This window comes from Variovorax sp. KK3, assembly GCF_001984055.1.
Lineage (GTDB): Bacteria > Pseudomonadota > Gammaproteobacteria > Burkholderiales > Burkholderiaceae_C > Variovorax.
In genome coordinates, this window is sequence record NZ_LYVO01000034.1 from 1 (window position 1) to 56,646 (window position 56,646).

Sequence of the window (56,646 nt, forward strand, 5' to 3'; positions counted from 1 at the left end):
CACCTTGCTCATTCAGTCGTGATTGCAGATCGTGTTCTGCAGACCATCCCTAGAACTGTGCGTCATAGATAGGTCGAGTGATCAGGACGTACACCGGCCCATGCATTCCTCAAAAGCCGGCGAATGAGATCTTGATCCAATGGCCTGGGATTCGGATAGGGTTTTGCCATGACTGCCGCCGTGACTTTGTCGATATCGGACTCGGTCATGCCGATATCGCGCAACGCCACCGGGACGCCGGCATCCTTGGCGATGTCATAGATGCGTCCGGCAACGCCACCGCCGCCCATCGCCCGCTTAAGGATTTCAACGGCGTCGCGGACATTGGGGGCGTTGAAGGCGATGGCGTGCGGGAGAACAACCGTGTGTGTCTCCGCATGCGGGAGATTGAGGGCACCCCCGAGTGTGTGGCACAGCTTGTGATGCAAGCCCATCGAGGTCGAGGCAAGACAGCTTGCACTCAACCATGAACCGTAGAGTGTCGCGGCCCGAACCGCAGGATCCCTCGCATCATCTCGCAGTTTCGGGAGCCCGCTGTAGAGCGCCGCAATCCCCGCTTCGGCCAACTGCCTGATGATCGGATTGGTGTCGCTCGCGTACAGCGCCTCCACGGAGTGCGCCATCGCGTTGATGCCGCTGCAGATGGACATGGCCAACGGCAGCGAGTATGTGAGCTCCACATCGTAGATGACCGTCTCGGGCAAGACCTTGAGTGTGCGTTGCGTGGTCTTCACGCCGCTTTCGGTCTGGCCCAGTATCGGCGTCATTTCAGATCCCGCGTATGTCGTCGGAATGACGAGCTGCGGGAGATCCGTGTGCAACGCAATCGCCTTGGAGAGCCCGATGGCCGATCCACCGCCAAGCGCGATGATGCCGTCGGCATGCCAGGCGCGCACCCTTTCCAAGGCTGCCTGGGTCACCTCCACCGGAGTGTGCATGACGGCACCGCCGAACACCCCTGCGCAGCTTGCGCCGAGCGTTGATTGAATTCGGTCAGCGTCTGCCATTTGAGGGGCGCTCACGACGACCATGGCCCGCCGGCAGCCAAGCTTTTCGGCCTCGGCGCCAATTTCGGAGATGGTTCCTGCGCCGAATCGAACCCGGCTGGGCAGACCTTGGTAAATGAAATCTAGCATCAAGCGACTCCTAGCGTTAGGGCAACAGAATTTTCGGTCGACGGGCTGTCGCCGGTGGGCGTATTGAACTTGCAGCCGAACACGGCCCGAATCCAACGATGGATCGTGACAGATGCGCGCAGTCCGATGCGAGTGAACGGATCGTCGTCCACGCAGCGATGCGCCTCTGCGGGGCTCTTGATCTCAAGCAATTTCTGAAAGAAGGTGGAAGCGTACATTTAGAGCGGATTTCCTATGGCTCGGCCGCGTCCCCTCCGGATGAAGTGGACGCATGGATCGGTGGGGTTTGATCTAAGGCATCGAACGAATGAGCACTTCCGGGAACGCGCGAAGCGCACCCATCTTCCTGGCTTGCCAGATTCAACCTGGCGCTCCGTCGATCTCGCACGCAAGTGGAGCAAATGCTGGCCACTGCCATCCTTCTTCGAGGAGGCGCCAGGCCACTTGAAGTGGCATGCCTGTGCGAAGTCGAGCCGAATCACACTCGACCAGCCAGGTCAGTAGGAAGTGTCTGCCATAGGGTCCAATACCTTCCGCCAGCACGGGCGATACGGTTTTGGCATGGTCGACCGAGTTGCTCGATCGACTGAATGCGTTGGCTCCAACCGTTGGTCAACGGTGAAGAATGAGTTTCGGCAGCTTCGCCACTTCGTTGCAGCAGCCGAGGAGTTCGCGCGGTGGTGAAGTCGCCGTTGAAACCCTGCGGATCGATGTAGCTCATCGCATACAGAGGCTGCATCGACACATAGTTCCGCCCCAGGTTCGCGGCATCGTTCTTGTCGTAGCTGCCCGTCGGCAGCACGAAGTCCAGCGCGGCGACGCTGTGCCATTTCGGCGAGTGATGCCAGGCGATGCCGGCACCCACCGTGATGTCGCCCAGGCCGCTCCTGTGCTGGCTGGCGCCGGGAACGTCGACCTTGAGATCAAGCAGCGGCAGGATGGTGTGGGCCACGAGATTGCCGCCGAGCAGTTGCTGGGGCGTGGACCATATGATGCGCGTTGCCGCGGCGCGCACGTGCAGGCCGAAGGTCGGCAGCGGCACCCGCGCGCCCTGGTTGTCGCGCAGACTATCGCCCGAATAGGCCGTGGCGTACTCCAGCACATACAGGCCCGGCGGCGGCACGGCACCGGCCAGGAAGCCCTCCATCCCGAGCGGGTAGGTCGAGCCGCCGCCCTCGGTGGCAATGCCAGCGTCTGCAATGCGGCGAGGCTCAGCGCGGCCAGGCCGCCCTTGAGGCTAAGGTTCATGTCTCTCTCCTTTTGTCGTGGCTCAAACTCAAGTCATTGGTCCATGCGGCAGGACACCTGCCCAGCGCGCACAGCCTGGCCTCCATCAGGCCAGTGGCAGCATCGGCCCGAGCACGCCGGTCAGCACGATTTCGCCGGCCCGCAAGACGTGGCCGCGCAGCCGGCCGTCGCGCTGTCGACGATCTCCAGCGCCGGCCCCGCGTAGGCAATGCTGGCCAGAAACTCGGCGAAGCCCGACGCCGGACCACCCAGATCGCGGTCGGCCACCGGTGCGGCCTCGGCCTCGCCCTTGGGCTGGATCAGGCGCGCCATCGGCACATCCTGGCCGCTCAATGACCAACGTTGTTGCGCTTCGGTTTTGAAACCGCCCTCTCCAGGACGGTTTCCAAAGTCCTGTTCCCGAGCTTCATCCGCGTACGGCGGCGCGCTTCTGGGCCCGTCAGTTCACCCGTCAATCCCTGCTCGGATCTGACGGTCGCGGTTGGCTGTACCGACGACGCTCATGCAAGCGTAGCGGCGCTTCCGACTTTCCGGCTTTCGAAACCGAGGTGACGCCACCGCACCTCAGACCTGATGCCGTGGACTCAAACGACAGCGTCGTCCAACGTCGTGGCTCGGCGAAGTTCACGCCGGGCCGTGATGTCGTACCGCCGCCCTCGGTGCAGGACGCAGCGGTTGTCCCACATCACGAGATCTCCGACTTTCCAGCTATGCCGATACACAAACTTCCGTTGCGTCGCGTGCTCGAGAAGCTCAGCCAGCAGCATGCGACCTTCGGCGACGGGACGGCCCTCGATGTGACCCGCATGAGCCCCGATAAAAAGAAACTTGCGTCCAGATCCCGCGTGGGTGCGGACCAGTGGCCAACTCACCGGAGGCATCGCATTGCGTTGACTTTCAGAATAGTCCGTATCGCCAAGAATGAAGCGGGAATTCAGCGCGTAGTGCTCTGCGCGCAATCCCTGCAGTTCCTTCTTGAAATCCTCGGGGAGATCGTCGTACGCTGCGCGCATGTCGCAGAATTCCGTATCGCCGCCAGACGGCGGCAGCACGATTGCAGAAAGCATTGAATAGCGGGCAGCAGGCTGTTGAAAGGAACTGTCGCTATGCCAGAGTTGATTCGCGAAATTCCCAACGACCTCGCGGGCATCGCGCTCAGCAACCTTGCCATCGACACTGACGTTCGAGATGTCGGCCAACTCTGCGTATTTGAATCTCGACGGCCTCTGGTTGACCTTGATGAAACCACCCTCGAGCTGGCCAAAATTGCGCGCAAAGGCGATTTGCTGGTCTTGATCCAGAGGTTGCCCACGAAACACCAGGACGGCCTTTTGGTCCATCTGGTGCTCGACGTCACGGACCTCGGTCGGGCTTAGTGCACCTTGTAGTGCAAGCTTGTCTACCTGTCCGACGAAAAGTGGATGAAGGTATTCGGAAGTGATGCTCATACTTTGCTCCTTTGAATTGATGTTGCATTGCCGTTCACGACGGCGGGAAAAATAGATCTGAGGCGACGGTATGGTGGGTATCCTTCAATCAGCGGCGGCAATCAATCGACACGAGCGTCCATCTGGTGGTGACACTTCATGCGCGGCTTCACGCATCGATGGGCCGCGCCTCGGGATCGTTGGCACGATCGGCGCCCATGCGGTGTTCATGGTCTGCGGCCTTTTGCAGGCGTCCCAGGACAAGAATGCCCATGCCAGCCATCAGGAGTGGTGCGGCCGCGGCCATGAACAGATAACTGATCGCAGTGTTGGCCGCGATGAGAACGGCCGCGATGGCTGGCCCAATGATCGAGCCGAACTTGCCGATCGAGATCGCCCAGCCCACACCGTTTGCCCGATTGGCGTTGGAGTAGAACAATCCCATCGCACCCATGAGGCCCACGTGGCCACCAAGCACGAAGAATCCGATCAAGCAGAGCATCGACAGGAAGCCTGTGTCGGAGAACTCGAACGAGCCAACGGAAACTACGAAGACTGCAGCAATCAGAGGGATGGAGGCCATCGCACCGATGCCGAACCTGTCTATGACCCGGCTGGAAAAAATGCCACCAAACGCTCCGCCTGCCGAAAAGAGCGCAAGGCCGACCGCCGCCAACGAGGCCGATCTCCCGGTTCCCACCGTGAGCACGGGTATCCAGCTGGCCAGGAAAAATACCGTCACCGAGCTGCAGACAAATGCACCCCATAGAGCGGGCGTGATCTTGGAAAGCTGGCCGCCGAACAGCGCCTTTACCGAATCCTTCCAACCTGCAATCCTTGCGCCTTCTTCTGCGGTTCCGAGCACGAACCTTGTTTGAGAGCTTGCGCGTATCGACGGATCAATGGCGTTGACGACCCGCGCGACTGCCTCTGCCTTTTGGCCCGAGAGCACCAGATACTTGATGGACTCCGGCAGCGACATCGCAAGGAACGGCAGCAGCAGCAGCGGCGCGAGCCCTCCGATGTAGAACAGAACCTGCCACCCAAAGGTAGGCACAAGCCAGGCGGCGAAGATGCCGCCACTGCTCGTTCCGACGACATAGCCGATCATCACCAAGCCGACGACGCTGGCACGAAAGCGTTTGGGAGCGTACTCGACGTTCAGCGCAATGGCGATCGGTGTGATGCCACCGATGCCCAAGCCTGCCACAAAGCGGAGCACGGCAAGCTGGGTAATGTTCGTTGCCAGCACCGCGGCCAGCGTGAACACGCCAAACAGGAGCGTCCCCCAAAGAAGCGCCGGACGGCGCCCTATTCGGTCCGCTACATATCCAAACAGGAATCCCCCCACCATGACGCCGAATAGCCCACCGCTGAAGATGAAGCCAAACGACGCCTTCTGGATACCCCAGTCTGCAATGATCGTCGGCGATGCAAACGCAATCGCCTGAAGGTCATAGCCATCGCAGAGCATGATCAAGAATGACAGGATGAGCAGCGCCAACACCTTGCGGTTCGGCTTTTGCTTCTCGATGATTTCTGTGATGTCTACAGTGTTCATGATGTCTCCTAAGGCCTTCGCAATTCGAGCGGACACGGTATCCACGCCAGCGGGTACGCTGCCCGCCGGATATGCCTTCCAAGGGGTGATTGACGAGCTCAGTGCACGCTGAGCGCGCGCTTCAGAGCCGCACGGAGTTCGTCCCCCGAGCCTTCCTGCCATCGCATTGCGCGCCAGCAAATGAAGTTGTCAGGGCGTACCAACAGGGCACCGCTCTCCTCGATCTCCCGGACGCGGGCGAAGTCGCCGTACAGGTCTTCGAGCTCTTGCCCCGGGCCGATGATGTGCACGTCCAGATCGATTCCGAGCGACTCGGCGGCATGGGCGGCTGCCTCGACCCAGGGTGAACCCGCGATGCCGGAGAGCAGACTGAACCGGCCCTTGCCGCAAAGATCGAGCGTGGAGACACGGCGGCCATGCCGCGTGACCCAGACATGCGGTACAGGTGCACCGGGTCGGCCACTATGGGCGTGGTACAGCTCCGAATCCCGGCGAAATCCTGGATCGGGCGTCCCGTCTGGAACGATGGCCGCCGATTGATAGCGCTGGTTCATCTCGACGCCGTGGGCGTTGTACACATATTGCGTGCCGTCGATGGCGGCGCGCAGGGCGGCCCGCTGCTCCTGTGCTTCGGGGCTTTGCTCTTTCAGGCGCGCAATGTTGCGCTGCATCTGCTCCGGATCTTTGGTGTCGAACAAACCCAGCGCGGCAAGGATCGGAGGAAAATCCCCAAGACTCTTGTTGGCGCGCTGCACCACTTGGCGGGCGACTGGCGCACGCTCCTCGTTGTAGGTCGCGAGCAGCTCAGGGCCGGCCTTTCCTTGCAGCACGTGCGAGAGCTTCCAGCAAAGGTTGAAGGCATCCTGTATCGATGTGTTCGACCCCAATCCGTTGGTGGGCGGATGGCGATGTACGGCATCCCCCATGCAGAACACCCGATTGTCAAACAGGCGTGTGGCGTACATGTCATTCACGGTCCACGTCGAGGTGGACTCGATCTTGACGGGAATTGTCGAGTCACCCAGCAGCGAATGGACGATCTGTCGGGCATGCGCCTCATTGAGGTCGGGAGGACCACCGGCGATATCGTAGCCCCAGATGCAGAGCCATTTGTTCCAGGGCCGGACCATTCGGATCACCCCGATGCCGAGGCCGCCGACGCTGGAACCAGGCTGGATCACCCAGTACAGAACGCTAGGCCGATGGCCTACGTACTTTGTCAGATCGGCTTCGAACACCACGTTGATCGACCCGGACACGCCCATCTTTCCCTCCACGGGTAGGCCGACCTGGTCTACGACCTGAGAGTTCGCGCCGTCCGCTCCAATGAGGTACTTGGCTCGAATGTCGTACTGGCGATCCAGCAAGTGATCGCGGACGGTCGCCGTGACGCCTGTTTCGTCTTGCTTCAACGAAACGAACTCCGTATGAAAACGCACGTCGGCGCCGCGCCGCGCCGCGTGGTTGATCATGATGGGTTCGAGCAGATTCTGGGGGAGATCGCACATGTGCGTGGGCGACGCGAGCTCGTAGTCGGCCCGGCGTTGCGGATGGGTACCCCAGGTCAGAACCCGGCCCAGTTCGTCTCCGACGAGACTCGTGCAATAGACGTTCTCACCCATCAGCTCGGCCGGTGATGCCATTGCCTCGCACTCGAGTTCGAGCCCTAGATCACGCATCACCTCCATCGTGCGCTGGTTGGTGATGTGCGAGCGCGGAGTGCGCGACGTCGTGGCATATTTGCTGACGCACAGCGTTTTCACGCCGTAGGTCGCGAGAAGTAAGGTCGATGCAGCCCCGGCGGGACCACTACCTACGACGAGAACGTCAGTTTCGATGACGGTTGCTTTTTCACTCATGATGTCTCCTTGATAGCAGCGTGAGGGTGCTCACTCTTGGATGCACTTCGCTCACTGAATGGTTGAACTCCAACAGGCAGAACTTCGTTCCAGTCAGTTGGCGACAGGTCTGCGACGTGTTGTGAGCGTTAGATATTGAGATTCAGGTCGAGCCATCGGCAAGGGCGCACGTTCCGGAAGGAGGACGCGACGATCCCATCACGCCCGCCGCGCATCACCGCCCGAACAATGTGTTCGTGCCGATCAGCAGTGCCTGCCTTGCCATCGCCGCACGATCTGCGTCAACCGACTCTAGATCCGCCAGAAAGCCGTGGCCCGCACCTTTCATCACATGCAAGTCGATCGCGTCGTTCGCACGTGCTTGAGATTCCAGTTGCAACAGGTTCTGCGCACCAAGCAGCGTGTCGTTGTCTCCAACGATGACGGTGTGTCGCGACCGAACCTCCGGCAGATAGTCGAACGGGACGTCTACCGGATCGTGGTTTTCGAGCCCTTGCGGAAATGGGTAATAGGCCAGCAGGCGCGACACGACCTGTTGCCGCGCCAGCTCGAAGACGAACAATCCCCCGATGCAATATCCGACCACGCCGTCGATGCGCTGGCTCTCGATGAACGCAATCAGGTTCTTGACAAAGGCGCGATCTGCCAGTCGGTGGCGCCGCTGGAAAGCTGCCTCGCGAGTGGCTTGTGGCAACTCGCCGAATGCGGCGAATGGGTCCACAAGCAGCACCTCGCTGGCGCCTTGCTCGGCCAGGTATGCCGCGTAGCCACGGTAGAAGCCATTGCAGCCGTAGATGTCCGGCAGCACCAGCAGGCGTGGACCGTTCGATGCACCGGCATAGCGCAAGGCGCTGACGGCACCATCGATGCGCCCGGTTGCATGCGCTCGCGGAAACAAGGAGGGAACAGTGTCGTGACACATGGGATCGTCCTCTGCAAGCTCAGGCGCGAGGCTTTTCGATCACGAAGTCCAGAACCATCACCTGCATGTTCTGCTCTATGGCCGCCGGCATGACAAGTTCGGGCTGGACGCCGTTGCAGCAGTCACTGTCTACCCACTCGCCGCCTTCAAAGTAGTATTGCGTGGTCAGCGGTTCAAAGCCGTCCTTCCGGATTTTGAAATGCACGTGGGCGGGGCGCCAGGTATGGCTTCCCATCATGGTGAGCAGGGCACCGGTCGGCCCTTTGTTCGGGATCTGATAGGGCGCCGGCAATGTGGTTTGCACGCGCCAACGACCTTGCGAGTCCGTACGGATCTTGCCTCGGTAGTATTCGACCGGCATATCTCCGTGATAGCCGCCGAAACCGCTGTACCGGCCATCAGGCGTGGAGTGCCAGATATCGATGACCGCATCGCTCACCACACCGCCGGCTTCGTCCTTGACAGTCCCATGCAGGAGCAGCGGCTTGTGGTCATCGCTGTCGTATGTCTTCAGTTTGCCGTCGACAAAGGGCGCATCCTCTTTGAAGTACGGCCCCTGTATGGCCGGTGCCGACCCGTGCGTGTTCGCCGCCTTGATTTCGACAATCGTGCTGTTCAGGAATACGTCGCTGATCAAGCCTGTTTCCTTGGCTTCCGCGACCTTCATCATGTACATCACCCCCGCCCGGTACTCGGCTTCGGTCACTTGGTGGTCAATCAATACCTTGCGCACGGCATCGATCATGGCGGTGGCAATTTCATGGACTCTCGGGTTTTTCATGGTTCTCTCGTTTCGCAAAAAAGTGGAATCGGATTGGAATACGCGTTCAAGTGGTGCGGTGATCGATCCGGTGCGGAGAAGCGCGAGCGAAGCGCCGCATCTGGCTTTCGTCCAGCTTGATGTTGAGGCCTGGGCTTTGGGGGAGCCACAAAGCATGCTCCTTGAGGCGGGCAAACTGCCGAACTCGGCGCAGGGGTAGATCGACAATGGCTGTTTCCACGGCTTCCATCTTGGCCGCCGCGCGATCAGCGCCGTCATCGTGGTGCTCGGCGATGGCTTGTTCGTTTGGCATGGCAGCAGTCTAGGAAAACCAAGCCATATGGTCTAATACCTTGTATCGACGCTAGTGATACGACTTCGGTATTGACCTCCTGGCAACATGCATTCGTCTATCTGAGCGAATGAAGGTGGAGAAAGATGGAATTTCGGCAGCTTCGTTACTTTGTTGCGGCGGCTGAAGAGGGGAACGTGGGCGCGGCAGCGCGGCGACTCCACATTTCGCAGCCCCCGGTCACACGACAGATTCAGGCGCTGGAGCAGCATTTGGGGGTGCTGCTGTTCGAGCGAGGCCCGCGCGGTGTGCGACTCACACCGGCTGGCGCGGCCTTTCTCGAGGATGCACGACGGATGTTGGAATTGGGCCGGACTTCCGTGGACCGGTCACGTGCCGCCAGCCGGGGCGAGATCGGTCAACTTGACGTTGGCTACCTTGGCACAGCGATCTACCAGACGGTGCCGGCCTTGCTTCACGCGTTCACGCAGGCGGTTCCCGGAGCGACTCTGTCGCTGGCCCAAATGTCCAAGGTGCGGCAGATGGAAGCCTTGCGCGCCGGAACAATTCACGTCGGCGTAGGCCGCTTTTACCCGCAGGAAACTGGAATCACGGTCGAACACCTGCACTATGAGCGGCTGTACATCGCCGCAAGTTCAAGCGTTGCACGCGAACTGAGCCGAGAGCCGACATTGCTACGACTCAAAAGTGAATCCCTGGTCCTTTTCCCGCAAGAGGGTCGGCCGAGCTTTGCGGACGAAGTCATCGCCTTGATGCGACGGGCCGGGGTCGAACCGCGTGTCACGGCGATTGTCGAAGATGTCAACGCTGCCCTTGGGCTCGTGGCCGCCGGGGCGGGTGTCACCCTGGTCCCGGCTTCGGTGGCCATGCTGAGGCGGCCATTCGTTCGAATGATTGAGATGACCGCCGCCAGCGCCCAAGTCCCGGTCAGCCTGACCTACCTGACCGATTCGCGTGTACCGGTGCTCCGGGCGTTCCTAGACGCCGCAAGACGCCTAAAGCCTGGCGCACAGGCCCAGCGTGCGCGACCGCTTGGCTAGCGCCGACCTGTCCAACGGCCAGCGCAAGCGCCTGGCCATGGTGCATTCAAGACTTACGCCCCTTCCGGGGACCTCAACGATGGTCGGCCGATAGGAGGCAGCACGGTCTCCAGGGCGGCACCGATGGCCAGCAGGTCACGGTCCGATCCAGCCGGCCCATCGAGCTCGAGCCCCACGGGCAGGCCGTCAGGACCAATGCCCGCCGGCAGGCTCAGGCCCGGTATGCCGGCATTGCTGCCCGGGTCGGTGTTGCGGATATAGATCATGAATGCAGGACAGCGCTGGCCAAGGAACTCCACCGTGTCGTCGGTTCCGAGGGGCCGGGCGGTCAAGGCGGAGGTCGGGAAGGCAAGGGCGCGCACCTGGTGCTGTGCAAAGGTTCTGCGGTACAGCTCCTGCAGCCTTTGGCGGTCGGCGAGCGCGGCACGGTACACCGGCTCGGGGATGGCGCCGCTGCCCAGCAAAGGCCGCAGGATGCCGGCGACGTCCGGACTGCCGATGCCCGCCAGCAGCGCCTCGATGTCCAGCGGGTGGCCCGAGGCCTTCAGGTAGTCCGGCATCTCGGCCATGAACTCGAACAGCCCGACGGGAAAGCCCACGGAATTGTTCAACGCATCCAGTCCCGGAAGATCCAGCTCGACGAAGTCCACGCCAGCCCGCTGCAGTTCCTTGCGGGTGTCATCCATGACGGCCGCCACGGAGGCATCCAGGGGCGTCCAGAAGCGGTCATTCGGAATGCCGAGCCGAAGGCCGCGCAGGTCGACCTTGGCCAGTCCGGCGGCATCGCCGGTGAGGGCGGTGTCCAGCAGTGCAAGGTCGGCGATGCTGCGTGCCATCGGGCCGGCCGTGTCGCGTGTCGACGAGATGGGCGCGATACCGGTGCCCGGCACCCGGCCGACAGTGGGACGCAGGCCTGCGATGCCGCACAATGCCGCCGGCAGCCGGACCGATGCGCCCGTGTCGGTGCCGATGGCACCGGGGACCAGGCCGGCTGCCACCACAACGGCGGAGCCGCCACTGCTGCCGCCCGGAATGCGGTCGAGTGCCCAGGGGTTGCGGATGGCACCAGTGACCCCGTTGTTGCTGGAGATGCCGAAGGCCAGCTCGTGCATGCCCGCCTTGCCGGAGATGATCGCGCCGCTCTGCTTCAGGCGCTTCACGATTTCAGCGTCCGCAGCGGGGATCCGTCCGCGCAAGGTGCGCGTACCGACGCCCGTGGGAAAGCCAGTGGTGTTGATGTTGTCCTTCAGTGCCAGCGGTACGCCGAGCAACGGTGCCGACACGCCTCTGGCGATGTCCACATCGGCCTGCCTGGCTTGCGCCAGGAAGGGGACTGGATCGAAATCCACGTACCCATTCAGGTGCGCCAATGCCTGCGTGCGGGCGATCAATGCGGTTGCGTGCTCGACGCAACTGGTTGCGCCGCTGAGCAGCGCGTTGCGCAAGCTGGCCACGCCGTGTTCGCACAAGTCCATCTGATTCTCCATGTTGTTGATTCGAGCCCTGTCCCCGGCGTGGCAAGCCGATGCATGCCGCGGTGCCTGTTGTGGACGGCAGCCTATCGGGAGATACCCATGAAAGCCCTCGTCAAGAGCGGGTTGCAGAGGTGCTTCAGGGCCGATGACATCTCCTTTCGATGCCAACCGTTTATTGATTCACGTTGAGCCGGTGCTCCACCACCAACTTCTGCCAGCGGTCCGCTTCTGCCTTGAAAAGCTCAGCGAGGACAGTGGGGCTCCCTCCGCCAGTCTTGATCCCCAGGCCTCTCAGCGCCTCAATGACCTCGGGCTCGGCAATGGCCTTGTTGATTTCGGAGTTCAGGCGCTGGACGATGGCGGGTGGGGTCCCCTTTGGTGCAAACACACCGTACCAACTGAGTACCTCGAAGCCGGCCAAGTTTGCAGCCTCCGCAAGAGTGGGCACATTGGGCAGCAGGGGGTGGCGCATCGGGCTCGTCACAGCAAGGGCGCGAACCCGCCCGGAAAGGATGCTTCCGCGTTGCGATGTGATCGAATCAATCATCATGTCGACCCGCCCGGCAAGGAGATCGGAGACCGCTGGACTACTGCCCTTGTAAGGCACATGCAGAAGTTCCACTTCCGCACGCGCCGCAAAAAGCGATGACGCAAGGTGAATTGAAGTCCCCATTCCGGCTGAGGCGAACGACAGCTTGCCAGGACTCTTTCGCGCTTCTGCGAGCAGCTGGGCGACATCCTGGAATCGAGATCCCGAGGGAACCACCAGAACACTTGGCACCGTTGCGGCAAGGACCACCGGGACGAAATCCTGCTCGGACTTATATGGAACGTGAGGGTAGAAGAACTTGTCGACCACCAGGCCGGTGGAGTTGATGAGGATGGTGTAGCCGTCGGGCGCCGCCTTAGCGACAACGTCGCTTCCGATGATGCCGCCGGAGCCCGCTCGGTTGTCCACAATCACGGGCTGTCCAATGCTCTGCGACATCCTTACCGAAATGATCCGCGCGACTGCATCGACCGCCCCGCCTGGCGGGAATGGCACGACCCATGTGATCGCTCGTGAGGGGAAGGGCGCGGGCTGCTGGGCGAGTGCGGGTCCGACGGTCAAGGCGAGTGCCATGCCTGTGATCGCCCTGCGACGACTGCTGCTCTCGATTTCCTGAGAAGGGACAGCGCGACGCACCTCAGCCTCCCCGGCTGTAGTGGCGAATCTTGTCGTGGTCCAAGTCCACGCCGAGGCCAATTCCCGAAGGGACCTGAATCTCGAAATCCTTGATCTGCAGTTCCTGCTGGGTCAGTCGATCCGCAAGGACCCAGGGGCCGAGCAGCTCACACCCGTAAGGCATCGACGGAATGGTCGAGTACACATGCAAGGCCGCCGCTGTACCCACCGTCGAATCCAGCATCGTCCCCCCATAGGCCGAAATACCCGCCGCCTCCGCGAGGGTTGCGACCTTGAGCGTATTGGCGATACCACCCATGTTGCAGAGCTTGAGCGAGAAGACGTCGGCTGCCCGATCACGGGCGAGCTCGAACGCAGACGACAGGGAGCTGAGGCTCTCGTCGGCAAGAATCGCCACGCCATTCTGCTCCGTCAGACGGCGAAGAGCCCTGAAGTCCGAGCGTGAAACGGGCTGCTCCACGAGTTCGACGCCTGCCTCTTCAAGGCGAGGAATCCAGATCGAAGCCGTTTGCTCATCCCACGCTTGATTGATGTCTACACGCACGGTCGCCAGGTTGCCCACGGCCTTGATGATGCTGCGGATATGCTGCAGATCTTCCGCCGGCGCGCGCACGCCGAGTTTTACCTTGAACCGATTGTGCCGGCGCGCCTCGATCATCTCGAGCGCTGAGTCGATGTCCCGCTGGGTATCGCCACTAGCCAACGTCCACGCAATAGGGATGCTGTCCCGCGTTCTGCCGCCGATCAGGTCGCCCACAGACAAGTTCAGGGCCCGCGCCTTTAGATCGTGGAGCGCGATATCGATCGCCGCTTTCGCAGAGAAGTTTCCAGTCACCGCCTTGTCCATCAGGATGCGGGCCACGTTCAGGTTGGACGCATCCTTACCGATCAGATGAGGTGTCAAGTAAGTATCGATGATCGTTTTGATGGTCTCCGCAGACTCGGAACTCCAGGTGGGTCCACCAACACTGCCGCCTTCCCCGATGCCGACAAGGCCTTCGGCCTTGATCTCGACGATCACATAGCTTTGCTTGTTCACCGTTGTGAACGACATTTGGAGCGGACGCCGTGTCGGAACATCGACGATCGTGGCGGTGATCGATTCGATCCTCATGCGTGTTCCTTGACTGGCCCCGTCGACATCGTGGCAACAACGCCAGCCCGCCATGCATCCTCCGTGACGCGCTGCTCTTCGAGCACCGCCTGAACCGCATCCGCCAGGGCAGATGCGACTTTTTTTAAACGTTTGTTCATCGGGTCTCCTTGAAGCGATTTCCGTTCAGATTTAAATCGGCTAACGTCGATGCTAGGTACCGACGGCCATGCTGTCCAATACCTTGGTTGCTCCTCAGCGATACGGTTTGCGTAATACTGCGGCGCGTGCACCAAGAGCGGCTAACACAACGAGGGATTGACCTTCGTGCGCAAGGACGGCGGCGACGATGATGATGCGGGCAACAACTCGACCGGTAGCACCAGCTTCAAAGGCCAGGCCCGCGGCAATGACACCCACGCCTCGCGCACCGATGGCGATGCGCGGCTGTATCGCAAGGGCAAGACCGCCAGCGAGCTGCGCTACATGGGCCATACCCTCTCGGACAATCGCCACGGCCTGATTGCCAACGCGATGGTCACGCAAGCCGACGGCTTTGCCGAACGCGAAGCAGCCAAGGTCATGATCAGGGATGCCCGCCAGGCCACCGCGAGTTCGGATGCCGAGGTCACGCTCGGTGCGGACAAGGGCTACGACGCGCAGGAGTTCGTCCAGGCATGCCAGGACATGGGCGTGATACCGCACGTGGCCCAGAACACTTCGGGTCGGCGCTCCGCGGTGCCCGACGCCATTGCTGCGAGCGAGGGCTATTCGTTGTCGCAGCGCAAACGCAAACTGATCGAGCAGGGCTTCGGCTGGGCCAAGACGGTGGGAGGAATTCGTCAGGTGATGGTGCGTGGGCTAAAGCGCGTTGACCATCTGTTCGTGCTGACGATGACGGCCTACAACTTGACGCGCATGCGTTCGCTGGGACAAGTCCGTCCGCAGGGGTTCTGAGCCAATCAGAGGCTCGCAAAACACCCTCAAATCAGCGTAAACGGCCCCCGAATCGCTGCTTACCGCACTATGTGAAAAGCGAGTCTTCGCCGAAGAAGATGACTCGCTTTGGAGGGGAGTATTTCCGCATCCTGCTAAGCCGAACTACGACGTTCTCCACGGCTGGCGCTGGTTTCCCGGCCTGGGCCGAGAGCCCAGCATCCTCTGGCCGCAGGACTTCAATGTCGCGCTGGCTCACTTGTCGCTAAGGTAAGTATCTCTGACTTCCGCTTCAGGGGACTACGGGGGCGCTAATGCTGATTTGCCGATGACCCGACCCACCATGTACTCGGCCAGCGTGTCGTAAAGCGGGCGGCTAATCATGCGCGAGACAAGGCTGGCCAGCATCGCGGCGGCCATCAGACTCAACACCATTGAGTGGCCATCCACCATCTCCATCACGATGATGAAGGCAGTGAGTGGTGCCTGTGTCACCGCAGCCAGGAAGGCCGCCATCCCCATCGCGATGAGCGCCGGCTCGAGGTCGCTGTTGGCAAACAGGGCCACGGCGTCGCCGATGCCCGCTCCGATTGACAGTGAAGGCGCGAAGATGCCGCCTGGCACGCCACACCAGGCCGTGAGCCACGTCGCGACGAACTTGAGTAAGGTGTGCAGCGGTGACAATTGCTCATGACCCAACAGCATCTGTTTGACCGACTCGGAGCCCGCCCCGAAAGTGACCCCACCGGTCACGAGGCCGATAACAGCGACTGCGAGGCCAACGATAGCCGCGAAACGGACAGGAAAGCGCGCCCGCAATCTGTTGAATCGCCCTGGCGTACCGGTGAGCGAGGCGACCAGAAGCCGCGCGAAAAGCCCGCCGGCCGCACCGCTCAGCAGCGTAACAAGGAGGCCGGGCCCAAGCGCATCCCAGCCTAGCCGCGGCACGCGAATCACACCGAAGTAGCTAATGTTGCCGAACACGGATACAGCGACGAGGCCGGCGAGCACGATTGCCGTGATTATCAAGCCGCTGGAGCGTGCCTCAAGGCGGCCCGACAACTCTTCGATGGCGAACACGACACCCGCGAGCGGCGCATTGAACGCCGCAGCGATGCCGGCCGCCCCGCCGGCAACCAACAGCGCACGCCCGTCGATAGCGCTGTGGGGAGAAAGCCATCGTCGTGCATGCTGCATCACGCCGGCAGCCACTTGCACTGAAGGGCCCTCGCGCCCAATAGAAAGCCCGGCCGCGAAGCCTGCCGCCCCGAGCCCAATCTTTGCCGCAGTAAGCCGAAGTGAGGCAAAAATGTAGCGCTGCTCCTTGAGCAGGTCCGGGTGCAACGCAGCCTTCACCTGCGGAATGCCCGAGCCACTCGCGCCTGGAAAAAAGCGCTGCGTCGCCCATACGATGCCTGCAGTGATGAGCGGCGTGGTCACAAGCACCGCCCAGGGCCACGTGGTGTAGAAGCGATGGAACTGGCCGAAGACCCAGTCACTCGCGAGGGTGAAGCCCACCACAAACAGCCCGGCAGCGATGGCGTAGCAAAGCACGATGGAACGGTCGAGCCAGACGCGACCGCCCGACAGTTCAGCGCGCAAATGCTCGAGAAAATCAGGCTCGCGATTCATATCCACGACCAGTTTAGGCCGAGCGGCGTCTTGCCGTCGGGCAACGATTGACCAGGTCCGGTCTGCCACAGCCCGCTCACGGAGGCCAGCGCTTGCAAAATGGTCTCGTGGACCGCTCGCCAGTGTCAGCTTCCAGGCAGTTTGAGCCTTGACCATGAACGACCGGTTGTGGCCGGGACTGCTTGTTCGCCGAGCTCGCCGATAGCAGTGCTTGGCCTACCGGGCGATCGTGCCGAAGGTCAGCTACCAGGCACAGCCACGAACTGGTACTTGCGGCCATCACCAGCCATTCAATGTGGATGCCAGAAAGCAGCCACTCGGCGCTTTCAATCCTGAAGCGACATCCGGGCCACTTGAAGCTCTCGGCAAGGGAACGACCGTGAACCAGTTTCTGCTGCGGTTGGATGGTGTCGCAGGGCAAGACCAGTTTCAGCAGGGGTCGTTCGCTCCTGAAGCATCGAGGGAGGCCATCCTGGTGGTCGAGGTCGAAGATGATGCTGACGTGCGCACTTACACGCTCCGAAGTGCGAGCCGAGCCGAGTTCTTGACTTCTTCCATCACGGCGTAGGTTCTTGTCTCGCGTACGCCGGGCAACTTCCAAAGCACCGTCCCCGCGAAGTTGCGGTAGTCGTTCATGTCGGCACTCCGCGTCTTGAGCAAGTAGTCGAAGCCTCCCGCGACCATGTGGCATTCCATGATTTCCGGTCGAACCTGAACCGCCGCCTTAAATTCGTCAAAGACGTTGGGCGTTGTCCGGTCCAGCAGAATTTCCACGAAGACCAGCATGCCCGCTCCGAGCTTGAGCGGGTTCAGGCGTGCCTCATAGCCCAGGATATAGCCTTCTCGCGTGAGACGCTGCACTCGGGCAAGCACTGCAGTGGGAGAAAGCCCGATGACATCAGCGAGTTTCAGGTTGGCCATGCGCCCGTCCTCTTGGAGCGCCGACAGGATGCGCAGATCCAAGCGGTCCAGACCGAGAAGCGCTGTCGCTTCGGGTAGTGATTTGTTCTGCGATGACATAAAAGATTCGACAAAAATTCGTCAAATGGGACGGCATTATGCAGATCTCCCAGAAACACTCGACAGTCATGGACATTCACTCAAAGTTCGATCCGGCATCGCGATTCCGCGGGTTCGCCAGCGGACAGCCAGCCGCATCCGAGCTTCGCGAACGCATCACCGCGGCCTGTCGAACGGCGGAACCTGTAGCCGTCTCAGCCTTGCTTGCCATGGCAAAGATGGAGCCTGAAGTCGCGCGCAAGGCCAACCAACTGTCCATGCAAATAGCGCAGCGTCTGCGTGAGCGCAAGAACTCCGCGGGTCGTGCGGGAATCGTGCAGGGCCTGCTGCAGGAGTACGCACTCTCTTCACAGGAGGGCGTTGCGCTGATGTGCCTCGCGGAAGCACTCTTGCGGATTCCCGACATGGCGACGCGCGACGCGCTGATCAGGGACAAGATCGCGCGTGGACATTGGCAGGAGCACGCAGGCCGGAGCCCCTCGTTGTTCATCAATGCCGCAACGTGGGGGCTGTTTCTGACCGGGAAACTTGTCTCCACCTACAGCGAGTCGTCGCTGTCGACCTTGCTCACGCGGCTCATCGCCAAGGGCGGCGAACCGCTCATTCGCAAGGGTGTCGACATGGCGATGCGGATGATGGGCGAGCAGTTCGTCACCGGAGAAACCATCAAGGAGGCGCTGGACCACGCGCGAGGCCTGGAGGCGCAAGGTTTCCGCTATTCATACGACATGCTCGGCGAGGCGGCGATGACGGCCGAAGACGCAGACCGCTACCGCCAGTCCTACGAGCGAGCCATTCATGCCATCGGCGAGGCATCGAACGGCCGAGGCGTCTACGAGGGACCCGGCATCTCGATCAAGCTCTCAGCGCTGCATCCGCGTTACAGCCGCGCGCAGTACGGCCGAGTCATGGACGAACTCTATCCCGTGGTGCGCAGTCTTGCGCTGCTGGCTCGACGTTACGACATCGGTCTCAACATCGACGCCGAGGAAGCCGATCGCCTTGAACTGTCGCTCGACTTGCTGGAGAAGCTTTGCTTCGAACCCGCCCTCGCAGGGTGGAATGGCATCGGCTTGGTGATCCAGGCTTACCAAAAGCGTTGCCTCTTCGTGATCGACCATGTGATTGAACTCGCGCAACGCAGCCGTCATCGGCTGATGATCCGGCTCGTCAAGGGAGCCTACTGGGACAGCGAGATCAAGCGTGCCCAGGTGGAGGGGCAGGACGGCTTTCCAGTTTATACGCGCAAGGTCTACACCGACGTTTCGTACCTGGCCTGCGCGCGCAAGCTGCTGGTTGCTCCCGCAGAGATCTATCCGCAGTTCGCCACGCACAACGCGCACACCATGGCAGCGATCTACAACCTGGCGGAGCCCGCGACCTACCAGCCTGGTCAGTATGAATTTCAATGCCTGCACGGCATGGGTGAGCCGCTGTACGAGCAGGTGGTCGGAAGCCTGGCGGATGGCAAGCTGGGGCGTCCGTGCCGCATCTACGCACCCGTGGGTACACACGAGACGCTGTTGGCCTACCTGGTGCGCCGGCTGCTCGAGAACGGGGCCAACACGTCGTTCGTCAACCGCATCGCCGACCCGTCGATTCCACTTGAAGCGCTGGTGGAGGATCCCGTCGCGGCCGTGGAGCGCATGGCCCAGGAAGAGGGCGAAGCGGGGCGGCCGCATCCTTGCATCCCGAGCCCGAGCGCACTCTACGGCCAGGCGCGACGCAATTCTCATGGGCTGGATTTGTCCAACGAGCAGACCCTGCGGGGGCTGGAGCCAATCCTGGTGGACAGCGCACGAACAGGATGGACGGCTGAACCGCTGCTCGGAGAATCTGCCGAAGCCGAACCCACAGCCTGGAAGCCGGTACTCAATCCAGCCGACCATCGTGACGTGGTCGGAAAGGTGCGCGCAGCCAGCGAGCAACAAATCGAAGCCGCGCTTCGTTCGGCGACGGGGTTCGCGCCGCAGTGGGCCGCGACGTCCGCCGGCGATAGGGCTTTCGTACTCGAGCGCGCCGCCGACCTGTTGCAGGACCAGCTTCCGTATCTGCTGGGGTTGCTCTGCCGCGAAGCGGGAAAATCCTATGCCAACGGTGTCGCCGAAGTGCGTGAGGCGATCGACTTTCTGCGCTTCTACGCAGCACACGCACGCACGGACTTCGACGATCCGGCGCATAAGCCGTTGGGACCCGTGGTTTGCATCAGCCCCTGGAACTTCCCACTGGCCATCTTCGTGGGCCAAGTCTCCGCGGCGCTGGCTGCCGGCAACCCCGTCCTGGCGAAGCCCGCGGAGCAGACATCGTTGATTGCGGCTGAGGCCACACGGCTGATGCACACGGCCGGCGTCCCGCGTGCGGCGCTTCAATTGATCCCGGGCCGCGGCTCGGTCGTTGGGGCACGGATGGTCGCGGATGCCCGGGTTCAAGGCGTCATGTTCACAGGCTCGACGGCAGTGGCTCGTCAGCTGCAGCGAACGATGGCCGAACGACTGGGTCCGACGGGGGCGCCGGTTCCGCTCATTGCCGAGACAGGCGGGCAGAACGCAATGATCGTGGACTCCTCTGCATTGGTCGAGCAGGTCGTGGCGGATGTCATGGCGTCCGCGTTCGACAGTGCAGGCCAGCGCTGCTCCGCCCTTCGGGTTCTATGTGTGCAGGACGACGTTGCGGATCGCTTGCTTCATATGCTTCGTGGCGCGATGGCTGAGTCCAATGTCGGCGACCCGTCCTCCCTGTGCACCGACGTGGGACCCGTGATCGACCTTGCAGCACGCACGACGATCGAGTCCCATATCGAACTCATGCAGAGTCGCGGCCGTCGAGTCAACCGCGCGGGGCGTGCAGCGCACGAAGTCCTTGAAGGTGGAACATTCGTCCTGCCGACGATGATTGAACTGGAGAGCATCTCCGAGCTTGAGCGGGAAGTGTTCGGGCCTGTACTGCACGTCGTGCGATATGCCAGGCAGGACCTGGACACGATGCTGGCGCAGATCAGCGCAACCGGCTATGGGCTGACGATGGGCATTCACTCGCGCATTGACGAGACCATCGGCCGTGTGGTCTCCAGTGCCAAGGTCGGCAACGTTTATGTGAACCGGAACATGGTCGGGGCAGTCGTGGGTGTGCAGCCCTTCGGCGGCGAGGGCCTGTCGGGCACGGGGCCAAAGGCTGGAGGGCCCCTCTATATGTACAGGCTTCTCGCTGAAAGTCCGCACGATGTGCTCGTGCGCGCAGCCGAGCGGGGATTGCCAGGCTCTGTTGCTGACGGCAGCGTGACGCAAGCATCGGAGCCGTTCGAGGCACTGCTCTCCTGGATTGAGACGCATCGGGAACGACCTTTGACCGCCCGATGCCGGCTTCTCAAGCGGACCGCCGGATCCGGGCAGATGCGCGTGCTGGTCGGGCCCACCGGAGAGCGAAACACGTACTCCTTGCAGCCTCGAGTTGCTGCACTGTGCCTGGCTGAAGACGAGGACTCATTGTTGTTTCAGTTGGCTGGCGCGCTCGTTGTGGGCTGCCGTGCCATCTGGCCATCGAACACCGATACCCAGGCGCTGCGAGCCACCTTGCCGTTGGACGTTCAAGCGGAGATCGCTCTCGCGCGGGACTGGGCAGCGCCGACCGTGGAATTCGATGTCGCGCTCTATCAAGGCAGCCGTGAGGGCCTCCTGGCGGCTTCGGCCCGGCTGGCCGAGCGCCAGGGGCCGATAACCAGCCTGTGGCGGTTCCCGACGGACAGCGGCAAGGTGCCGCTGGAAGCCCTGGTTGTGGAGCAGGCCGTGAGCACGAACACGGCTGCCGCGGGCGGCAACGCAAGCCTGATGACGATTTCTTGAGCCACACCTATGGACCGCATGAACTGGAACACCAAGTCCGACAACCGCGCGGCGCGGCTCGCCAGAGCCGCCGAAGCGCTCGGCACGCAACGTGTCGGCAAGCGCGTGGCCACCGACGCCATCGCCACCTTGCTCGAGGCGGTGCTCGAACCCGGCGACCGCGTCTGCCTCGAAGGCAACAATCAGAAGCAGGCCGACTTCCTGGCGCAGGCCCTGGTGGGGCTCGATCCGCGGCGCGTCCACGGCCTGCACATGGTGCAGTCGGTGCTGGCGCTGCCGGAGCATCTGGACGTCTTCGAGAACGGCATCGCGGCGCGGCTCGACTTCAGCTTCTCCGGACCGCAGGGCGCGCGGCTCGCCAAGCTGGTGTCGGCCGGGCGCATCGAGATCGGCGCCATCCACACCTACCTCGAACTGTTCGCGCGCTACTTCGTCGACCTGACGCCGAAGGTGGCGCTGGTGGCGGCGCAGGCGGCGGACGCCGAAGGCAATCTCTACACCGGCCCCAACACCGAGGACACGCCGGCCATCGTCGAGGCCACCGCCTTCTCGGGCGGCATCGTGATCGCGCAGGTCAACGAGTGGGTCGACGGCAAGACGACGACGCTGCCGCGCATCGACATTCCGGCCGACTGGGTGAGCTTCGTGGTGAAGGCGCCGCGGCCGAACTTCATCGAGCCGCTGTTCACACGCGATCCGGCGCAGATCAGCGAGATCCAGGTGCTGATGGCGATGATGGCGATCAAGGGCATCTATGCCGAGTACGGCGTCGAGCGGCTGAACCACGGCATCGGCTTCGACACCGCGGCGATCGAACTGCTGCTGCCGACCTATGCCGAATCGCTCGGGCTCAAGGGCAAGATCGCCAGGCACTGGGCGCTCAACCCGCACCCGGCGCTGATCCCGGCGATCGAGGCCGGCTGGGTCGAGTCGGTGCATTCCTTCGGCTCCGAACTCGGCATGGAGGACTACATCCGCGCCCGCTCCGACGTCTTCTTCACCGGCCCCGACGGCAGCCTGCGCAGCAACCGGGCCTTTTGTCAGGCGGCGGGCCACTATGCCTGCGACCTGTTCATCGGGTCGACCTTGCAGATCGACCTCGACGGCAACAGTTCGACCGCCACTCTCGGGCGCATCGCCGGCTTCGGCGGGGCGCCCAACATGGGCGCCGATGCGCGCGGCCGGCGCCATGCCAGCCCGGCCTGGCTCAAGGCCGGCCGCGAGGCGCGCGCCGGCAGGTCGGGGGCCGCCGGAACGCCGCGTGGCCAGAAGCTCGTGGTGCAGATGGTTGAGACCTTCCGCGAGCACATGCAGCCGGCCTTCGTCGACAGGCTCGATGCCTGGACGCTGCAGGCGCAGGCCTGCATGGAGCTGCCGCCGATCATGATCTACGGCGACGACGTCTCGCACGTCCTGACCGAGGAAGGCATCGCCAACCTGCTGCTGTGCCGCAGCGACGAAGAGCGCGAGCAGGCGATCCGCGGCGTTGCCGGCTACACCGCGGTCGGCCTCGCACGCGACCGGCGCGCCGTCGAGAACCTGCGCGACCGCGGGGTGATCCGGCGGCCGCAGGACCTGGGCATCGACCCGCGCGAGGCCACCCGCAATCTTCTGGCGGCCCGCAGCATGCGCGACCTGGTGCGTGCGTCCGGCGGGCTGTACCAGCCACCCAAGCGTTTCAGAAACTGGTAGGAGGCCGCTGTGTCCACATCCCATCCCACGGGGCTCGAGATCCTCGAATTCACATTCCCCGGAAGCCGGCCCGCCGGCGCCATCGCCCCGGTGCTGGTCGGCGTGGTCGGCTCCGGCAACCTCGAGGTGCTGCTCGAAGCCGCGGCCGGCAGCGACTGCAGCGTGCGCATCGAGACCTCGGCGCGCGGCTTCGGACCGATCTGGGAAGCGGTGCTGCGCGACTTCCACGAGCGCCATCCGCTGGCCGGCGTGCGGGTCTCGATCAACGACATGGGCGCCACGCCGGCGGTCGTCAGCCTGCGGCTGGACCAGGCGGCTGCCGAGGTGGCGTCATGAGCGTCGTCAGCTTTGCCGAATGCTCGGCGCGCGAGCGCATCGCGCATCTGCTCGATGCCGGCAGCTTCCATGAATGGCTTCCGCCGGCCGAACGCGCCACTAGCCCGCACTTGGCGCAACTGGGCCTGCCGTGCGCCTTCGACGATGGCGTAGCTGTCGGCCGCGCCACCCTCGACGGCCGGCCGGTCTTCGTCGCCGCGCAGGAAGGCGCCTTCATGGGCGGCGGTGTCGGCGAGGTGCATGGCGCCAAGCTGGTCGGCATGTTTCGCCGCGCGCTGCGCAACCGGCCGGCGGCGGTGTTGCTGCTGGCCGAGTCGGGCGGGGTGCGGCTGCACGAAGCCAACGCCGGGCTGATTGCGGTGTCGGAGGTCATGCGCGCGCTGCTCGACGTGCGGGCCGCGGGGATTCCGGTGCTGGTGCTGATCGGCGGCGCCAATGGATGCTTCGGCGGTATGGGCATCGTGGCGCGCTGCGCCGATCGCATCGTGATGAGCGACGTCGGCCGGCTCGCGATGTCCGGGCCGGAAGTCATCGAGGCTTCGCACGGCGTCGAGGAATTCGATTCGCGCGACCGCGCACTGGTCTGGCGCACGACGGGTGGCAAGCACCGCTACCTGTGCGGCGACTGCGACGCGCTGGTCGAGGACGACGTGCAGGCCTTCCGCGCCGCGGCGATCGCCTGGATGGCCGCACCTGACGCGTCCCGGCCGCTGACGCGCGAGGCGCTAGAGGACGAGCACGCACTGCTCGCGGCACGCCTGAACGTGCTGTCGGGCGCGGCCGACGGCGGGGAAGAATCGTTTCGCCTGTGGCAACTGCTGGGCATCCGGGAACCCGAACGGGTGCCCGACCTCGACGTCGAAGCGGTGCGCGCGTTGCGCGCCGCATGAGGAGCACCCGATGGAATGGAAAGCACTCGCCGAAGCCCTCTTCGGCAGGCATCACGGCATGGAGGCCGATGGCGACTTCCTGCACGGCGAGCCACGTTTCGACGGCCAGCCACTCACCGTGATCGGCACCACGAACCATGCGCCGATCGGCGTCGAGTTGGCGCTGGCGCAGGCCCGCGTGGTGCTCGACACCGTCGCCGAGCGGCCGGGCCAGCCGATCCTGCTGTTGATCGACACCCAGGGCCAGCAACTGCGCCGGCGCGACGAACTGCTCGGCATCAACCGCGCGATGGCGCACCTGGGCGCCTGCATCGACCTGGCGCGGCGCAGCGGGCACGCGGTGATCGCGCTGGTCTACGACCAGGCGCTGTCGGGCGGCTTCATCACCTCGGGGCTGATCGCCGACGCCTGCTACGCGCTGCCCGAGGCCGAGATCCGCGTCATGCGCATTCCCGCCATGTCGCGCGTCACCAAGCTGCCCGAGGAGATGCTGACCGCGCTGTCGCAGTCGAACCCGGTGTTCGCGCCCGGCGTCGGCAACTACATCGCGATGGGGGGCGTGCGCGCGCTGTGGCAGGGCGATCTCGCGGCGGCGCTTCGAAGCGCGCTGGCACAGACCGGCACCGAGGACCGTCGGGCCTGCGATGGCGGTGAGCGCGGTGGCCGCACGCTGGCGGCGGGCATCGCCCAGCGCGTGCTGGACGCGGCCTGAGGCTGGCGATGGTTCCGCTGCGTCGCCATCGCTTGGCCTATCTCTCCGCTGCCGGCTGGCATGAGGTGCTTGCGCGCGCCTGGGACGAGGAGGCGCGGGCCTGCCTGATGCACTGGGCCGCGCACCGGCTGCCGCTTGTCGTGACCCGCCAGGGTCCGCCCGATCAGCACGCGGATGCCGCACCGATCGCGCTGGGCCTGCCGGCACCGCTGCGCTGGGGCCGCAGGCGGTTGGCGCTGCAGGTCGCGCGTCGGGCCCTTGTGTGTTTTGACGAGTTCCCGCGTGCCGCCGAGGCGGGGCGCCTGCTGCCGCGCCCGGTGCGCGCGGCGTGGCGGGTGCTGGACGCCGCGCTGGGCGCGCTCCATGCTGGCGCCCGCGTGTACGGCAGCCATGGCTGGCAACTGCTCAGCGGACTCGACCACGTGCACCCTGGGTCCGACATCGACCTCTGGATCGGGGTCGACGATGTTGTCCATGCCGATTCGGTCGCCCGGGAGCTGGAGGATTTCGCCGCTGGTCAGCGAGTGCGGCTCGATGGCGAATTGGTCTTTCCGGACGGCGCCGCGGTCGCTTGGCGCGAATGGCACGCCTGGCGCGCCGGCCGCACGCGCCGGCTGCTGGTCAAACGGCTGGACGGCGCCACGCTGGCAGAGTCGGACGCGACGATCGGCTTTCGTGCGCACGACGAGGTGGTGGCATGAAGGCGGCGCTGCGAGTTCGCGCGGCGTCCGGCCCGCTCGAGACAGCTGCGGGTGCGCAGGACATAGGCCGCGCAGCGGTGTTCGCTCTACACGACGAGCTGGCGCTGTGGCCCAAGCCCGGGCTGGTGTCCTTCCTTGACAACGGCAGCCACCAGGACATGGACGCCCACACCTTCATGCGGAGCCTGTTCGCGCTGCGTCACTACTTTCCGGCGATTTTCGAACTGGGCCGAGGGCGTGTTCCTTTCGCCAGTCTCGAAGCCTGCGGCATCGCGGCCGAGAAGCGCATGCTGGCCGCCACGGTGGGCATCAACACTCATCGCGGCGCGGTCTTCTCGCTCGGCCTGTTGTGCGCAGCCGCAGGCGCGGTGGAGTCCGAAGGGGGGCGATTGCATCCGGCCACGCTGCGCGCCGCTTTGCGCCGCCATTGGGGCGCGGCTCTTGCCGAACGCGCGCAGCGGGTCCCGGTGCTGCCGGGCGGTATCGCGGCGCGCCGCTACGGCCTGCGTAGCGCATCGGAGGAAGCGGCGCAGGGTTTTCCGGTGATCTTCGAGACCGCCGCACCGGCGCTGGAGCGTGCGAGTGCGCAAGGCCTGACTCCGCAGCAGGCCCGCATCGACACGCTGTTCGCGGTCATGGCGGTGCTCGACGACAGCAATCTGGCGCACCGCGGCGGGCTCGACGGGCTGCATTTCGCACAGGCAGCCGCGCGCCGATTCATCGACCGCGGCGGCATCGCCGCGCCCAATGGCCTGCAGCATGCAAGGGCCGTGCACCGCGACTTCGTTGCGCGTCGACTGTCCCCGGGCGGTGCGGCCGACGCACTGGCTGCGGCCTGCTGGCTGCAGCGCATCTGCGGCACTGCATGAGCCTTGCGCTGATTTTCTCGGGGCAAGGCATGCAGCACGCCGGGATGCTGCCGTGGCTCGCCCGGGACGACTCGGTGTGTGCGGTGGCCGATGCCCTGGGTAGCGACTGGCGGGCTCGGCTGGCCGATCCGCACTGGGCCGGCCGCAACGCGCATGCACAGCCGCTGCTGGTCGGCCTCGCCTGCGCAGCTTGGTCGCAGCTCGCGGCGCATCTGCCGACGCCCGCAGTGGTCGCCGGCTACAGCGTCGGCGAGCTGGCCGCCTTCGCCGCGGCAGGTGTCTACGGCCCGGCCACCGCGATCGACCTGGCGCTGCGAAGAGCCGCGCTGATGGATCGCGAGGCGGGCGACGCTGAGGCTGGCCTGCTGGCGATCAGCGGACTTGCTGGCCCCGCGTTGGAGCAGCTGTGCGGCGCCGCTGGGCTGGCGATCGCGATCCGCAACGGACTCGACAGCGCCGTGGTGGGCGGTCCGCGGGTCGCGCTGGCGGCTGCCACCGACACGGCGTTGCGACTGGGTGCGCGCTGCACCCCCCTCATCAATGTGAACGTCGCTTCGCACACGCCATGGATGGCGGAAGCCGCGAACGGTTTCGCGCGTGCGATCTCCACGCTGTCCTTCGCCGCGCCGCGGATGACCCTGCTCAGCAATTTTTCCGGCGGCCGCGTCGACCAGGCGCAAGCGCACGAGGCACTGGCTGCGCAGATCGACCACACGGTGCGCTGGGACGAATGCATGGAGGCCATCGCCGCCAGGCGGGTGTCGTGTGTACTCGAAATCGGCCCGGGACAGGCCTTGGCGCGCATATGGAACGAGCGCTTTGCGCATGTCCCGGCGCGTTCGGCGGACGAGTTCCGTAGCGTCGCCGGCATCGCGGCGTGGGTGACCCGGACGATCGCTCCCTGATCGCGCGCCCGTTGAATCGGACCTGCCGGTCGGCAATTATCCAGGTCACGGTCGAGTCGTAGGCAGAGGCGCAGGGTCTTCACGCTCTGCAGTCCCGAAGCAACTCGCCGAGAACAGACGCGCGAAGGCCGCAAGCACTTTCGTTCAACTGGCGCGCTTCAGCGATCGGCTGGCGCACTACGACCTCGCTCAAGAGCTCGAGGGATGCGCGTTCGGGCGCTGAGATCTTTGGTTCATCGGCGGCCTTCGAAAGGACGCGCGTGTTTCATCCCGTCGTCGCTCATGAAGTCCGGTTCTTACCGGGCCAAGTCCTCGCCGGTCACGGGCATGACAAGACTGCCAACGGACAATCTGGGTGCGCGCATGGCGGCGGCGAGAAAAGGCACTATCTGGCGCAGAGACTCGGCAAAGTTCTTGCCAGAGCAGAGGCTGTCTGAAACCACTTCGATGCGGCCTGTGTCCGCTAAAGCGTACTGGTAGGCGCCGAGCATGAAAATGAAACGCCAAGAGACGTCCTCGCGCGATACATCCGGAAGACTTCGTCTGAAGGCCGCGACGAAGCGACTCGATGAGTCATCGTACAGACGCTGGCGCAGTTCATTCCCGAACTGCGTGCCGTCCAGCTGCAGGTGAGCCTGCATGCGCAGAAACGCACGCCCGCTCTCACCGCTCATCGCAAGCCTGAAGGCGGGGGTCAGGAAAATTTCGACGAGGCGCTCCAGCTGGATCGCCCCCCCTTTTGCGGCTGCTTCCTCAGCGTCGAGTAGTCGCATGCGTTCAGCGACCATTGGGGTCCCGCAGCGCAGATATGTCTCTTGGAAAAGGGCTTCCTTGCTTCGAAAAAAGTAATGGATCATCCCTTGATTCACCCCGGCAGTGTCGGCAACGTTCCGCAACGAGCAGCCGGTGAATCCGTGCTCCGCGAACAGACGTTCGGACGCCCGCAGGATGTTTTCGCGTGCGTCACTCTTGCGCCGTCGCTGCTGCGGTTGTTCGGTTGCAGCCGCTGTGTCGTCGAGATGAATCTTCTGTCCCATGCCTTTGCGCTACCGCCCGCGAAGAAATGAGTCGCCAGTTGGAAGAGAAGGAAATCAACCAATGAACGCGCGGCGCACTCAATATTTAGTTAGTCAACGAACTAATAATACGATAGAGCGGTTGCCATATCAGGCGTGCGCTGCCGACGCTCTGGCAAGTGGCGGCGGTCGTCATTGGGGTTTTCCCTTATTTAACTTAGTCGGTCGAATAACTAACATTGCGGCGTGTTGCGGAGATTGGAGGATCCGAGATGATGAAATTGGTACTACAAAGCACCCTGTTGACCTTTGCCATGGTGGGCCTGTCGGCTGCGGCGCAATACCCGGAGCGACCTGTTCGCCTGGTGGTGCCCTACGCGCCCGGGGGCGGCACCGACAACATTGCCCGGCTGCTAGCCGCGAAGCTGGCCGCGCGCCTGGCCCAGCCGGTCATTGTCGAGAACAGGGCCGGGGCCAACGGCATCATTGGCTCGGACGCAGTGGCCAAGTCGCCGGCCGATGGGTACACCCTCCTGTTGGCAGGACTGGGACCCCTAGCCGTCAATCCGAGCCTGTTCCAGAAGATGCCTTACCAGCCGTCCAAGGCATTCGCGCCGGTCGTCAAGGTCTCGTCCGCGGCCTTGGTGCTCGTCACCGGCGCCGGGGCGTCGAAAGAAGGGCTCAAGGACTTGTTGGTGAGCGCCAAGGGCAAGCCTGGCCAACTGAACATCGCCAATGCCGGAGAAGGATCGCCGCAGCACATCTGCGCCGGCCTGTTCGCCCGCTCGGCCGGCATCACGGTGAACAACATTCCCTACAAGGGCGCGGCGCCGGCTATCACCGACGTGCTCAGCGGCAACGTGCAGGCACTGTGCGACAACGTCGGCACGGTCCGCTCCTTCATCCAGTCCGGAAAGCTCAATGCCCTGGCTGTGTCCACCCGCCAGCGGGCGCAGGCCCTGCCGGACGTGCCCACGTTCGAAGAGCAGGGCCTGGCCGGCATCGATTTCTCCTTGTGGTTCATGCTTGTGGCACCCGCCGGCACGCCGGCGGACGTGGTAACGCGCCTGAATGCTGAGGTCAACGCCATCCTCAAGCAGCCCGACGTGATTCAGACGCTGCACGACAACGCAAGCGAGGCCACCGGTGGCTCGGTCGCCGAGGCATCGGACTTCCTCGCGAGAGAAAACCGCGCGTGGCCGGAACTTGTGCGCGCGATCGGTTTGAGCAAGCAGTGACGCCACCCACCAATGCGTTGCCCCTTCTCCTCCAACGAATTGGCCCCATGAAGATCATCGACCTGTCCGTCGCTATCGAGAATGACCTGCCCGTGGACCGACCGGGCAACGGCCCAAAGATCCGCTATCAACACCATCGGGAAACTTTCGCGGCTCTGGCCGAGCCCTTCGCCGGCTTGCGCCCCGAGGATCTGCCTGACGGAGAGGCGTGGGCGGTTGAGCGCCTGGACCTGTCGACGCACAACGGCACGCACATGGACGCGCCATGGCACTACGCATCGACGATGAACCGGGGGGAGCGCGCCGCAACCATCGACGAGGTGCCGCTGGACTGGTGCTATCGGCCGGGCGTGAAGCTCGACTTCCGGAACCTACCGAACGGCCATGTGGTGCGCGCCGATGAGGTCGAAGTCGAACTGAAGCGCATCGGCCATGCCCTGCAACCCCTGGACATCGTGCTCGTCAACACGGGCGCCGCGGCGCACTACGGCAAGGACGGCTACCTGGACAGCGGCTGTGGCATGGGACGGGACGCCACGCTGTACCTGACAGAGCGCGGCGTCCGGGTCGTGGGAACCGACGCCTGGTCCTGGGACGCACCGTTCAGGTACACCGCCCAGCGCTACCGCGAAACGCAGGATGCGTCACTGATTTGGGAGGGCCACAAGGCGGGTCGGGAGATTGGCTACTTCCAGATGGAGAAGGTGACCAATCTGCACTTGCTGCCCGCCACGGGTTTCCAGGTGATCTGCTTTCCTGTGAAGATCCGCGCCGCGTCGGCGGGTTGGGTACGCGCTGTGGCCATCTTCCCCTGACTGACCAACCAAACGAAACCCCCTAACCTGGAGTACCGCGTGAACACGAGTGACCTGATCGGAACATGGTTCCTGCGAGAGGCGTATGCCGTCGGCGCCGGAGGCGAACGCCTGTACGACGTCTATGGCGCGCAGCCGTCCGGAGTCATCCACTACGGCAGCGACGGGCGCATGATGGCGCTCATCACCCACGATGGCCGAGAGCCGCTTGACGGCGACCGGCAGGCCGCGCCGGAAGCGCAGCGCGCGCAGGCCTACAAGTCCTCCATTGCCTACGCCGGGCGCTTCACGCTGGAGGCCGGCTGGGTTTCGCACTGGGTCGACGTCTCCACGTATGCGAACTGGGTGGGAACGGCGCTGCGCCGCGCCCTGAGCTTTGAGAAGGACACCGCCGTACTGAAGACGGCACCGCAAATGCAGAACGGCGTCGAAACCGTTATCAAGCTGGTCTGGCAGCGCGAGCCTGCCGAGTCCTGAGTTCCATCGCCCACAAGCAGCCCTCCATGTCCAAGCCCTCTCGCAAGATCATCATCACCTGCGCCGTGACCGGCGCCATCCACACGCCGACCATGTCGGACGCGTTGCCCTTTCGTCCCGAAGACATCGCACGCCAAGCTATCGATGCGGCCAAGGCGGGCGCAGCCGTGCTGCACCTGCACGCTCGCCATCCAAAGAACGGCGCCGTGTCCATCGACTCCGAGCACTTTCTCGGGTTCCTGCCCGAGATCAAGGCGTCCACCAACGCGGTGATCAACCTTTCCACCGGCGGCAGTTTGCGCAACACCGTGGCAGAACGCATCGCGCCAGCCAAGCGTTTCTCACCCGAAATGTGCTCACTGAACATGGGCAGCATGAACTTCTCGATGCATCCGCTGGCGCAGCGCTACAACAAGTGGAAGTTCGACTGGGAAGAGCCCTATCTGCGCGAGTCGGACAACTACATCTTCAGCAACACCTTTCGGGACATCGGGATGGTGGCGGAAGAACTTGGCACGGATCATCGCATCAAGTTCGAGCATGAGTGCTATGACGTCGGCCACCTGTACAACCTGAAGTTCTGCGTCGATTCCGGTATGTTCAAAGCGCCGATCTTCATCCAGTTCGTGCTGGGCATCCTGGGTGGCATCGGCGCCGACCTGGAGAACCTGGTCTTCATGAAGCGCACAGCAGACAAACTGTTCGGCGACCAGTACCGATGGTCCGTGCTGGGCGCCGGTGCCAGCCAGATGAGCTTGGCCACGGCCGCGGCAACCATGGGCGGCCACGTGCGTGTCGGCCTGGAAGACTCGCTGCTGATCTCCCGCGGGGAGTTGGCCGAATCGAATGCGCAGCAGGTGCGCAAGGTGCGGGAACTGTTGGAAGGCCTCGGCCAGGAGATTGCGACGCCCGATGAAGCGCGCGAAATCCTGTCGCTTAAGGGAAGTGACGCGGTGAAGTTCTGATTCCATTCACCGATCACGCCGCAAGAGAGTCACGAAGGCGGTGCGGCTGTCTCTCGCAAGCTGTATCCTTATGAGGATCCAATATTCCAATCGAACAGAGCGCAGGTGTTTCAACGCGCCAACACGCAAAGAGTCTTTCCATGACAGCCAGAGTCGGAAGAGTTGACCACCCCGTGGCCGCCGTCAACGATCTCGAACCCGCTCGTGAACGGTACAAGCAACTGGGATTTGTTGTCCCACCTGCGGGTCGGCACCGCGAATGGGGCACTGCCAACGTCTGCATCTTGTTCTCCGACGACTACCTCGAGATCCGCGGGATCGGGGATTCCGACAAGTTCCTGGCCGGGCTGGACAAGTTCCTTGTCCATGGCGAAGGGTTATGCGGCGTCGCATTCAATTCGAAGAACGCGGACGAGAGCTATTCCGAAGCCCGGGCGACCGGGGTGACGATCGAGCCTCCTAAGGCGCTCAACCGGAAGCTTGTGCTCGAGGACAAGACACTCGATCTGCACTTCAAGACAGTGATGCTAGGCCACGACCTGTATCCCGGGCTGACACACGCCAACCTGTGTGAGCACCTGACTTGGAACGATTTGCGCCAACCTGGCTGGCTCGACCACCCGAACGGTGTGGTCTCGTTTGGTCGGCTGACCGGTGTAGTCAAGGACTTCGATGCGGCCGAGAAGGCGTACACGCTGTTGCTTGGAGCCCAGAATGTGAAGCGACAGGCCGATCGGCTTTGGCTGAATTTCGAAGAAGGCGCCAATGTGGAGCTGATCACCGCGGCAGAGGCAGAGCGTCGCGGCGATGCCCAGCAGGCGCGTGGCGATGCCTACTTGGCCGCAGCAACACTGCTCGTCAAGGACGTGGCCGAAACTAGGCGGTTATTCGAGGGCAACGGCGTTCGCTTCCGTGAGGTCGAAGGTGTCTTGGCGGTCAACGCCGCCGACGCGTGCGGCGCTCATCTCTACTTTAAGCAAGCCTGATACAGGGAGGAATACATGCCAGTGATTCGTGTTGAATTGTCCGCCGGACGCACCCATGAGCAGAAACAGAAGGTGGTGGACGACGTGACCAAGTCGATGGTCGAGCATTGCGGGTGCCCGCCCGAATCGGTTCACGTGATATTTTCCGACGTGAAATCGTCGGACTGGGCCGTCGCAGGGAAATTCTTAGGTCAGCCGAGCGCTACCTGAACGGGCCGCAAGCGGTCCCACCGATTCCGCTTGCAACAACGTTCTCCAGCGCGCGTTGGGTGTGTTCGATGTGGGTCTCGAGGAGCGTGACCGCGCCTGCGACGTCCTTGGCGATGCAGGCCTTAAGAATCTCGCGGTGCTCAGCTTGCGGCGTCTTTCGGCCGGACTTGTACGACTGCTGTGCGCGCAGATGGACGCCGATCCCGCGAACTATCTCCTCGATCATCTTCAGAAGCTTCGGCCGCCCGCAGGGGGCATAGAGGCAAAGGTGAAACTCAAGGTTGAGTTCTGACCATTCGACTGGTGACTCGCTGCCATCGTATCGAGCAATGATTTCGCGAGCCTTCTTGTGATCACCGGTTTTCATCCGCGGGATGGCGAGCGAGAGCGCCCGTGTTTCCAAGCCGATGCGGATGTCCAGGATCTCGATCAACTCAGGTATGGAGCGACTGGCAACGATCGATCCCTGGTGTGGGGTATGGTCGATCAGTCCTTCAGCCTGCAAGCGATTGAGTGCTTCACGAATCGGGATGCGGCTCACGCCGAAACGTTTAGCAAGTGCTTCCTGCTTCAGTTGCACTCCGATACCCAGCATCCCGGAAAGTATCATGTCGCGCAGCGTGTCGGTGACAGCATCGGCAGAAAGAACGACTTCTCCAGCGGAAGGCGCGTTGGACATCGAAAAACCTCGTCGGTCGCAAAGTCCCAATCTTACTTTCGAATCCAATAATGGATCAGCGACCACTGCTGGAGGATCTTGTTGAGGAACTCCCTACGCGGGCTTGATATCGCAACGGGCCGCCCGGCCGCAAGGCGCTCAGCACGGACGCGCCGCGCCGAATTCCTTCGCGAGTTGGCCAGCTCGAACGTAGGCAGCGTGCACTGCAGCCTCGAGCGCCTTACCGGTGCCTTGGGCGTCCAGCGTGGCAATGGCCGCCTCCGTGGTGCCGCGCTTGGACGTTACGTTCAGACGCAGCGTGCCGAAGGGCGTGTCGGAAGAACGGGCCTGCGCGATCGCGCCGGCTGTCGTTTGGAGTACAAGCTCGCGGGCCTGCTTTTCATCGAAGCCATGGGCCTGCGCAGCACGCTGGAAAGCCTCGAGGAAGTGAAACACGTAGGCAGGCCCACTGCCTGAAACGGCGGTGACTGCGTCGAGGCGTTCGTCCGAGCCGACCCAGAAGGAGTCGCCAGTGCCCAATAGGATCTGCGCGACAAGCTCACGGTCGTCTGGCGTCACCCCGTCGAGAGCCAGAATCCCAGAGACGCCGGCACCCACCAGCGCACCCGTGTTTGGCATGACGCGAACGATGCGACGCGACCCGGTCCATGCCGCCAGGTCTTCCGAGGAGATGCCAGCCGCAATGCTGACGTGCAGGGGGGTACCGATGAAGGGCTGGATCGATTCAACTGCCTCGCGGAGCACTTGCGGCTTGACGGCCCAGACGATGACGTCCGCTCTTCGCAGAGACTCGTCGGCACGTTCGGCGGTTAGGACACCCAGCAGGGATTCCAGCTTGGAACGCTGGCTTGCCGCCGGTTCGACAATCAGGATGGCTTGCGCCGGCCACCCCGCCTGGACCAATCCGCCCGCGAGCGCCGATGCCATTTGCCCACCCCCGACAAACGCCAGCTGACGAGGAAACGATGAATCGGTCATATGCTCTTCTCACGTAGTTTGAAGAAGCGAATTCTGGGCGAATGTGATCTGAACATTTGTGCTTAGTTGTGGCGCGTTGCTGAACAAATCACTAGTCAGCCAACCGTTCGGTCGGGTCGTTGGCATCCTCAAGCATGAGTCTGCCCTGAGTCTTTCGCCAGCGCGGCTTGGATCAGGAGGTTGTCGGGAACGTCCAGAAGTCATCGTTGGCGATCTCTTCGCCATCCTTGAAACCGACCACGCCCCCTTCGCGCGCAGGGGCCGAGTTGCGCCGGATCCAGGCCGGTGGTGTGACCACTGTTGCCGGAGTGTTCTTGTGGAGGAGGTTGTGTAAGGACTTTCGTAGTGAAAAGTTCAGTAGATCAGCCTGATCATCGAGTAATCCTCCAAAAGACGACTTGCATAATCTGCTATTCGCGAGCAACCCATGCACATCATTGGATCCATTACAGGATCGTAAAATGGAGTCAGATTCGCAAATCCCGCGCAAAAATCTGCGAACTGCAGTGACGAGGTTCACTCGAAATGCCACTTACAGCGCCGAATTCTCTCGACTGTTTCATCAACCCGGGCATTGCCCATCCTCAGGAGCTCTCATGAAAGCAACTCTCCTACGATTCGTCCTGGGCAACTGCGGCGTTGCTGCCGCCACTGGGGTCAGCGCCCAGCCGCATACCGGCACTTTGCAGCGCATCAAAGAGTCCGGCGAAAATGGGCAATACGACGTGCCCGTTCGGTTGAAAGGCACCTCGACTCTGATCGCCAAGGCCATGGGAGTGCAGGCATGAAGCCGGCTTCGCAGGTCCTCGCCGAAGGTTTTCCGAGCCTTGTCTCGATGGGCGCGATGCTGCGCTCCGGTGCGTGCAGTTCGGTCGATCTCGCCGAGTACACGCTGCAGCGCATTGAGCAGTTGGATGACCGGCTGCATGCCTTCGTCGGGGTCTACGCAAAGGAAGCATTGCTGGCCGCACAGGCTGCGGACAACCAGATCCGAGCCGGCAACTGGTTAGGGCCGCTGCACGGCATCCCGGTCGCATTGAAGGACAACGTCGACCTGGCTGGCCGCCCGACCACGGCCGGCTCGACGCTCCTCGCGAATCACGTGGCCACCAGCAATGCGTGGATCGCGCAGCGTCTTCTTTCGTGCGGCGCGGTCATCGTGGGCAAAACGCACATGGTCGAGCTTGCGCTGGGCGCGTGGGGCACCAACGAATACATGGGCGCACCGCGCAACCCGTGGGGCGGCAAGGCGCACCTTTCCCCGGGCGGCTCCAGCAGCGGTTCCGCGGTGGCGGTCGCAGCCGGCATGGTCCCGCTCTCTATTGGCACCGACACAGGTGCCTCCGTGCGCGTGCCGGCCTCGCTGTGCGGGGTGACCGGCTTCAAGCCAACGAAGGGGCGGCTGTCCAGTGAAGGCGTGGTGCCGTTGAGCACGACGCTAGACAGTGTCGGCGTGCTTGCACAGACCGCCGAAGACGCGGCCCTGATGTTTGCTACGCTTACTGGCGATACGCACGCGTTCCCGCCATCGGAACTTCAGGCGGGCGCCAACCCTCCGCTGCGGGGCCTGCGCGTCGGCTATCTCGGATCGGCGGACCTCGAGGGCCTGCAGCCCGAGATCCATCGTGCCTATGGGCGTGCGCTCGATACCTTCCGCGAACAGGGAGCGCATCTCCAGCAGCTCGCGTTGCCGACCACCTTCGACGAACTGACCGACGTGTCAAGCACCATCATGCTGTCCGAGGCCGCGGCGAGCTGGGGCCATCTAGCCGCCGACGAGGCCTTGCGGATGGATGCTTCCGTGCGATCGCGGATCCTCACCGGCGCCAGGATCGGCGCGACCAAGTACGTCGACGCCCGCAGGCGGCGTGCGGAACTCAAGCGGCTGCTCTCTTGTTCCCTCGGGGATCTGGATGTCTTTCTCACGCCCACGTCCCAGTGTACTGCGCGTCCGCTTGAGAGCGTCGACCACACTAACCCACCCGTGCGGTTCGCCCGCATCGGAAACCTGCTGGACCTTTGCGGCATCTCGGTCCAGATGGGAGAAGACGACAAGGGCCTGCCGATCGGCTTGCAGATTGCCGGGCGCACCGATGCCGATGCGCGCGTGCTCGGTGTAGCACGCGGCTACCAAGCCTGCACGCCATGGCACCGGCGCCGCTGGACCGCCGAGAGCAGCGGCCGGTAGGCTGTCTTGCCTCTTCGTCACTGCGCCAGGCGTTTGTCTCGGCCGATAGCGGTGCAATGTCGTGGTGTCGTCTGGCTCGAGCGGCGCGCGCTTGTTTGAAATCAAGATCTCGATCTGCTTTTTCCTCGACCAAGCTCTGCCATGACCACTACCACTGTTCAAACAATTGAATCACTTCTTACGCAGCTAGGTATTGCCCGAGCGGCTGGCGGCGGAACATTGCGCGTGAACTCGCCAATTGATGGTGCGGAGATCGCGCGCGTGCACCAGCACTCTGCCGACGATGCGATGGCCAGCGTCGCGCGCGCGCACGAGGCATTTAAGCAGTGGCGCATGGTTCCAGCGCCGCGTCGCGGGCAACTGATCCGATTGTTTGGCGCCCAGTTGCGAACCGAAAAGGAGGCGCTCGGGAGCCTCATCGCCATCGAGACCGGCAAAATCCTCAGTGAGGGCTTGGGTGAAGTTCAGGAGATGATCGACATCTGCGATTTCGCGCTCGGCCTGTCGCGGCAGCTCTACGGGCTCACCATCGCCTCTGAACGGCCAGGGCATCGCATGATGGAGACTTGGCATCCACTTGGCGTCGTGGGCGTCATCAGCGCTTTCAACTTCCCCGCCGCCGTGTGGGCCTGGAATGCCGCACTGGCCATCGTCTGCGGTGACGCGGTCGTCTGGAAGCCCTCGGAGAAGACGCCGTTGACGGCGTTGGCCTGCCAGGCGATCTTGCAACGTGCACTAGCCCGCTTCGGTGAGGCACCGCAAGGCCTGAGCGAAGTGCTGATCGGCCTGCGCGACATCGGCGAGGTCGTGGTCGACAACCCTTGGGTGGCGCTGGTGTCGGCTACCGGCAGCACGCGGATGGGCGCGCAGGTAGGTCCGCGCGTGGCCGCTCGATTTGGCCGATGCCTGCTGGAGCTCGGCGGCAACAACGCGGTGATCGTCACTCCCACTGCTGATCTGGACCTGACCGTACGCGGCATCGCCTTCGCGGCGGCAGGAACCTGCGGGCAGCGCTGCACGACCACGCGCCGCTTGATCGTTCATGCGAGTGTGCGTGATGCGCTCGTGGCACGGCTGAAAAAGCTATATGCCAGGATGCCAGTGGGCAATCCGCTGGACGACGCCACGCTGGTCGGTCCCCTGATCGATGGCGCCAGCTTCGAGAGAATGCAGGCTACGCTGAAATCCGCGGCCTCGGATGGAGGCAAGGTGACGGGAGGCGAGCGCGAACTGCGCGAGCAGTATCCCCATGCCTACTACGTGCGCCCTGCCATTGTCGAGATGCCGGGACAGACTGACACGGTGCGCCGCGAAACCTTTGCGCCGATTCTGTATGTGCTGACGTACGAGGACTTTGAGGATGCCGTGGCGCTGCAGAACGACGTGCCACAGGGCTTGTCTTGCTCTGTCTTCAGCAACGACGTGCGTGAGACCGAAGCGTTTCTAGCGTCCGACGGCTCGGACTGCGGCATCGCCAACGTGAATGTCGGAACCTCCGGCGCCGAGATTGGCGGCGCTTTCGGTGGCGAGAAGGAAACCGGCGGAGGCCGCGAGTCGGGCTCGGACGCGTGGAAGGCCTACATGCGCCGCGCCACAAACACCATCAACCACTCGCGGTCGCCGTCACTTGCGCAGGGCGTCAAGTTCGACGTATGAGGTGCAATGGGCGCGGTCGTGCTGCGCATGGGTGCACATCTTCACAGCCGTCGCGGGGCGCCGGACAGGCACGCACGGAGCCAGCCGCAGCTGGAACCGCACTATGATGCATCTGAAAATCTTGCGTGCAATCCAATGGATTCCCGTCAACTCGAAATTTTCGTCACGGTAGCCGAGCGGCTGAATCTGCGCGAAGCGGCCAAGACCCTTGCCATCAGCCAGCCCGCTATCAGCGTGCAGTTGCAGGCTCTCGAGTCCGAGTTGGGTTTTTCGTTGCTGATCCGGGACAAGCAACGTCTGGTCGGCTTGACCCCGGCGGGGCACCAGTATCTTGAGGCCGCTAGAAATCTTCTTGCCGGCCTTCGTGGGGCAAGCCGCAGTGCGGCCGGACTCGCGGCGGGGAAGACGGCCGTCCTCAAGGTGGGAATTGCCGAAGAAGTTTCTACCGCCAGCAGCTTCTGGTCCGCATTCCGTGATTGCCAGAGGGCACATTCCCACATCGCTTTCCAGTTCGTGGAACTCACGCTGGATGAACTCACGTCTGCGGTCGCCACCGGAGACCTGGATATGGCTTTCACGCTGCAGCATCTAGATCTGCGGGATTTGCACGTCACGCCTTTGTGGTCGCAACGATGGTACGCCGTGCTCCCGACGGGCCATCCGCTCGCCGTGGAGTCGGAGTTGGGGCCCACGGATCTGGCGCAGGTCCCGCTGGTGCTCGGCCACAGCAGGCAGTCTTCGGGCGGGCACCGGCTGATCGAGGAAGCGTTCGCGCGGGAACGGGTGCAGCCGCAGATCAACATGCGCGCGGCTCGGCGTTCCACCATGTTGATGCTGGTCGCCTCGGGTGTCGTGTGCACCTTCATGCCGGCATCGGCTGCCACAAGGGGCCTGCCAGGGATGGCGATGGTGCCTTTTCGGGCCGAGCCGTTGATCGTGGTAGCGATTTCGCGAGGCGCGCAGGCACCATCCGCTTTGCGGGAGTTCTGGTCGGCATTGGGCGAGGCAAACAGCGGCTTTGATTTCGCAGGTCCCCAGGGATCGCACTTGCCGGAGCACCGCGGATGAACCTGCGCCGGCTCCAGTACTTCTTCGAGTTCGCCCGGCGTGCTTCAGAGGACGGCGATTGGCAGGATTGGGATTTTGTCAAATCGCACATCGCGGCGCTCGAAAAGGAACTGGGCACTGAGTTGGTCCACAAGAAGGGCCCGCAGGTCCGGCAGCTGACATCCGCGGGGCGTCACTACCTGATCGAGGCCGAGCGGTTGCTTTCGTCGCATGCCAGTGCGATGCGCATCGCGTCCGACAAGGACCAGGGGATTGCGGGAACCTTGCGCATCGGTCTGTGCGAGGAAGCGACGACCAATCGCTTCGCCAGCATCGTGGCCAGCTATTCGACGCAGTTTCCGAAGGTGCGCCTCGAGGTCGTGGAAGGCCATGCCGCCCAACTAACGTGGGCCGTCAAGCGACGCGATGTGGACCTTGCACTGACCTTGCCGCAAGATGTTGACGCGCAATTGGTTATGCACGACCTCTGGCAGGACCGCTGGACCGTTGCCCTGCCCAGGAACCACGCACTGGCGGAACGCGTGTCGCTGGGATGCGAAGACCTCGCACAGGAGCCGTTGGTGCTGGCTGACCCGCTGCAGCAACCGCATGGGCACGAGTACATTCGCGCCGCCTTTCGGCAGGCGCAGATCGAGCCCATTGTCGGCGCCATGGCCGTGAATCGATCGACCATGTTGATGCTGGCGACGATCGGTGTCGGCGCCACTTTTGTGCCCAAGTCAATGATCCGCGCGGCCATGAATCCCGATCGCTCGATGTCGCTGCAGTTCCGGGCATTCAATGCGAGCCCGTTGCAGATCTGCGCAGTGTTGGTGGTCAACAATCCTCCGCGCATCGCCACACATTTCCTCCAAGTGGCGCGGTCGGCCGTGGATGCGGACCCGGGCGGAAAATCGCTCTAGTAAGCGCGCCGCGGGGTGGCGGGCGGCTTATCACCTGATAGGCATTTGTTTCAACACGATGACAGTCCGGACCTCAGAATCCATTCCAGGCAATCGATACCCATTTCTGGATGGAAGGTGTTAAATGAGGTTTCTCAAAAGTGTGTTGATAGTGGGTGGCGGTTCTGCCGGGCTCACCTGTGCGGCCTTTCTGAGGAAAGCCGGCGTCGCGGTAGAGGTCTCGGAGATTAGCACCACGGTCAACGTCGGCGCCGCCCTGGGCCTGTCTTCCAATGCGTTGACGCCTCTGCGTGAAATCGGCGCGCTTGATGAAATCCTTGCATGCAGCACCCCCAATCTGCACATGCACGTGTGCGACGCTGACGGCCGTACGTTAGTCGATCTTGAGCGGCCGCAGCCGGCCGGCATTGATTTTCCCGTGAATGTGATCATCGCGCGCCGGGAGCTGACTCGCATTCTGACCGGCGTGGTTGAGGCAGCGGGCGCCACCATGTTCTTCGGTCGGCAACTGGTTTCCATGCTGGCCGATTCGGATGGCGTGTCGGTTGTGTTCGACGACGGTCGCGAGGCGCGGTATGACGCCGTTGTGGGCGCAGACGGGATCGGCTCGACCGTGCGGCGGATGATTTGGGGCGAGTCGCCCATCCAGGCAACAGCGGAAGTTGGATGGCGTTGGCTGACACCGGCGCGACCTTCGATGCGGCGAGGCGCTTACTATCTGGGCAGCGGAGGTACCAATCTCGGCCTGTTCCCGATTCCGGGCCAACAGATCTATGCGGTAATGGGCGAGCCAACGGACGACGGTTTCGTGAGCGATCCCGCTAAGCGGCGCGAAGATGTCGTGCGTCGCCTCGGCGAGCAGTTCGACGGCGCGTTCGCCCGCGATGCGCTCGCTGATCTACCGAGTGTCGAGGCCATTCATTTCAGTCGCTATCCGGCGATGCTGATGCCCCAGCCCTGGTACAAGGGCCGCATCCTGCTCATCGGCGATGCCGCGCATGCCCTGCCGCCGCACTCTTCCAGCGGCGCTGCCATGGCGATCGAAGACGGGGCTGTCCTTTACGACGAACTGTTGCGCGCCACGGAATGGGAAGCGGGCGTGCACGCCTTCATGGAGCGCCGCTGGCCACGCGTGAAGCAGGTCTTCGAGATGGCGTGCGACCGCGTTCGATCCAAGGCTGATCCTTCAGCGAGGAGTCTTCGAGATCCGCATACCGGCGAGAAGGTCAAGTCGCTCTGGAAATTTCTTCTGCAACCGTTCTGAACCGCGTAGCGATGAACAACATTCTGAGAATTCAACCCGCAGCGGCCGCCCCGGCGCACCCCACTTCGCGCGCGCCACTGGCCGGGCGCACTGGCGCTGTCGAGTTCCGCGGAATCACGAAGCGCTACGCCGGGGTCGCTGCGGTTGATGACGTGAGCCTTCAGATTGATGCTGGCGAGTTCGTATCGCTGCTTGGTCCCAGCGGATCGGGCAAGTCGACCCTGCTTATGCTCTTGGCAGGCTTCACCGAGCCTACCGCGGGCGAGATCCTGGTGGACGGCAGGCGGCTCGACCAGGTGCCTCCCAACCGGCGCAACCAGGGCCTCGTGTTCCAGAGCTATGCGCTGTTCCCGCACATGACGGTGCAGGAAAACGTGGCGTTCCCGCTGAAGGCGCGGGGCTTTCCAGCTGACAAGGCAAGGGAGCTGATTGAACAAGCGCTGCGGCGCGTCCGTATGGAAAACCTCGCACAGCGCTATCCATCGCAACTAAGCGGCGGCCAGCAGCAGCGCGTGGCTCTGGCGCGCGCCACTGTGTTCGATCCGCCGCTGATCCTGATGGACGAGTCCCTGAGCGCGCTGGATCGCAAGTTGCGCAAAGAGATGCAAGTCGAGATCAAGGATTTGCACCATGAGTTGGGTAAGACCATCATTTACGTCACCCATGACCAAGAGGAGGCACTCACCATGTCTGACCGCGTCGTGGTGCTGCAGGCTGGCCGCGTGGCGCAGGTGGGCAGGCCGCTGGATGTGTATGAAACGCCCTGCAACCCCTATGTAGCAGGATTCGTCGGCGAGGCGAATTTTATCGACGGAGCGGTCAACCGTATCAACGGGACGCAGTTGGAAATTCTCACATCCTTGGGCGTAGTGCACGCAGTATCGACGCAGCGCTGGCGCATTGGCGCGAAGGTGACGGCCATGGTTAGGCCCGAGGCCTGTCTTGTGCGCGTGCCTGGGCGCACAGGGGGCACGCTCGACGCGAGCATCTCCGGCGTCGTGAGTCAGGTAGCCTTCCTAGGCGACTCGCATCAGTACCACATTGACACTGGCCCTCAATCGCTTGTGGCCAAGGTGGCCCGTTCCCGTCAGAACGACCTGTTCGCGCACGGCGATCAAGTCGAAGTCGGGTTTCATCGTGAGGACGTGCGCGTGTTCAGCACGGACGAATCCTGAAACCATCCTGAAAGGTCGAAGACATGACAAAGCTCAAGCATGGCGCCATCGCGCTTGTCTGCATCATCGGTTGTGCGACGGCGTGCGCTCAGACCAGAACACTGACTGTTATCGCCGGTGGAGGTTTGCAGGGGGAGGGCGTATTCAAGGCCTTCGTCGAGCCCTTCGAGAAGGAGACCGGCATCAAAGTCTATGTCGTCCGAGACCAGGCGATGGCAGCGCAGATCAAGCTCAAGGCCAAGAGTGGCAAGGTGGACGTCGATCTGGCGGTACTTACGGCCGCATCATCTAGCGCCTTGTTCCATGAGAATTTGTTGGAACCGATCGACTACAGGCAGATCGAGCAGGGGCTGATGGCTAAGTTTGATGCGGAGTCCAGAAAACCCTGGGGCGTGCAGGTGTTCTATTCCTCTTGGGTGCTGGGTCTCGATGCCTCCAAATATCCCGCGGGCAAGCCGATGCCGTCGAGCTGGGCAGATTTCTGGGATGTGAGTCGGTTCCCGGGGACGCGGGTCATGCAAAACGGTGAACTCGGCTCGCAAGGTCCCTTCGAGGAGGCACTGCTCGCCGATGGCGTACCTGTTGACAAACTGTATCCGCTGGATATCGACCGAGCGTTCCGCAGCCTGGACAAGATCAAGCCGCATATCCGCAAATGGTGGAAGTTGGGTAGTGAGCAGATGCAGCTCTTCTCCAGCGGCGGTACGGCCATGGGTATGGGATTCGATGGTCGGTTCACCGCACTGACTCAGGCCGGCAAGCCGATGACGATTGTGTGGCATCAGGCCAAGATGGGCGGCGTGTACTGGGTGATCCCCAAGGGCGCGAAAAACGTGAAGGAAGCGCATCAGTTCATCGAGTTTGCATCGCGAGCGCAACCTCAGGCCGCCTTTGTGCGCATGACCGGCTACGCGCCGGCCAATCCAGAGGCCTTTGCCTTCATTGACAAGGAACTCGCCAAGGTATTGGTGTCGTATCCCGACAACCGCAAGCAGGGCTACGCGGTCAATGGCGACTGGTACGCGCAGGTCGGTGCCGACGGAAAAACCAATAGCGAGCGCTTGGCGCAGCGCTGGAATGAGTGGATCACCAAGTAACCCGCTGTGCACCGCGTGCTGTCATGCTGAATCTATCCAAACGCTCGCTCCTGCGACTGTGCCTCCTGCCGGCGGTGCTCCTTCTGACCGCGTTCTTCTTCTACCCCCTGGTGAGGATCGTCGGAATGAGCATGCACTTGCCGGGCTTCTCGCTCAAAGAATTCGATGTCGCGTTCAACGCCGTCAATCTGGGTATCACGCTCAAGACCTTTGTCATCGCCGGTTCGGTGACGATGCTATGTCTGTTGATCGGATACCCCATGGCGGCTTTCCTGACATGCGTGCAGCCGGCTACCCGCAAGCTGCTCCTGTTGTGTGTGGTCATTCCCTTTCTGACCAGTTTCCTGGTGCGCAGCTACGCGTGGATCGTGCTCCTGGGCGACCAGGGTGCGATCAACGCAGCCCTTCTCAGACTCGGCGTGATCGACGAGCCATTAGTGCTGCTGTACAGCCGTTTCGGCATGATGATCGGCATGGTGCACGTGATGCTGCCAATGATGGTGCTTCCCATCTTCGCAGCCATGCACCGCATCGACCCCGCACTATGGCGCGCGGCCTCCAGCCTAGGCGGTGGCGGTGTACGGACATTCTTGACAGTCTATCTGCCGCAGACGGCAGCGGGAGTGCGCAGTGGCTGCGTTCTAGTGTTCATCATCTCTCTGGGCTTTTACATCACACCAGCGATGTTGGGCCATTCACGCGACGTAATGCTTGGCAACCTCATCGCCAACAACGTCGAGAACTCACTGAACTTCCCCTTTGCAGCGGCATTGGCGCTCGTTTTGCTGGTTGTCACCCTGATTGTGTACGTTGCCCTGGGAGGCGGCAAGACGGGCGCCTCGCCGGCGGCCGGAGACCAGGTGCGCCCGGCAGCGTCCCGCTGGCGCGTGCTCGCCGCCGTGGTACCGATGCGCTGGCGCAACCGGAGCCCGACTGTGGCATGGAGCGGGGCGAGTTGGGTGCGGCACTCGGGCGTCACGCGTCCGTCCGGCGGTCGATGGGCACAGTGGGCGCTATTCGGGTTCGGCGCGATGGTCTGCTTCTATCTGATGGTACCCAGCATCATCGTAGTCATCGCCTCCTTTAATGGCGAGGACAATCTGGCTTTCCCGCCGAACCGCTGGTCATTGCGTTGGTACGAGTTTCTTCTGAGTGACGCGCAGTGGGCAGCAGCCGGCTTGGCCAGCCTCAAGATCGGCATCGTCAGCACACTGGCCGCAGTCACCGCGGGCACGTTCAGCGCCTACGGGATTGCGCGCCTAGGCCGCAGCCCGGAAGGCCGATTCGCCTACGCCATGGTGCTGGCACCGATGGTCATTCCCGCGGTGGTGACGGCGCTCGGCGCTTTCGCGGTGCTTGCGGACTGGGGGCTCTACGGGACCCTGACCGGCGTGGTGGTGATGCACACCTGCTTGAGTATTCCCCTGGTGGTGGTTGTGATGGTGGCCGCGTTTGCAGCCTTCGATCCACGGCTGGAAATGGCTGCACAGAGCTTGGGCGCGAGCCGCCGCTATACCTTTCGCCGCGTAATGCTGCCGTTGCTGGCGCCGGCATTGCTGTCCGCCCTGCTGTTCGCGTTTCTGCACTCGTTCGACGAACTCATCATGACCAGCTTCATCGCCGGCACCCAGGTAGTCACAGTGCCGACGAAGATGTGGGAGAACGTCCGCAACCAAGTTGATCCCGCCATCGCGGCCTTGTCCACGTTGTTGATCCTTCTGCCCTTGCTGGTGCTGGTATTCCGCCGCAATCCCCGCGGCGTCACCGAGCAAGAAGGTGGTGGCGCATTGAGTGCTGCGACCTAGGCATTCTCGGGATAGGTGACTCCAGGCCACGTGTTGGCGCCTGCGGGAGCGCGAAGCCCGCGGCGTAAAGTTCCAGCCGGATGATCGTCGCGGCATCTCTTTTCATTTTCAAGAAAGCTAATTTATGCAATTCACAGTGGTCTCTTCGAAAGGAATGAAGCGATTGGCAGGCGTAAGGGGAAACAAGGCCGCGCTGCTCCCACAGGAACGTGACGGCGGTTGCGACCTCGCCACGCTTGCGCAGTTGCCACTACCAGATCTAGCGGCGCTCGAGCGGCAGTTGGATGGGCTCCCAGCCTCGGCTTGGTCGCCGCTGGGGGATTTTGAGTTCGCACTGCCGTTCGTGCGGCCCGGCAAGCTCGTGTGCCTCGGATTGAACTATGCCGAACACGCCAAGGAAGGCGGAAGCAAGGTGCCGGAGTATCCGTCACTTTTTGTGCGTGTTCCGACTTCGCTGGTCGCCGCGGGGCAGCCCATGATGTGTCCCAGCGTCTCCGACAAGTTCGACTACGAAGCCGAACTGCTTGTGGTCATCGGCAGGGGAGGACATCGTATTGCGGAGGCCGATGCGTTGGCACACGTGTTTTGCTACTCCTGCTTCAACGATGGCTCCGTGCGTGACTACCAGCGCAAAACGGCGCAATGGACGGCGGGAAAGAACTTCGACAAGACTGGCGCAGTCGGCCCGATTTTCGTTACGGCAGACGAGTTGCCGCCCGGCGCGCAAGGCCTGTCCATTGTTTCGCGTCTGAATGGCCGCACCATGCAGAACGACAGCACTTCGCAGATGCTGGTGTCTGTGGGGAAGGCCATTGCCATCATTTCCGAAATCATGACGCTGGAGCCCGGGGACATGATCGCGATGGGTACGCCCTCTGGCGTCGGCTATGCGCGCAATCCCCCCGTGCTGATGAAGCAGGGCGACGTGATCGAGGTGGAGATCGAAGGGATCGGCATCTTGCGCAATCCGGTCGTGCGCGAAAGCCAGAAGACGCTGGAGGTTGACCATGTCGCTGCATGAACTGTCGTTGCTTTCGTCCACGGAAATCGGTGAACTCGGAAAGCAGGCCGGCAGCATCGCGATCGTGCCATCGGGGGCACTCGAAGCACACGGCCCCCACCTGCCGATCGCGAACGACAGCCTCTACATCGAGCGCCTGATCAAGGAAGTGGCTGGCCAATTGCCAGGCCCTGTCGTCTGCACGCCGGTGGTCATGGGCGGCTTGTCGCATCGGCATCGCCGATATCCGGGAACTGTCGTGCTAAGCCCCGACGCCTACAAGGCGGGCATTGCCAGTGCCGTCCAAACGTTCGTCCGTGCGGGCTTCCAACGCATCGCCTTGGTGTCGGGACACGGTGGAAATTTCCCTGCCATGCGCGAAGTCGAACGCGCGACGCAAGGCTTGCATCCCAATGCGAGCATTCGCGCATTCGGCGGGTTCGGGCGGACTTTCACGCAGCCCCTGGAGCAATTGGCCGAGGAAATGGAACTGCGCCTGTGCAAGAGCGAGGGCCATGCAGGCATGTTCCAGACCAGCATTGCGCTGCACCTGTTTCCAGAGCTGGTGGGCGACTATCTGTCCGTGACGGGCTATACCGCAGGCGAGACAGGCTGGTGGAAGACACTGGCCACGCAGGGCGCGCATGCGCTGCATCCCACTGGTGTGATTGGCGACCCATCGCGCGCCAGCAAGGACTTTGGAAGGCTGGGCTTCGAGCGACTGGTCGAGAACTTTCGCACCTGGCTGGTGACCGCATTCACCAAGCCGTCGGACTGGCGTTACCGGGAACGGGACGCGGCGACGTTCGATTACCTCGATCCAGAGGATTTCGACGTTACTCCGGAGCGTCCCTAACAGTTGGGCTGGACATGCGTCGGATCTCCAAGACGGTCAGCCAAAATTCCTTGGCCGTTAGACCTGATTTGACCATTCCAAGTCTGACGAACATTAGCGCTACAGGCTGGCCAGCCGGCGCTAGTGAAAGCTCGTCTGGGCAGAACGACCTTGAATGGCACATGCGAAATGTTCGCTTGCCTGAGCGTGCGCAGGCCTTTGTATCGAAGCGTCCGACCCCTCTGCCAGCCCGTTGCGATCGAGCGTCGGATCCTTGACGACACAACTCTTAACAGCCGTTGTAACGTTACTTAATGGATCCAATAAGGGATAACGTTTAAAGTTTCGCCATTTTCTTCATTCAGCAAAAGCACCTGATGACTACCGAACCACACCCCAAATACGACGTCGCAATCATTGGCGGCGGCATCGTCGGCTCCGCAGTCGCCTATTACCTGCTCATTGCCGATCCCGCGTTGTCGGTATGCGTCATTGAGCCGGACTCGACATATGAGTTTGCGTCTTCACTGAGATCCTCCGGAGGCTGCCGCGTGCAGTTCACGCAGCCCGAACACATCGAGATGTCGAAGTACAGCATTGACTTCATCAAGTCGTTCGAAACAACGATGGCTTCCAAGGGTTACTCCGCGCCAGTTGATTGGGTGGAAGGGGGTTATCTTTTCATCGTTCCCCCGGACAACATGCCTAATCTCGAACGCAACGTCCGCACGCAACAGGCACACGGGTGTGTCGTGAACCTGCTTTCACCGGCGGAAATGAAGGCGAAGTGGCCATCCATGAACGTCGACGATCTCGGTGGCGGCGCACACAGTCCACACGACGGATGGTGCGATGCCAACGGTCTGCTACGGGGGGTCCGCCGAAAGGCAGTCGAGCTTGGTGCCATCTACATTCAAGACCGGGTGGTCAGCGTCGATGCGGGCCCCGCCAAGGCACGATCAGTCGATCTGGAAGGCGGAGCCAAGCTCGCTGCAGAGACCTTCGTGAATGCCGCAGGCGCCTGGTCTGGTCTTGTAGCGAAGCACTTCGGCATGGATCTACCCATCGTTCCGTCCCGACGCTTCGAGCACTACTTCAGCCCCGGTTCTCCGATGGAATCGCTGCCATACGTCAAAGATACAGCGCGGCTCGCGTTCCGGTCCGAAGGCCAAGGATTCTCCGGTGGCTTGGTGGACGGCAGTGTCCGCAACGGATTCAACTTTGACGTCGACCACGACTATTTCGAGCACGTGGTCCGCCCCGCAGTCGCTCACCGTTTCCCGGTCTTTGAGACAACCAAGTGCCACCGCACTTGGGCAGGGCTGTACGAGGTGAATGAACTCGATGGCAACGCAATCATCGGGGCTTGGAGCCGAATGCCTAACTTGTATACGGTCGCGGGCTTCTCTGGCCACGGAACCATGCATGCGCCGGCCGCCGGTCGCGGCATCGCCGAATTGATCATCGGAGGCCGGTACAGCACCATCGACATGACTGCGTTGGGGTATGAGCGTGTGGAAGAGAACTGCCCCTATGCCGAGCAAGGCATCGTGTGATCAATCCACTCGTCATTCGCGCCAACGTCGTCGATGCGTCCGGCTCGGGGCTGTCCTCCTTACTTTAAGGAAACAAGTAGGGTGTACAAGCTATTCAAAGAACCGCGCGTTGAAGAGACCCTTGTCGGTTGCCTTGCCACAGCATGTCGTTCGATCTCAATAAGAACATTTCCGTGGAAGGAGGGCCCCAACAATGTAGATGATTCGTAGATCGCTAATTCGAAAAGGCATTCTCGTTCTCCCAACGTATAACCCAGACACTTATAAATCATGAAGACAATCATTACTTTGGTCAGCGCTTCCGTTCTTTCGATCAGCTTGGCCGCCTGCGCCTCGGGCACGACGCCTTCCGCGTCCACCTCGGCCCTGACGATGGAAAATTGCAAGGCGCATCTGGCGCAGTTCGTTCCGCTGCAGAACAAGAACGATGCAGCCTTGGCAAAAGATACGGCCTGCGCCAACATGGTGAAGAAGTAATCGGAACTGATCGTTGGAGGAAGGGTGCAAGGTGCACGCCTCCATCGATCTCATCGGCCTGAGTCTGGCAACACCCAGGATCCGATGAACCTGTTCGAGGTTTTAGGCCGGCATACGAAAGCGCGCAGTGATCCCATCGAGTCGCCCACCCGTGTCCATGACGATCGTGCGCACCGTGATTTGGTTGAACACCATGGAGGACTTCAAGCGCGATCTGGCGGCGCCACGTCGCCGATTTGCAGCAGCGGGTGCTGACAGCGTGCGCGAGACCCGGAGCGTCTGTGGCTTAATTGGCACGGGCCGATGGCGTGGAGCCCGTCTCAATTCTCGATTTCAAGGCTGTCTATGAGGCGCGTGCTTCCAAGTCGCGCAGCGACCAGCGCGACAAGTAGATCACTGGCGCTCGGAACCTGTAGATCGGCTCGCCGACGCAACACCAAGTAGTCGGGCTGCCAGCCGCGCGCGCTGAGGGTCTCCATTGCGCGCGCCTCGATCGCGGCGAAGTCGCGCTCGCCCGCATAGATGGCCTCCGCCGTGACGTGCAAGGCGCGGGACAACTGCGCCGCCTCGGCGCGCTCGGCGTCGTTCAGGTAGCCGTTGCGCGACGACAGCGCCAGGCCGTCGTCCGCGCGGCGGGTCTCGCTGCCCACGATCTCGATCGGCAGCGCGAATTGCCGCACCATGTGGCGGATCACCATCAACTGCTGATAGTCCTTCTTGCCGAACAAGGCCACGCTCGGCTGCACGCAGGCGAAGAGCTTCATCACGACCGTGCAGACGCCGACGAAGAAGCCGGATCTGAACTGGCCTTCGAGGATGTCCGCCAGCGCTCCGTCTGGATGCACCTTGCAGGTCTGGGGCTCCGGGTACAGCGCGCGCTCGTCGGGCGCGAACAGCACGTCGCAACCGGCCGTCCGCAGCTTCTCGCAGTCGCTGTCCCACGTGCGCGGGTAGCTGTCGAAATCCTCGTGCGGCAGGAACTGCAGACGGTTGACGAAGATGCTGGCGACGGTGACGTCGCCCCGCGGCTTGGCCTGCCGCACTAGGTCCAAGTGGCCATCGTGCAGGTTGCCCATGGTGGGGACGAAGGCGGGACGCTGGTATTGGCCTAGGTGGTCGCGCAGTTCAGGAATGGTGCGGGCGATGTACATCGTGAAGTGCCTACCAAGCGTGGAGTGAATCGTCGGGAAAGCTGCCGTTCTTGACAGCGCGAACGTAGGCCTTCATAGCCTGCGCGATGCCGGGCGCGTCGGCCATGAAGTTGCGAACGAATTTCGGCATCTTGCCGAGGCCGACGCCCAGCATGTCGTGCATCACCAGCACCTGGCCCGCGGTGCCGCGTCCGGCGCCGATGCCGATGGTGGCGCAGTGCTTCAGTTCGGCGGTGAGTTCCGCCGCCAGCGCGGCGGGCACCATCTCGAGCACCAGCATCGCGGCGCCTGCCTCCTGCAGCGCATGTGCCTGCTGCGCGAGCAGGGCCGCGGCCTCGCCGCCACGGCCTTGAACGCGGTAGCCTCCGAGCGCATGTACTGTCTGCGGCGTGAGGCCCAGGTGGGCGCAGACTGGGATGCCGCGCTCGACCAGGAAGCGCACGGTCTCGGTGGTCCAGCCGCCGCCTTCGAGCTTGACCATGTGCGCGCCAGCCTGCATCAGCACGGCGGCGCTGCGCAGGGCTTGTTCGCGCGACTCCTGGTAGCTTGCGAAGGGCAGGTCGGCGACCAGCCAAGCGGTGCCCTGCACGCGGCGCAGTCCGCGAAAGACGCTCTCCGTGTGGAAGCGCATGGTCTCCAGCGTCACGCCCACGGTGCTGTGCAGCCCCTGGCAGACCATTCCCAGCGAGTCGCCGACCAGTAGACATTCGACGCCCGCGGCATCGGCGACGGCCGCGAAGGTGGCGTCGTAGGCGGTCAGCATCGCGATCTTCTCGCCGCGCGCATGCATATCGGCCAGGCGCGGCAGGCTTAGCGGCTTGCGCGCCGACGGCGGCGAGGCCGGGGGCAGGGTGCCGTAGGGGGTGGCCGCATCGGCAGCGGGTGACGATGACACGGCAAGGCCCGCTGCGCTCGGCATCAGGCCCCCACCGCTTCGCCCGAAGCCGCCTGCACCGGGATGTCGGCGCGCTCCTCCTGGATGCGGTTGGCGTGGTCGACGAAGACCAGCTTCGGCCGATGCGCCTGCACTTGGTCCTCGGGCACTAGGCCGAAGGCCGCGATGATGATCAGGTCGCCCACCGCGGCGCGCCGAGCGGCCGAGCCGTTGATCGAGATGATCCCGGTGCCGCGTTCGCCGCGGATCGCATAGGTCACGAAGCGCTCGCCATTGTTGATGTTCCAAATGTGGACCTGCTCGTTCTCGGCCATGCCGGCGGCGTCGAGCAGGTCTTCGTCGATGGCGCAGGAGCCTTCGTAGTGCAGTTCGCAGTCGGTGACGGCGACCCGGTGGATCTTGGACTTCAGCAGGGTGCGGAACATGATGTGAAGGGTCTTTCTCTAGGATGCAAGAACTTCGAGGGGCCGACTCAATTGGCGGGCGGCACGAGGATGGTCGGTGCCGCGGGTGCGGCGAGTGACGGATAGTCGCGGCTGAAGTGCAGCCCCCGGCTTTCGCGCCGCGCCTGGGCCGAGCGCACGATCAGGTCCGCCACCTGCACCAGGTTGCGCAGCTCGAGCAGGTCGCGAGTGACGTGGAAGTTGCCGTAGAACTCCTGCACCTCGCCCTGCAGCAACGCGATGCGGTGCGCCGCGCGTTCGAGCCGCTTGTTGGTGCGCACGATGCCCACGTAGTCCCACATGAAACGGCGCAACTCGTCCCAGTTGTGCGAGATGACCACGGTCTCGTCGGCATCGGTGACGCGGCTGTCGTCCCACGCGGGCAGCTCGGCGCGTGCGCTCTGCGGTGCCTCGGCGATGGCCTGCGCGGCGGCGCGGGCGAACACCATGCACTCGACCAGCGAATTGCTGGCCAGTCGGTTGGCGCCGTGCAGGCCGGTGCAGGCGGTTTCGCCGATCGCGTAGAGGCCGGGCACGTCGGTGCGGCCTGCGAGGTCGGTGTGCACACCGCCGCAGGTGTAGTGCGCGGCCGGGACCACGGGGATCGGCTCACGCGTGATGTCGATGCCCAACTCGGCGCAGCGCGCCAGGATGTTCGGAAAGTGTTCTTGCAGGAAGGCCGGGCTCTGGTGCGAGATGTCGAGGTGCACGCTGTCCAGGCCGTGCTTCTTCATCTCGAAGTCGATCGCGCGCGCCACGATGTCGCGCGGGGAAAGTTCGGCCCGCTCGTCGTGCCCGGGCATGAAGCGGGTGCCGTCTGGCAGCTTGAGCAGCCCGCCTTCGCCGCGCACCGCCTCGCTGATTAGAAAGGACCTGGCGTCGGGGTGATAGAGGCAGGTTGGATGGAACTGGATGAACTCCATGTTGGCCACGCGGCAGCCCGCGCGCCACGCCGCAGCGATGCCGTCGCCGGTGGCCGTGTCGGGGTTGCTGGTGTAGAGATACACCTTGCCTGCGCCGCCAGTGGCCAACACGGTGTGCGGTGCGCTGAAAGTCAGCACCTCGTCGGTGGTGTCGTCGAGCGCATGGAGGCCGAGGCAGGCATTGTCGGCGAGCCCGAGCTTGCGCCCGGTGATCAGGTCGACCAGCGTGTGCTGCTCGAACAGCGTGATGTTGGGCGTGCGGCGCACCTGCGCGATCAGCGTGCGTTGCACGGCCGCGCCGGTGGCGTCGGCCGCATGCACGATGCGCCGCTGGCTGTGGCCGCCTTCGCGCGTGAGGTGCAGCGCGCCGTCCTCGAGAGAGAAGGGCACGCCGAGCCCGCGCAGCCAGGCAATGGCCTCGGGCGCATGCTCGACCACGAAGCGCGTGGCGGCCAAGTCGCAGAGGCCGGCGCCCGCGACCAGCGTGTCGTCGACGTGCGACTGCAGGCTGTCGCCCTCCGCCAGCACCGCCGCGATGCCGCCCTGGGCCCATTGGCTTGCGCCATCGTTCACCGCACGCTTGGTGATGACGGCCACGCGATGTGTGGCTGCGAGGTGCAGCGCGGTGCTGAGGCCAGCCAAGCCGCTGCCGACGATGAGCACGTCGAATTCATGAAAAGTCACAGGTCGTCGCTCTCGCTTCGGATGTCAAACGGGGCGAACCATAACCGACTCCTTGTGCTACGCCTGCGTGCATTTTTGCAAGGCGAGTCGCTTCGGTATCGCTGCTACGATCGCGCCCATTTGCTTTCCTGCGCGTGGCCTCCAAACCGATGATGAAGATGGACAGTACCCTCGATTTTTCCTCCACCGAATGGGCCGCCGTTGTGCGCGCCGATGCGTTGCGTGCGCTCGATGAAGATGTGGCCGGTGGCGATCTCACGGCCTCGTTGATCGATGCCGATCGCCGCGCCGACGCACGGGTGATTGCGCGCGAAGCGGCCGTACTCTGCGGTGCGCCATGGGTCGAAGCGGTGGTCCGGCATCTTGACCCCGATGCGCGGATCACCTGGCATGTCGAAGAGGGCGCTCGTTGCGCGCCAGACCAGGTCGTGCTCGAACTCGCGGGCGCTGCCAGGGCGTTGCTCACTGCCGAGCGCACCGCGCTCAACTTCCTGCAGTTGCTGAGCGCGGTGGCGACCAAGACGGCACTGCATGTGGATGCCGTGCACAGCACGCGGGCGCAGATCGTTGACACCCGCAAGACGCTGCCCGGCCTTCGCTTGGCGCAGAAGTACGCGGTTCGCACTGGCGGCGGCGTCACCCATCGCATCGGGCTCTACGACGCCGTTCTCATCAAGGAGAACCACATCGTCGCTGCGGGTGGCGTGAGCGCAGCGCTGCGTGCGGCGACGCGCGTCGCGGGCCGTGCGAAGTTCGTGCAGGTCGAGGTCGAAACGCTGGGGCAGCTCGACGAGGCGTTGGCCCACGGCGCCCGCATGCTGCTGCTGGACAACATGGACCTGCCTACACTGCGCGAGGCCGTGCGGCGCAACGACGCCGCCGGCGATGCACGGGCCGCGCTTGAGATCTCGGGCGGCGTGACGCTCGAGGGCCTGCGCGCCCTGGCCGAGACCGGCGTCGACCGCATCTCCATCGGCGCGTTGACCAAGGACGTCAAGGCGATCGATTTCTCGATGCGATTCCAGGAGGCCTGAGCCATGAGCTTTCCGGTGATCGACGTCGACTACGAGCAGCCGCTGGACGCCGCCAACGGTGGCGCGGCCTGCGGCACCCGCCATGCCTGGGCCCGCGTGCCACCAGAGCCAAATCCGGTCGAACGCGAGGCCTTGAAGGCGGGCATCCGCCGCCTGCTGCGCGAGCGCGACGCGGTGATGGTGTCGCACTACTACGTGCATCCCGATCTGCAGGACCTGGCCGAGGAGACTGGCGGCTTGGTCAGCGATTCGCTCGAGATGGCGCGCTTCGGCCGCGATCACGCAGCGCGCACGCTGGTTGTCTCGGGTGTGCGCTTCATGGGCGAGACCGCCAAGATCCTGTCGCCCGACAAGCGGATCCTGATGCCCGACCTGGATGCGACCTGTTCGCTCGACCTGGGATGCCCCGAGGAGGACTTCGCCCGCTTCTGCGACCAATACCTCGACCGTACGGTCGTGGTCTATGCCAACACCAGCGCCGCAGTGAAGGCGCGCGCTGACTGGCTCGTGACCTCGAGCTGCGCGCTCGATGTGGTGCGTGCGCTCACGGCGCAGGGCAAGAAGATCCTCTGGGCGCCCGACCGCCACCTGGGCGACTACATCCGCCGCGAGACCGGCGCCGATATGGTGAGTTGGGGTGGGGCGTGCATCGTGCACGACGAGTTCAAGGCGCTCGAACTCGAGCTGCTCAAGCAGGCGCACCCCGCGGCCCGCGTGCTGGTGCATCCCGAGGCGCCGGCCGATGTCATCGCGCTGGCCGATGCGGTGGGTTCGACCTCGGGTATCCTGAGCGCGGCGCAGCGCATGGAGGCGAGCGAGTTCATCGTCGCGACCGACAGTGGCATGCTGCACAAGCTTCGCACCCTGAACCCGGGCAAGACCTTCATCGAGGCGCCTACCGCCGGCAACTCGGCCACCTGCAAGAGCTGCGCGCATTGTCCGTGGATGGCGATGAACGGCCTCGCGGGCCTGACCCACGTGCTGGAGACCGGGACCGGCGAGGTGCATGTCGAGCCGGCATTGGGGCGGCGGGCGCGGGTGCCCATCGACCGCATGCTGGCCTTCACGGCCGCGCTCCGGGGCGGCCAGCCGGTCGATCACCTGGTGGCGGGAATCGGCGCGGCGTGACGCTTGCCATCTCGGCCCGGATCGACTTTGCCTGCCCCGATGACGCCGAGGCTCCGCGGCTGCGCAAGCTGTTCGCCAGACCAGACGAGACGATGGTGGCGCATCGACCCGAACAGGTTCGGCCACTGCTGGATGCCGTGCATGCGCAAGCGCTGAACGGGCACTGGTGCGTGGGCTATCTGCGATATGAAGCGGCACCGGCGTTCGACCCGGCGCTCACGGTGCACAAAGCCGATGGGCCTCTTGCGTGGTTCGGCATTCACAAGACTGCGCATCCTTGGCCCGAGAACAGGCCGGACGAACCCGACTTGGACTTTGCTGCCCTGAACTGGCGTAGTGTGCTGTCGCGCCCGGGCTTCGATGCCGCCATGGCAGAACTTCTTCGAGCGATCGCGGCCGGCGAGGTATACCAGGTCAACTACACGTCGCGGCTCCAAGCCATGCTGCAC

General features: G+C 63.3%; 55 protein-coding genes and 1 pseudogene (1 of these 56 only partly in view). 32 read left to right on the forward strand and 24 right to left on the reverse strand.

What is annotated here, in order from left to right; genetic code table 11:
• Positions 1–62: 62 nt before the first annotated feature.
• The 10 genes from B0W80_RS17420 to B0W80_RS17465 form a co-directional block, all read right to left on the reverse strand.
• Positions 63–1,136: a maleylacetate reductase gene (locus B0W80_RS17420; protein ID WP_011171693.1), complete on the reverse strand. Its 1,074-nt coding sequence runs from the start codon at positions 1,134–1,136 to the stop codon at positions 63–65.
• Positions 1,136–1,354, reverse strand: a complete 219-nt coding sequence (locus B0W80_RS17425) for a hypothetical protein (protein ID WP_077000434.1) — start codon at positions 1,352–1,354, stop codon at positions 1,136–1,138. Before B0W80_RS17425 ends, B0W80_RS17420 begins: the two co-directional genes overlap by 1 nt.
• A 260-nt stretch (positions 1,355–1,614) precedes the next feature.
• Positions 1,615–2,283, reverse strand: coding sequence for a transporter (locus tag B0W80_RS17430; protein WP_032490145.1), 669 nt, complete (start codon positions 2,281–2,283; stop codon positions 1,615–1,617).
• 221 nt (positions 2,284–2,504) lie between these two features.
• Positions 2,505–2,717, reverse strand: coding sequence for a hypothetical protein (locus B0W80_RS17435; RefSeq protein WP_172685324.1), 213 nt, complete (start codon positions 2,715–2,717; stop codon positions 2,505–2,507).
• A 251-nt stretch (positions 2,718–2,968) separates the two neighbouring features.
• A complete protein-coding gene (locus B0W80_RS17440) occupies positions 2,969–3,832 on the reverse strand; it encodes a TauD/TfdA family dioxygenase (RefSeq protein WP_031942830.1) in 864 nt (287 codons plus the stop codon).
• Between the two features lie 148 nt (positions 3,833–3,980).
• Positions 3,981–5,372: an MFS transporter gene (locus tag B0W80_RS17445; protein WP_011171695.1), complete on the reverse strand. Its 1,392-nt coding sequence runs from the start codon at positions 5,370–5,372 to the stop codon at positions 3,981–3,983.
• A gap of 98 nt (positions 5,373–5,470) precedes the next feature.
• Entirely contained in the window at positions 5,471–7,231 is a 1,761-nt protein-coding gene (locus B0W80_RS17450) for an FAD-dependent monooxygenase (RefSeq protein WP_032490134.1), read from the reverse strand.
• Between the two features lie 214 nt (positions 7,232–7,445).
• Positions 7,446–8,153 (reverse strand): dienelactone hydrolase family protein, encoded by a 708-nt coding sequence (locus B0W80_RS17455; RefSeq protein ID WP_011171697.1) that lies wholly within the window; start codon positions 8,151–8,153, stop codon positions 7,446–7,448.
• A gap of 19 nt (positions 8,154–8,172) precedes the next feature.
• On the reverse strand, positions 8,173–8,934 hold the full coding sequence (locus B0W80_RS17460; RefSeq protein WP_011171698.1) for a chlorocatechol 1,2-dioxygenase: 762 nt from the start codon (positions 8,932–8,934) through the stop codon (positions 8,173–8,175).
• 46 nt (positions 8,935–8,980) lie between these two features.
• Positions 8,981–9,226, reverse strand: a complete 246-nt coding sequence (locus B0W80_RS17465; RefSeq protein WP_077000436.1) for a hypothetical protein — start codon at positions 9,224–9,226, stop codon at positions 8,981–8,983.
• A 125-nt stretch (positions 9,227–9,351) separates the two neighbouring features.
• On the opposite strand from B0W80_RS17465, the gene B0W80_RS17470 reads away from it, so the two are divergent.
• A complete protein-coding gene (locus tag B0W80_RS17470; RefSeq protein ID WP_011171699.1) occupies positions 9,352–10,266 on the forward strand; it encodes a LysR substrate-binding domain-containing protein in 915 nt (304 codons plus the stop codon).
• A 53-nt stretch (positions 10,267–10,319) separates the two neighbouring features.
• Here B0W80_RS17470 and iaaH read toward each other — a convergent pair whose 3' ends face one another.
• The 4 genes from iaaH to B0W80_RS34995 all read right to left on the reverse strand — a co-directional run bounded on the left by iaaH (position 10,320) and on the right by B0W80_RS34995 (position 14,181).
• The gene (gene iaaH, locus B0W80_RS17475) at positions 10,320–11,753 is read right to left on the reverse strand and encodes an indoleacetamide hydrolase (protein ID WP_077000437.1); all 1,434 of its coding nucleotides are present in this window, start codon (positions 11,751–11,753) and stop codon (positions 10,320–10,322) included.
• A 160-nt stretch (positions 11,754–11,913) separates the two neighbouring features.
• Positions 11,914–12,864 carry a tripartite tricarboxylate transporter substrate binding protein gene (locus tag B0W80_RS17480; protein ID WP_077000438.1) on the reverse strand — a complete coding sequence of 317 codons (951 nt, stop codon included), beginning with the start codon at positions 12,862–12,864 and terminating at the stop codon, positions 11,914–11,916.
• Between the two features lie 64 nt (positions 12,865–12,928).
• Complete coding sequence (locus B0W80_RS17485) at positions 12,929–14,041, reverse strand: muconate cycloisomerase family protein (protein WP_011171702.1); 1,113 nt, start codon at positions 14,039–14,041, stop codon at positions 12,929–12,931.
• Positions 14,038–14,181: a hypothetical protein gene (locus tag B0W80_RS34995; protein WP_238817686.1), complete on the reverse strand. Its 144-nt coding sequence runs from the start codon at positions 14,179–14,181 to the stop codon at positions 14,038–14,040. The genes B0W80_RS17485 and B0W80_RS34995 overlap by 4 nt, the downstream gene beginning before the upstream one ends.
• A 160-nt stretch (positions 14,182–14,341) precedes the next feature.
• On the opposite strand from B0W80_RS34995, the pseudogene B0W80_RS17490 reads away from it, so the two are divergent.
• A pseudogene (locus B0W80_RS17490) lies at positions 14,342–14,977 on the forward strand (transposase); the annotation flags it as partial.
• A 279-nt stretch (positions 14,978–15,256) separates the two neighbouring features.
• Here the strand turns inward: B0W80_RS17490 and B0W80_RS17495 are convergent.
• Positions 15,257–16,588 (reverse strand): chloride channel protein, encoded by a 1,332-nt coding sequence (locus B0W80_RS17495; protein WP_011171704.1) that lies wholly within the window; start codon positions 16,586–16,588, stop codon positions 15,257–15,259.
• A gap of 510 nt (positions 16,589–17,098) precedes the next feature.
• Entirely contained in the window at positions 17,099–17,608 is a 510-nt protein-coding gene (locus B0W80_RS17500) for an Lrp/AsnC ligand binding domain-containing protein (RefSeq protein ID WP_011171705.1), read from the reverse strand.
• Between the two features lie 68 nt (positions 17,609–17,676).
• On the opposite strand from B0W80_RS17500, the gene putA reads away from it, so the two are divergent.
• From putA to B0W80_RS17540, 8 genes are read left to right on the forward strand one after another with little or no spacing between them, the layout of a single operon-like run.
• On the forward strand, positions 17,677–21,447 hold the full coding sequence (gene putA / locus B0W80_RS17505) for a trifunctional transcriptional regulator/proline dehydrogenase/L-glutamate gamma-semialdehyde dehydrogenase (protein ID WP_077000469.1): 3,771 nt from the start codon (positions 17,677–17,679) through the stop codon (positions 21,445–21,447).
• Positions 21,448–21,456: 9 nt separating this feature from the next.
• Positions 21,457–23,139: a malonate decarboxylase subunit alpha gene (gene mdcA / locus B0W80_RS17510; protein WP_011171707.1), complete on the forward strand. Its 1,683-nt coding sequence runs from the start codon at positions 21,457–21,459 to the stop codon at positions 23,137–23,139.
• A 9-nt stretch (positions 23,140–23,148) separates the two neighbouring features.
• A complete protein-coding gene (mdcC, locus tag B0W80_RS17515; RefSeq protein WP_011171708.1) occupies positions 23,149–23,475 on the forward strand; it encodes a malonate decarboxylase acyl carrier protein in 327 nt (108 codons plus the stop codon).
• On the forward strand, positions 23,472–24,365 hold the full coding sequence (locus tag B0W80_RS17520; protein WP_011171709.1) for a biotin-independent malonate decarboxylase subunit beta: 894 nt from the start codon (positions 23,472–23,474) through the stop codon (positions 24,363–24,365). The genes mdcC and B0W80_RS17520 overlap by 4 nt, the downstream gene beginning before the upstream one ends.
• 10 nt (positions 24,366–24,375) lie before the next feature.
• Entirely contained in the window at positions 24,376–25,077 is a 702-nt protein-coding gene (locus B0W80_RS17525) for a biotin-independent malonate decarboxylase subunit gamma (RefSeq protein WP_011171710.1), read from the forward strand.
• 32 nt (positions 25,078–25,109) lie between these two features.
• Positions 25,110–25,778, forward strand: coding sequence for a malonate decarboxylase holo-[acyl-carrier-protein] synthase (gene mdcG, locus B0W80_RS17530; protein WP_256856608.1), 669 nt, complete (start codon positions 25,110–25,112; stop codon positions 25,776–25,778).
• Entirely contained in the window at positions 25,775–26,647 is an 873-nt protein-coding gene (mdcB, locus tag B0W80_RS17535; RefSeq protein WP_011171712.1) for a triphosphoribosyl-dephospho-CoA synthase MdcB, read from the forward strand. Before mdcG ends, mdcB begins: the two co-directional genes overlap by 4 nt.
• Positions 26,644–27,552, forward strand: coding sequence for an acyltransferase domain-containing protein (locus tag B0W80_RS17540; RefSeq protein ID WP_011171713.1), 909 nt, complete (start codon positions 26,644–26,646; stop codon positions 27,550–27,552). Before mdcB ends, B0W80_RS17540 begins: the two co-directional genes overlap by 4 nt.
• 79 nt (positions 27,553–27,631) lie before the next feature.
• Here B0W80_RS17540 and B0W80_RS36210 read toward each other — a convergent pair whose 3' ends face one another.
• Both B0W80_RS36210 and B0W80_RS17550 read right to left on the reverse strand, forming a co-directional pair.
• Positions 27,632–27,745, reverse strand: coding sequence for a hypothetical protein (locus B0W80_RS36210; protein WP_256856609.1), 114 nt, complete (start codon positions 27,743–27,745; stop codon positions 27,632–27,634).
• 103 nt (positions 27,746–27,848) lie between these two features.
• Positions 27,849–28,589, reverse strand: a complete 741-nt coding sequence (locus B0W80_RS17550) for a TetR/AcrR family transcriptional regulator (RefSeq protein ID WP_011171714.1) — start codon at positions 28,587–28,589, stop codon at positions 27,849–27,851.
• Positions 28,590–28,840: 251 nt separating this feature from the next.
• On the opposite strand from B0W80_RS17550, the gene B0W80_RS17555 reads away from it, so the two are divergent.
• From B0W80_RS17555 to B0W80_RS17580, 6 genes are all read left to right on the forward strand, one after another.
• A complete protein-coding gene (locus B0W80_RS17555; protein ID WP_083745459.1) occupies positions 28,841–29,806 on the forward strand; it encodes a tripartite tricarboxylate transporter substrate binding protein in 966 nt (321 codons plus the stop codon).
• Positions 29,807–29,853: 47 nt separating this feature from the next.
• Positions 29,854–30,621, forward strand: a complete 768-nt coding sequence (locus tag B0W80_RS17560) for a cyclase family protein (RefSeq protein ID WP_077000439.1) — start codon at positions 29,854–29,856, stop codon at positions 30,619–30,621.
• A gap of 39 nt (positions 30,622–30,660) precedes the next feature.
• Complete coding sequence (locus tag B0W80_RS17565; protein ID WP_077000440.1) at positions 30,661–31,098, forward strand: lipocalin-like domain-containing protein; 438 nt, start codon at positions 30,661–30,663, stop codon at positions 31,096–31,098.
• Positions 31,099–31,124: 26 nt separating this feature from the next.
• Positions 31,125–32,063: a 3-keto-5-aminohexanoate cleavage protein gene (locus B0W80_RS17570; protein ID WP_077000441.1), complete on the forward strand. Its 939-nt coding sequence runs from the start codon at positions 31,125–31,127 to the stop codon at positions 32,061–32,063.
• Positions 32,064–32,203: 140 nt separating this feature from the next.
• Positions 32,204–33,049 carry a VOC family protein gene (locus B0W80_RS17575; RefSeq protein ID WP_077000442.1) on the forward strand — a complete coding sequence of 282 codons (846 nt, stop codon included), beginning with the start codon at positions 32,204–32,206 and terminating at the stop codon, positions 33,047–33,049.
• 15 nt (positions 33,050–33,064) lie between these two features.
• Positions 33,065–33,259: a 4-oxalocrotonate tautomerase gene (locus B0W80_RS17580; protein WP_077000443.1), complete on the forward strand. Its 195-nt coding sequence runs from the start codon at positions 33,065–33,067 to the stop codon at positions 33,257–33,259.
• Here the strand turns inward: B0W80_RS17580 and B0W80_RS17585 are convergent.
• A complete protein-coding gene (locus tag B0W80_RS17585; RefSeq protein ID WP_077000444.1) occupies positions 33,252–33,938 on the reverse strand; it encodes a GntR family transcriptional regulator in 687 nt (228 codons plus the stop codon). The two genes, B0W80_RS17580 and B0W80_RS17585, sit on opposite strands and share 8 nt — an antisense overlap.
• Positions 33,939–34,076: 138 nt before the next feature.
• Entirely contained in the window at positions 34,077–34,916 is an 840-nt protein-coding gene (gene proC / locus B0W80_RS17590) for a pyrroline-5-carboxylate reductase (RefSeq protein WP_077000445.1), read from the reverse strand.
• Positions 34,917–35,512: 596 nt separating this feature from the next.
• Here proC and B0W80_RS17595 point away from each other — a divergent pair.
• The 13 genes from B0W80_RS17595 to B0W80_RS17655 all read left to right on the forward strand — a co-directional run bounded on the left by B0W80_RS17595 (position 35,513) and on the right by B0W80_RS17655 (position 49,939).
• Positions 35,513–35,704, forward strand: a complete 192-nt coding sequence (locus B0W80_RS17595) for a hypothetical protein (protein WP_077000446.1) — start codon at positions 35,513–35,515, stop codon at positions 35,702–35,704.
• Positions 35,701–37,104 (forward strand): amidase, encoded by a 1,404-nt coding sequence (locus B0W80_RS17600; protein WP_077000447.1) that lies wholly within the window; start codon positions 35,701–35,703, stop codon positions 37,102–37,104. Before B0W80_RS17595 ends, B0W80_RS17600 begins: the two co-directional genes overlap by 4 nt.
• Before the next feature lie 141 nt (positions 37,105–37,245).
• Entirely contained in the window at positions 37,246–38,760 is a 1,515-nt protein-coding gene (locus tag B0W80_RS17605; RefSeq protein ID WP_077000448.1) for an aldehyde dehydrogenase family protein, read from the forward strand.
• A gap of 6 nt (positions 38,761–38,766) precedes the next feature.
• On the forward strand, positions 38,767–39,828 hold the full coding sequence (locus B0W80_RS17610; protein WP_083745461.1) for a LysR family transcriptional regulator: 1,062 nt from the start codon (positions 38,767–38,769) through the stop codon (positions 39,826–39,828).
• Positions 39,825–40,730, forward strand: a complete 906-nt coding sequence (locus tag B0W80_RS17615) for a LysR family substrate-binding domain-containing protein (protein WP_077000450.1) — start codon at positions 39,825–39,827, stop codon at positions 40,728–40,730. Before B0W80_RS17610 ends, B0W80_RS17615 begins: the two co-directional genes overlap by 4 nt.
• A 124-nt stretch (positions 40,731–40,854) precedes the next feature.
• Complete coding sequence (locus B0W80_RS17620; protein WP_077000451.1) at positions 40,855–41,994, forward strand: FAD-dependent monooxygenase; 1,140 nt, start codon at positions 40,855–40,857, stop codon at positions 41,992–41,994.
• 11 nt (positions 41,995–42,005) lie between these two features.
• Positions 42,006–43,169 (forward strand): ABC transporter ATP-binding protein, encoded by a 1,164-nt coding sequence (locus tag B0W80_RS17625; protein WP_077000452.1) that lies wholly within the window; start codon positions 42,006–42,008, stop codon positions 43,167–43,169.
• Between the two features lie 23 nt (positions 43,170–43,192).
• Positions 43,193–44,266, forward strand: a complete 1,074-nt coding sequence (locus tag B0W80_RS17630; RefSeq protein WP_077000453.1) for an ABC transporter substrate-binding protein — start codon at positions 43,193–43,195, stop codon at positions 44,264–44,266.
• A gap of 23 nt (positions 44,267–44,289) precedes the next feature.
• On the forward strand, positions 44,290–46,071 hold the full coding sequence (locus B0W80_RS17635) for an ABC transporter permease subunit (RefSeq protein WP_077000454.1): 1,782 nt from the start codon (positions 44,290–44,292) through the stop codon (positions 46,069–46,071).
• Positions 46,072–46,195: 124 nt separating this feature from the next.
• Positions 46,196–47,092: a fumarylacetoacetate hydrolase family protein gene (locus B0W80_RS17640; protein WP_077000455.1), complete on the forward strand. Its 897-nt coding sequence runs from the start codon at positions 46,196–46,198 to the stop codon at positions 47,090–47,092.
• Positions 47,079–47,927 carry a creatininase family protein gene (locus B0W80_RS17645; RefSeq protein WP_077000456.1) on the forward strand — a complete coding sequence of 283 codons (849 nt, stop codon included), beginning with the start codon at positions 47,079–47,081 and terminating at the stop codon, positions 47,925–47,927. The genes B0W80_RS17640 and B0W80_RS17645 overlap by 14 nt, the downstream gene beginning before the upstream one ends.
• Positions 47,928–48,283: 356 nt before the next feature.
• Positions 48,284–49,462, forward strand: a complete 1,179-nt coding sequence (locus B0W80_RS17650) for an FAD-binding oxidoreductase (protein ID WP_077000457.1) — start codon at positions 48,284–48,286, stop codon at positions 49,460–49,462.
• A gap of 270 nt (positions 49,463–49,732) precedes the next feature.
• A complete protein-coding gene (locus tag B0W80_RS17655; RefSeq protein WP_143684670.1) occupies positions 49,733–49,939 on the forward strand; it encodes a hypothetical protein in 207 nt (68 codons plus the stop codon).
• Positions 49,940–50,259: 320 nt separating this feature from the next.
• Here the strand turns inward: B0W80_RS17655 and panC are convergent, their stop codons facing one another.
• Genes panC through nadB form a run of 4 tightly spaced genes read right to left on the reverse strand, consistent with a single transcriptional unit; the run spans position 50,260 to position 54,035 of the window.
• Positions 50,260–51,090, reverse strand: a complete 831-nt coding sequence (gene panC / locus B0W80_RS17660; protein ID WP_077000459.1) for a pantoate--beta-alanine ligase — start codon at positions 51,088–51,090, stop codon at positions 50,260–50,262.
• Positions 51,091–51,100: 10 nt separating this feature from the next.
• Entirely contained in the window at positions 51,101–52,009 is a 909-nt protein-coding gene (panB, locus tag B0W80_RS17665; RefSeq protein ID WP_077000460.1) for a 3-methyl-2-oxobutanoate hydroxymethyltransferase, read from the reverse strand.
• A complete protein-coding gene (gene panD / locus B0W80_RS17670; RefSeq protein WP_077000461.1) occupies positions 52,009–52,410 on the reverse strand; it encodes an aspartate 1-decarboxylase in 402 nt (133 codons plus the stop codon). Before panD ends, panB begins: the two co-directional genes overlap by 1 nt.
• Before the next feature lie 47 nt (positions 52,411–52,457).
• Positions 52,458–54,035, reverse strand: a complete 1,578-nt coding sequence (gene nadB, locus B0W80_RS17675; RefSeq protein ID WP_077000462.1) for an L-aspartate oxidase — start codon at positions 54,033–54,035, stop codon at positions 52,458–52,460.
• Positions 54,036–54,193: 158 nt separating this feature from the next.
• Here nadB and nadC point away from each other — a divergent pair, with 158 nt between their 5' ends.
• The 3 genes in view from nadC to B0W80_RS17690 are tightly spaced (at most 3 nt apart) and all read left to right on the forward strand, a layout consistent with a single transcriptional unit that may run on beyond the window.
• Positions 54,194–55,069, forward strand: a complete 876-nt coding sequence (nadC, locus tag B0W80_RS17680; RefSeq protein WP_077000472.1) for a carboxylating nicotinate-nucleotide diphosphorylase — start codon at positions 54,194–54,196, stop codon at positions 55,067–55,069.
• Positions 55,070–55,072: 3 nt separating this feature from the next.
• Positions 55,073–56,197 (forward strand): quinolinate synthase NadA, encoded by a 1,125-nt coding sequence (gene nadA / locus B0W80_RS17685; RefSeq protein WP_077000463.1) that lies wholly within the window; start codon positions 55,073–55,075, stop codon positions 56,195–56,197.
• On the forward strand, positions 56,194–56,646 hold the start of the coding sequence (locus B0W80_RS17690; RefSeq protein WP_256856610.1) for a chorismate-binding protein. The gene runs 1,338 nt beyond the window's last position; only the first 453 of its 1,791 coding nucleotides appear in the window; it begins with the start codon at positions 56,194–56,196; its stop codon lies beyond the right edge, outside the window. Before nadA ends, B0W80_RS17690 begins: the two co-directional genes overlap by 4 nt.

Excerpts from the sequence above, each read along its gene's own strand:
- B0W80_RS17420 (WP_011171693.1), bottom strand. The coding sequence starts at position 1,136 with ATGCTAGATTTCATTTACCAAGGTCTGCCCAGCCGGGTTCGATTCGGC.
- B0W80_RS17425 (WP_077000434.1), bottom strand. The coding sequence starts at position 1,354 with ATGTACGCTTCCACCTTCTTTCAGAAATTGCTTGAGATCAAGAGCCCC.
- B0W80_RS17430 (WP_032490145.1), bottom strand. The coding sequence starts at position 2,283 with ATGGAGGGCTTCCTGGCCGGTGCCGTGCCGCCGCCGGGCCTGTATGTG.
- B0W80_RS17440 (WP_031942830.1), bottom strand. The coding sequence starts at position 3,832 with ATGAGCATCACTTCCGAATACCTTCATCCACTTTTCGTCGGACAGGTA.
- B0W80_RS17445 (WP_011171695.1), bottom strand. The coding sequence starts at position 5,372 with ATGAACACTGTAGACATCACAGAAATCATCGAGAAGCAAAAGCCGAAC.
- B0W80_RS17450 (WP_032490134.1), bottom strand. The coding sequence starts at position 7,231 with ATGAGTGAAAAAGCAACCGTCATCGAAACTGACGTTCTCGTCGTAGGT.
- B0W80_RS17455 (WP_011171697.1), bottom strand. The coding sequence starts at position 8,153 with ATGTGTCACGACACTGTTCCCTCCTTGTTTCCGCGAGCGCATGCAACC.
- B0W80_RS17460 (WP_011171698.1), bottom strand. The coding sequence starts at position 8,934 with ATGAAAAACCCGAGAGTCCATGAAATTGCCACCGCCATGATCGATGCC.
- B0W80_RS17465 (WP_077000436.1), bottom strand. The coding sequence starts at position 9,226 with ATGCCAAACGAACAAGCCATCGCCGAGCACCACGATGACGGCGCTGAT.
- B0W80_RS17470 (WP_011171699.1), top strand. The coding sequence starts at position 9,352 with ATGGAATTTCGGCAGCTTCGTTACTTTGTTGCGGCGGCTGAAGAGGGG.
- iaaH (WP_077000437.1), bottom strand. The coding sequence starts at position 11,753 with ATGGAGAATCAGATGGACTTGTGCGAACACGGCGTGGCCAGCTTGCGC.
- B0W80_RS17480 (WP_077000438.1), bottom strand. The coding sequence starts at position 12,864 with ATGGCACTCGCCTTGACCGTCGGACCCGCACTCGCCCAGCAGCCCGCG.
- B0W80_RS17485 (WP_011171702.1), bottom strand. The coding sequence starts at position 14,041 with ATGAGGATCGAATCGATCACCGCCACGATCGTCGATGTTCCGACACGG.
- B0W80_RS34995 (WP_238817686.1), bottom strand. The coding sequence starts at position 14,181 with ATGAACAAACGTTTAAAAAAAGTCGCATCTGCCCTGGCGGATGCGGTT.
- B0W80_RS17495 (WP_011171704.1), bottom strand. The coding sequence starts at position 16,588 with ATGAATCGCGAGCCTGATTTTCTCGAGCATTTGCGCGCTGAACTGTCG.
- B0W80_RS17500 (WP_011171705.1), bottom strand. The coding sequence starts at position 17,608 with ATGTCATCGCAGAACAAATCACTACCCGAAGCGACAGCGCTTCTCGGT.
- putA (WP_077000469.1), top strand. The coding sequence starts at position 17,677 with ATGGACATTCACTCAAAGTTCGATCCGGCATCGCGATTCCGCGGGTTC.
- mdcA (WP_011171707.1), top strand. The coding sequence starts at position 21,457 with ATGGACCGCATGAACTGGAACACCAAGTCCGACAACCGCGCGGCGCGG.
- B0W80_RS17520 (WP_011171709.1), top strand. The coding sequence starts at position 23,472 with ATGAGCGTCGTCAGCTTTGCCGAATGCTCGGCGCGCGAGCGCATCGCG.
- B0W80_RS17525 (WP_011171710.1), top strand. The coding sequence starts at position 24,376 with ATGGAATGGAAAGCACTCGCCGAAGCCCTCTTCGGCAGGCATCACGGC.
- mdcB (WP_011171712.1), top strand. The coding sequence starts at position 25,775 with ATGAAGGCGGCGCTGCGAGTTCGCGCGGCGTCCGGCCCGCTCGAGACA.
- B0W80_RS17540 (WP_011171713.1), top strand. The coding sequence starts at position 26,644 with ATGAGCCTTGCGCTGATTTTCTCGGGGCAAGGCATGCAGCACGCCGGG.
- B0W80_RS17550 (WP_011171714.1), bottom strand. The coding sequence starts at position 28,589 with ATGGGACAGAAGATTCATCTCGACGACACAGCGGCTGCAACCGAACAA.
- B0W80_RS17555 (WP_083745459.1), top strand. The coding sequence starts at position 28,841 with ATGATGAAATTGGTACTACAAAGCACCCTGTTGACCTTTGCCATGGTG.
- B0W80_RS17560 (WP_077000439.1), top strand. The coding sequence starts at position 29,854 with ATGAAGATCATCGACCTGTCCGTCGCTATCGAGAATGACCTGCCCGTG.
- B0W80_RS17570 (WP_077000441.1), top strand. The coding sequence starts at position 31,125 with ATGTCCAAGCCCTCTCGCAAGATCATCATCACCTGCGCCGTGACCGGC.
- B0W80_RS17575 (WP_077000442.1), top strand. The coding sequence starts at position 32,204 with ATGACAGCCAGAGTCGGAAGAGTTGACCACCCCGTGGCCGCCGTCAAC.
- B0W80_RS17580 (WP_077000443.1), top strand. The coding sequence starts at position 33,065 with ATGCCAGTGATTCGTGTTGAATTGTCCGCCGGACGCACCCATGAGCAG.
- B0W80_RS17585 (WP_077000444.1), bottom strand. The coding sequence starts at position 33,938 with ATGTCCAACGCGCCTTCCGCTGGAGAAGTCGTTCTTTCTGCCGATGCT.
- proC (WP_077000445.1), bottom strand. The coding sequence starts at position 34,916 with ATGACCGATTCATCGTTTCCTCGTCAGCTGGCGTTTGTCGGGGGTGGG.
- B0W80_RS17595 (WP_077000446.1), top strand. The coding sequence starts at position 35,513 with ATGAAAGCAACTCTCCTACGATTCGTCCTGGGCAACTGCGGCGTTGCT.
- B0W80_RS17600 (WP_077000447.1), top strand. The coding sequence starts at position 35,701 with ATGAAGCCGGCTTCGCAGGTCCTCGCCGAAGGTTTTCCGAGCCTTGTC.
- B0W80_RS17605 (WP_077000448.1), top strand. The coding sequence starts at position 37,246 with ATGACCACTACCACTGTTCAAACAATTGAATCACTTCTTACGCAGCTA.
- B0W80_RS17610 (WP_083745461.1), top strand. The coding sequence starts at position 38,767 with ATGGGCGCGGTCGTGCTGCGCATGGGTGCACATCTTCACAGCCGTCGC.
- B0W80_RS17615 (WP_077000450.1), top strand. The coding sequence starts at position 39,825 with ATGAACCTGCGCCGGCTCCAGTACTTCTTCGAGTTCGCCCGGCGTGCT.
- B0W80_RS17620 (WP_077000451.1), top strand. The coding sequence starts at position 40,855 with ATGAGGTTTCTCAAAAGTGTGTTGATAGTGGGTGGCGGTTCTGCCGGG.
- B0W80_RS17625 (WP_077000452.1), top strand. The coding sequence starts at position 42,006 with ATGAACAACATTCTGAGAATTCAACCCGCAGCGGCCGCCCCGGCGCAC.
- B0W80_RS17630 (WP_077000453.1), top strand. The coding sequence starts at position 43,193 with ATGACAAAGCTCAAGCATGGCGCCATCGCGCTTGTCTGCATCATCGGT.
- B0W80_RS17635 (WP_077000454.1), top strand. The coding sequence starts at position 44,290 with ATGCTGAATCTATCCAAACGCTCGCTCCTGCGACTGTGCCTCCTGCCG.
- B0W80_RS17640 (WP_077000455.1), top strand. The coding sequence starts at position 46,196 with ATGCAATTCACAGTGGTCTCTTCGAAAGGAATGAAGCGATTGGCAGGC.
- B0W80_RS17645 (WP_077000456.1), top strand. The coding sequence starts at position 47,079 with ATGTCGCTGCATGAACTGTCGTTGCTTTCGTCCACGGAAATCGGTGAA.
- B0W80_RS17650 (WP_077000457.1), top strand. The coding sequence starts at position 48,284 with ATGACTACCGAACCACACCCCAAATACGACGTCGCAATCATTGGCGGC.
- B0W80_RS17655 (WP_143684670.1), top strand. The coding sequence starts at position 49,733 with ATGAAGACAATCATTACTTTGGTCAGCGCTTCCGTTCTTTCGATCAGC.
- panC (WP_077000459.1), bottom strand. The coding sequence starts at position 51,090 with ATGTACATCGCCCGCACCATTCCTGAACTGCGCGACCACCTAGGCCAA.
- panB (WP_077000460.1), bottom strand. The coding sequence starts at position 52,009 with ATGCCGAGCGCAGCGGGCCTTGCCGTGTCATCGTCACCCGCTGCCGAT.
- panD (WP_077000461.1), bottom strand. The coding sequence starts at position 52,410 with ATGTTCCGCACCCTGCTGAAGTCCAAGATCCACCGGGTCGCCGTCACC.
- nadC (WP_077000472.1), top strand. The coding sequence starts at position 54,194 with ATGGACAGTACCCTCGATTTTTCCTCCACCGAATGGGCCGCCGTTGTG.
- nadA (WP_077000463.1), top strand. The coding sequence starts at position 55,073 with ATGAGCTTTCCGGTGATCGACGTCGACTACGAGCAGCCGCTGGACGCC.